Source organism: Gammaproteobacteria bacterium, assembly GCA_021648145.1.
Taxonomy (GTDB): domain Bacteria; phylum Pseudomonadota; class Gammaproteobacteria; order JAADGQ01; family JAADGQ01; genus S141-38.
Map to the genome: position 1 here is coordinate 57,672 of JAKITI010000006.1, position 57,671 is coordinate 115,342.

Annotated in this window: 63 protein-coding genes and 2 pseudogenes (2 of these 65 cut by a window edge); 40 read left to right on the plus strand and 25 right to left on the minus strand. The window is 44.2% G+C overall.

Annotated elements, in window-relative coordinates; translation table 11 throughout:
- The 6 genes in view from recQ to cobU are tightly spaced (at most 58 nt apart) and all read left to right on the plus strand, a layout consistent with a single transcriptional unit that may run on beyond the window.
- Positions 1-563, plus strand: partial view of a DNA helicase RecQ gene (gene recQ / locus L3J70_05240; protein ID MCF6235767.1) — the 3' portion only. The gene continues 1,240 nt to the left of window position 1, outside the view; the window shows 563 of its 1,803 coding nt (coding positions 1,241-1,803); the start codon falls outside the window, past its left edge; the stop codon is at positions 561-563.
- Between the two features lie 58 nt (positions 564-621).
- On the plus strand, positions 622-972 hold the full coding sequence (locus tag L3J70_05245) for a (2Fe-2S) ferredoxin domain-containing protein (protein MCF6235768.1): 351 nt from the start codon (positions 622-624) through the stop codon (positions 970-972).
- Positions 972-1,871 carry an adenosylcobinamide-phosphate synthase CbiB gene (cbiB, locus tag L3J70_05250; GenBank protein ID MCF6235769.1) on the plus strand — a complete coding sequence of 300 codons (900 nt, stop codon included), beginning with the start codon at positions 972-974 and terminating at the stop codon, positions 1,869-1,871. The genes L3J70_05245 and cbiB overlap by 1 nt, the downstream gene beginning before the upstream one ends.
- 27 nt (positions 1,872-1,898) lie before the next feature.
- The gene (gene cobD / locus L3J70_05255) at positions 1,899-2,903 is read left to right on the plus strand and encodes a threonine-phosphate decarboxylase CobD (GenBank protein MCF6235770.1); all 1,005 of its coding nucleotides are present in this window, start codon (positions 1,899-1,901) and stop codon (positions 2,901-2,903) included.
- Positions 2,900-4,366 carry a cobyric acid synthase gene (locus tag L3J70_05260; protein ID MCF6235771.1) on the plus strand — a complete coding sequence of 489 codons (1,467 nt, stop codon included), beginning with the start codon at positions 2,900-2,902 and terminating at the stop codon, positions 4,364-4,366. Before cobD ends, L3J70_05260 begins: the two co-directional genes overlap by 4 nt.
- Positions 4,363-4,884 (plus strand): bifunctional adenosylcobinamide kinase/adenosylcobinamide-phosphate guanylyltransferase, encoded by a 522-nt coding sequence (gene cobU, locus L3J70_05265; GenBank protein ID MCF6235772.1) that lies wholly within the window; start codon positions 4,363-4,365, stop codon positions 4,882-4,884. The genes L3J70_05260 and cobU overlap by 4 nt, the downstream gene beginning before the upstream one ends.
- An 83-nt stretch (positions 4,885-4,967) precedes the next feature.
- Here the strand turns inward: cobU and L3J70_05270 are convergent, their stop codons facing one another.
- The 3 genes and pseudogenes from L3J70_05270 to L3J70_05280 all read right to left on the minus strand — a co-directional run bounded on the left by L3J70_05270 (position 4,968) and on the right by L3J70_05280 (position 6,290).
- A complete protein-coding gene (locus L3J70_05270) occupies positions 4,968-5,519 on the minus strand; it encodes an OmpA family protein (protein MCF6235773.1) in 552 nt (183 codons plus the stop codon).
- Positions 5,493-5,783, minus strand: a pseudogene (locus L3J70_05275) (thrombospondin type 3 repeat-containing protein). Before L3J70_05275 ends, L3J70_05270 begins: the two are co-directional and overlap by 27 nt.
- A 159-nt stretch (positions 5,784-5,942) precedes the next feature.
- Positions 5,943-6,290 (minus strand): annotated as a pseudogene (locus tag L3J70_05280) (hypothetical protein).
- 270 nt (positions 6,291-6,560) lie between these two features.
- Between L3J70_05280 and L3J70_05285 the strand changes: the two are divergent.
- The 7 genes from L3J70_05285 to L3J70_05315 are packed head-to-tail and all read left to right on the plus strand — an operon-like array spanning position 6,561 to position 11,462.
- The gene (locus L3J70_05285; protein MCF6235774.1) at positions 6,561-7,157 is read left to right on the plus strand and encodes a pseudouridine synthase; all 597 of its coding nucleotides are present in this window, start codon (positions 6,561-6,563) and stop codon (positions 7,155-7,157) included.
- Positions 7,154-8,266 (plus strand): tRNA 2-thiouridine(34) synthase MnmA, encoded by a 1,113-nt coding sequence (mnmA, locus tag L3J70_05290; protein ID MCF6235775.1) that lies wholly within the window; start codon positions 7,154-7,156, stop codon positions 8,264-8,266. The genes L3J70_05285 and mnmA overlap by 4 nt, the downstream gene beginning before the upstream one ends.
- Positions 8,267-8,278: 12 nt before the next feature.
- Complete coding sequence (hflD, locus tag L3J70_05295) at positions 8,279-8,911, plus strand: high frequency lysogenization protein HflD (protein MCF6235776.1); 633 nt, start codon at positions 8,279-8,281, stop codon at positions 8,909-8,911.
- Positions 8,912-8,954: 43 nt separating this feature from the next.
- Entirely contained in the window at positions 8,955-9,602 is a 648-nt protein-coding gene (gene coq7, locus L3J70_05300) for a 2-polyprenyl-3-methyl-6-methoxy-1,4-benzoquinone monooxygenase (GenBank protein ID MCF6235777.1), read from the plus strand.
- A gap of 6 nt (positions 9,603-9,608) precedes the next feature.
- A complete protein-coding gene (locus L3J70_05305) occupies positions 9,609-10,028 on the plus strand; it encodes an RNA-binding protein (protein ID MCF6235778.1) in 420 nt (139 codons plus the stop codon).
- 10 nt (positions 10,029-10,038) lie between these two features.
- The gene (locus L3J70_05310; GenBank protein ID MCF6235779.1) at positions 10,039-10,581 is read left to right on the plus strand and encodes an NUDIX hydrolase; all 543 of its coding nucleotides are present in this window, start codon (positions 10,039-10,041) and stop codon (positions 10,579-10,581) included.
- Positions 10,582-10,586: 5 nt separating this feature from the next.
- The gene (locus tag L3J70_05315; GenBank protein ID MCF6235780.1) at positions 10,587-11,462 is read left to right on the plus strand and encodes a pyridoxal-phosphate dependent enzyme; all 876 of its coding nucleotides are present in this window, start codon (positions 10,587-10,589) and stop codon (positions 11,460-11,462) included.
- Between the two features lie 3 nt (positions 11,463-11,465).
- Here L3J70_05315 and L3J70_05320 read toward each other — a convergent pair whose 3' ends face one another.
- The 3 genes from L3J70_05320 to L3J70_05330 are packed head-to-tail and all read right to left on the minus strand — an operon-like array spanning position 11,466 to position 13,234.
- Positions 11,466-12,152, minus strand: a complete 687-nt coding sequence (locus L3J70_05320; protein ID MCF6235781.1) for a YafY family transcriptional regulator — start codon at positions 12,150-12,152, stop codon at positions 11,466-11,468.
- Positions 12,153-12,839: a DUF2461 domain-containing protein gene (locus L3J70_05325; GenBank protein MCF6235782.1), complete on the minus strand. Its 687-nt coding sequence runs from the start codon at positions 12,837-12,839 to the stop codon at positions 12,153-12,155.
- A gap of 5 nt (positions 12,840-12,844) precedes the next feature.
- Positions 12,845-13,234, minus strand: a complete 390-nt coding sequence (locus L3J70_05330; GenBank protein MCF6235783.1) for a VOC family protein — start codon at positions 13,232-13,234, stop codon at positions 12,845-12,847.
- Between the two features lie 211 nt (positions 13,235-13,445).
- Here L3J70_05330 and L3J70_05335 point away from each other — a divergent pair, with 211 nt between their 5' ends.
- Genes L3J70_05335 through L3J70_05350 form a run of 4 tightly spaced genes read left to right on the plus strand, consistent with a single transcriptional unit; the run spans position 13,446 to position 19,301 of the window.
- The gene (locus L3J70_05335) at positions 13,446-14,264 is read left to right on the plus strand and encodes a response regulator (protein ID MCF6235784.1); all 819 of its coding nucleotides are present in this window, start codon (positions 13,446-13,448) and stop codon (positions 14,262-14,264) included.
- A gap of 17 nt (positions 14,265-14,281) precedes the next feature.
- On the plus strand, positions 14,282-14,647 hold the full coding sequence (locus tag L3J70_05340) for a response regulator (protein MCF6235785.1): 366 nt from the start codon (positions 14,282-14,284) through the stop codon (positions 14,645-14,647).
- A 15-nt stretch (positions 14,648-14,662) separates the two neighbouring features.
- Positions 14,663-16,453, plus strand: coding sequence for a methyl-accepting chemotaxis protein (locus L3J70_05345; GenBank protein ID MCF6235786.1), 1,791 nt, complete (start codon positions 14,663-14,665; stop codon positions 16,451-16,453).
- 7 nt (positions 16,454-16,460) lie between these two features.
- A complete protein-coding gene (locus tag L3J70_05350; protein ID MCF6235787.1) occupies positions 16,461-19,301 on the plus strand; it encodes a response regulator in 2,841 nt (946 codons plus the stop codon).
- Between the two features lie 115 nt (positions 19,302-19,416).
- On the opposite strand, the gene rpsI is transcribed toward L3J70_05350, so the two are convergent.
- The 11 genes from rpsI to rsmI form a co-directional block, all read right to left on the minus strand.
- Positions 19,417-19,809, minus strand: a complete 393-nt coding sequence (rpsI, locus tag L3J70_05355; GenBank protein MCF6235788.1) for a 30S ribosomal protein S9 — start codon at positions 19,807-19,809, stop codon at positions 19,417-19,419.
- Positions 19,810-19,829: 20 nt separating this feature from the next.
- Positions 19,830-20,258: a 50S ribosomal protein L13 gene (gene rplM, locus L3J70_05360; protein ID MCF6235789.1), complete on the minus strand. Its 429-nt coding sequence runs from the start codon at positions 20,256-20,258 to the stop codon at positions 19,830-19,832.
- 130 nt (positions 20,259-20,388) lie between these two features.
- Entirely contained in the window at positions 20,389-21,111 is a 723-nt protein-coding gene (cmoA, locus tag L3J70_05365; GenBank protein ID MCF6235790.1) for a carboxy-S-adenosyl-L-methionine synthase CmoA, read from the minus strand.
- Entirely contained in the window at positions 21,112-21,726 is a 615-nt protein-coding gene (cysC, locus tag L3J70_05370) for an adenylyl-sulfate kinase (GenBank protein ID MCF6235791.1), read from the minus strand.
- A 35-nt stretch (positions 21,727-21,761) separates the two neighbouring features.
- Positions 21,762-22,691, minus strand: coding sequence for a carbohydrate kinase family protein (locus L3J70_05375; protein MCF6235792.1), 930 nt, complete (start codon positions 22,689-22,691; stop codon positions 21,762-21,764).
- A gap of 16 nt (positions 22,692-22,707) precedes the next feature.
- Positions 22,708-23,079 (minus strand): diacylglycerol kinase, encoded by a 372-nt coding sequence (locus L3J70_05380; protein MCF6235793.1) that lies wholly within the window; start codon positions 23,077-23,079, stop codon positions 22,708-22,710.
- Positions 23,072-24,529, minus strand: a complete 1,458-nt coding sequence (gene gcvPB / locus L3J70_05385) for an aminomethyl-transferring glycine dehydrogenase subunit GcvPB (protein MCF6235794.1) — start codon at positions 24,527-24,529, stop codon at positions 23,072-23,074. Before gcvPB ends, L3J70_05380 begins: the two co-directional genes overlap by 8 nt.
- A 28-nt stretch (positions 24,530-24,557) precedes the next feature.
- Positions 24,558-25,928: an aminomethyl-transferring glycine dehydrogenase subunit GcvPA gene (gcvPA, locus tag L3J70_05390; GenBank protein ID MCF6235795.1), complete on the minus strand. Its 1,371-nt coding sequence runs from the start codon at positions 25,926-25,928 to the stop codon at positions 24,558-24,560.
- Positions 25,929-25,944: 16 nt separating this feature from the next.
- Complete coding sequence (gcvH, locus tag L3J70_05395; GenBank protein ID MCF6235796.1) at positions 25,945-26,340, minus strand: glycine cleavage system protein GcvH; 396 nt, start codon at positions 26,338-26,340, stop codon at positions 25,945-25,947.
- A gap of 35 nt (positions 26,341-26,375) precedes the next feature.
- Complete coding sequence (gcvT, locus tag L3J70_05400) at positions 26,376-27,461, minus strand: glycine cleavage system aminomethyltransferase GcvT (GenBank protein MCF6235797.1); 1,086 nt, start codon at positions 27,459-27,461, stop codon at positions 26,376-26,378.
- Between the two features lie 121 nt (positions 27,462-27,582).
- Complete coding sequence (gene rsmI, locus L3J70_05405; protein ID MCF6235798.1) at positions 27,583-28,443, minus strand: 16S rRNA (cytidine(1402)-2'-O)-methyltransferase; 861 nt, start codon at positions 28,441-28,443, stop codon at positions 27,583-27,585.
- 73 nt (positions 28,444-28,516) lie between these two features.
- On the opposite strand from rsmI, the gene L3J70_05410 reads away from it, so the two are divergent.
- Genes L3J70_05410 through L3J70_05420 form a run of 3 tightly spaced genes read left to right on the plus strand, consistent with a single transcriptional unit; the run spans position 28,517 to position 31,314 of the window.
- Complete coding sequence (locus L3J70_05410) at positions 28,517-30,388, plus strand: penicillin-binding protein activator (GenBank protein MCF6235799.1); 1,872 nt, start codon at positions 28,517-28,519, stop codon at positions 30,386-30,388.
- A complete protein-coding gene (locus tag L3J70_05415) occupies positions 30,372-30,746 on the plus strand; it encodes a YraN family protein (GenBank protein ID MCF6235800.1) in 375 nt (124 codons plus the stop codon). The genes L3J70_05410 and L3J70_05415 overlap by 17 nt, the downstream gene beginning before the upstream one ends.
- Positions 30,736-31,314, plus strand: coding sequence for a BON domain-containing protein (locus L3J70_05420; GenBank protein ID MCF6235801.1), 579 nt, complete (start codon positions 30,736-30,738; stop codon positions 31,312-31,314). The genes L3J70_05415 and L3J70_05420 overlap by 11 nt, the downstream gene beginning before the upstream one ends.
- A gap of 41 nt (positions 31,315-31,355) precedes the next feature.
- On the opposite strand, the gene L3J70_05425 is transcribed toward L3J70_05420, so the two are convergent.
- A complete protein-coding gene (locus L3J70_05425) occupies positions 31,356-32,000 on the minus strand; it encodes a hypothetical protein (protein ID MCF6235802.1) in 645 nt (214 codons plus the stop codon).
- Between the two features lie 349 nt (positions 32,001-32,349).
- Here L3J70_05425 and L3J70_05430 point away from each other — a divergent pair, with 349 nt between their 5' ends.
- Positions 32,350-33,129, plus strand: coding sequence for a hypothetical protein (locus L3J70_05430; protein MCF6235803.1), 780 nt, complete (start codon positions 32,350-32,352; stop codon positions 33,127-33,129).
- A gap of 49 nt (positions 33,130-33,178) precedes the next feature.
- On the opposite strand, the gene polA is transcribed toward L3J70_05430, so the two are convergent.
- Positions 33,179-35,911 (minus strand): DNA polymerase I, encoded by a 2,733-nt coding sequence (gene polA / locus L3J70_05435; protein ID MCF6235804.1) that lies wholly within the window; start codon positions 35,909-35,911, stop codon positions 33,179-33,181.
- A gap of 111 nt (positions 35,912-36,022) precedes the next feature.
- On the opposite strand from polA, the gene L3J70_05440 reads away from it, so the two are divergent.
- From L3J70_05440 to L3J70_05505, 14 genes are all read left to right on the plus strand, one after another.
- Positions 36,023-36,751, plus strand: coding sequence for a TIGR00730 family Rossman fold protein (locus tag L3J70_05440; GenBank protein ID MCF6235805.1), 729 nt, complete (start codon positions 36,023-36,025; stop codon positions 36,749-36,751).
- 39 nt (positions 36,752-36,790) lie between these two features.
- Complete coding sequence (locus tag L3J70_05445) at positions 36,791-37,072, plus strand: DUF2782 domain-containing protein (GenBank protein MCF6235806.1); 282 nt, start codon at positions 36,791-36,793, stop codon at positions 37,070-37,072.
- 146 nt (positions 37,073-37,218) lie between these two features.
- Positions 37,219-38,115, plus strand: coding sequence for a type II secretion system protein GspC (gspC, locus tag L3J70_05450; protein MCF6235807.1), 897 nt, complete (start codon positions 37,219-37,221; stop codon positions 38,113-38,115).
- 20 nt (positions 38,116-38,135) lie between these two features.
- Complete coding sequence (gene gspD / locus L3J70_05455; protein MCF6235808.1) at positions 38,136-40,136, plus strand: type II secretion system secretin GspD; 2,001 nt, start codon at positions 38,136-38,138, stop codon at positions 40,134-40,136.
- 2 nt (positions 40,137-40,138) lie between these two features.
- Positions 40,139-41,707, plus strand: coding sequence for a type II secretion system ATPase GspE (gspE, locus tag L3J70_05460; GenBank protein MCF6235809.1), 1,569 nt, complete (start codon positions 40,139-40,141; stop codon positions 41,705-41,707).
- A gap of 18 nt (positions 41,708-41,725) precedes the next feature.
- Positions 41,726-42,943 (plus strand): type II secretion system inner membrane protein GspF, encoded by a 1,218-nt coding sequence (gene gspF / locus L3J70_05465; GenBank protein MCF6235810.1) that lies wholly within the window; start codon positions 41,726-41,728, stop codon positions 42,941-42,943.
- 18 nt (positions 42,944-42,961) lie between these two features.
- A complete protein-coding gene (gene gspG, locus L3J70_05470) occupies positions 42,962-43,405 on the plus strand; it encodes a type II secretion system major pseudopilin GspG (protein MCF6235811.1) in 444 nt (147 codons plus the stop codon).
- A gap of 34 nt (positions 43,406-43,439) precedes the next feature.
- A complete protein-coding gene (gene gspH / locus L3J70_05475; protein ID MCF6235812.1) occupies positions 43,440-43,934 on the plus strand; it encodes a type II secretion system minor pseudopilin GspH in 495 nt (164 codons plus the stop codon).
- Positions 43,931-44,308 (plus strand): type II secretion system minor pseudopilin GspI, encoded by a 378-nt coding sequence (gene gspI, locus L3J70_05480; protein MCF6235813.1) that lies wholly within the window; start codon positions 43,931-43,933, stop codon positions 44,306-44,308. The genes gspH and gspI overlap by 4 nt, the downstream gene beginning before the upstream one ends.
- A complete protein-coding gene (gene gspJ / locus L3J70_05485) occupies positions 44,308-44,940 on the plus strand; it encodes a type II secretion system minor pseudopilin GspJ (protein ID MCF6235814.1) in 633 nt (210 codons plus the stop codon). Before gspI ends, gspJ begins: the two co-directional genes overlap by 1 nt.
- On the plus strand, positions 44,897-45,877 hold the full coding sequence (gene gspK / locus L3J70_05490; protein MCF6235815.1) for a type II secretion system minor pseudopilin GspK: 981 nt from the start codon (positions 44,897-44,899) through the stop codon (positions 45,875-45,877). Before gspJ ends, gspK begins: the two co-directional genes overlap by 44 nt.
- Positions 45,878-45,880: 3 nt before the next feature.
- The gene (gspL, locus tag L3J70_05495; protein MCF6235816.1) at positions 45,881-47,116 is read left to right on the plus strand and encodes a type II secretion system protein GspL; all 1,236 of its coding nucleotides are present in this window, start codon (positions 45,881-45,883) and stop codon (positions 47,114-47,116) included.
- Between the two features lie 2 nt (positions 47,117-47,118).
- On the plus strand, positions 47,119-47,604 hold the full coding sequence (locus L3J70_05500) for a type II secretion system protein M (GenBank protein ID MCF6235817.1): 486 nt from the start codon (positions 47,119-47,121) through the stop codon (positions 47,602-47,604).
- A complete protein-coding gene (locus tag L3J70_05505; protein ID MCF6235818.1) occupies positions 47,605-48,363 on the plus strand; it encodes a type II secretion system protein N in 759 nt (252 codons plus the stop codon).
- 57 nt (positions 48,364-48,420) lie between these two features.
- On the opposite strand, the gene L3J70_05510 is transcribed toward L3J70_05505, so the two are convergent.
- Positions 48,421-49,419 carry a molybdopterin molybdotransferase MoeA gene (locus tag L3J70_05510; protein MCF6235819.1) on the minus strand — a complete coding sequence of 333 codons (999 nt, stop codon included), beginning with the start codon at positions 49,417-49,419 and terminating at the stop codon, positions 48,421-48,423.
- A 111-nt stretch (positions 49,420-49,530) separates the two neighbouring features.
- Between L3J70_05510 and lpxL the strand changes: the two genes are divergently transcribed.
- From lpxL to lipA, 5 genes are read left to right on the plus strand one after another with little or no spacing between them, the layout of a single operon-like run.
- Entirely contained in the window at positions 49,531-50,460 is a 930-nt protein-coding gene (gene lpxL / locus L3J70_05515; GenBank protein ID MCF6235820.1) for an LpxL/LpxP family Kdo(2)-lipid IV(A) lauroyl/palmitoleoyl acyltransferase, read from the plus strand.
- 7 nt (positions 50,461-50,467) lie between these two features.
- Positions 50,468-51,073 (plus strand): alpha/beta fold hydrolase, encoded by a 606-nt coding sequence (locus L3J70_05520; GenBank protein ID MCF6235821.1) that lies wholly within the window; start codon positions 50,468-50,470, stop codon positions 51,071-51,073.
- A gap of 35 nt (positions 51,074-51,108) precedes the next feature.
- Positions 51,109-51,378, plus strand: coding sequence for a DUF493 domain-containing protein (locus L3J70_05525; protein MCF6235822.1), 270 nt, complete (start codon positions 51,109-51,111; stop codon positions 51,376-51,378).
- An 11-nt stretch (positions 51,379-51,389) separates the two neighbouring features.
- Positions 51,390-51,998, plus strand: coding sequence for a lipoyl(octanoyl) transferase LipB (lipB, locus tag L3J70_05530; GenBank protein ID MCF6235823.1), 609 nt, complete (start codon positions 51,390-51,392; stop codon positions 51,996-51,998).
- Complete coding sequence (gene lipA, locus L3J70_05535; GenBank protein ID MCF6235824.1) at positions 51,995-52,951, plus strand: lipoyl synthase; 957 nt, start codon at positions 51,995-51,997, stop codon at positions 52,949-52,951. The genes lipB and lipA overlap by 4 nt, the downstream gene beginning before the upstream one ends.
- A gap of 78 nt (positions 52,952-53,029) precedes the next feature.
- On the opposite strand, the gene L3J70_05540 is transcribed toward lipA, so the two are convergent.
- The 5 genes from L3J70_05540 to L3J70_05560 all read right to left on the minus strand — a co-directional run.
- Complete coding sequence (locus L3J70_05540; GenBank protein ID MCF6235825.1) at positions 53,030-53,671, minus strand: UbiX family flavin prenyltransferase; 642 nt, start codon at positions 53,669-53,671, stop codon at positions 53,030-53,032.
- Positions 53,672-53,673: 2 nt separating this feature from the next.
- On the minus strand, positions 53,674-55,032 hold the full coding sequence (gene mpl / locus L3J70_05545; protein MCF6235826.1) for a UDP-N-acetylmuramate:L-alanyl-gamma-D-glutamyl-meso-diaminopimelate ligase: 1,359 nt from the start codon (positions 55,030-55,032) through the stop codon (positions 53,674-53,676).
- A gap of 2 nt (positions 55,033-55,034) precedes the next feature.
- Positions 55,035-55,547 (minus strand): hypothetical protein, encoded by a 513-nt coding sequence (locus L3J70_05550; protein ID MCF6235827.1) that lies wholly within the window; start codon positions 55,545-55,547, stop codon positions 55,035-55,037.
- Between the two features lie 136 nt (positions 55,548-55,683).
- On the minus strand, positions 55,684-56,772 hold the full coding sequence (locus tag L3J70_05555; GenBank protein ID MCF6235828.1) for a Fic family protein: 1,089 nt from the start codon (positions 56,770-56,772) through the stop codon (positions 55,684-55,686).
- Positions 56,773-56,887: 115 nt separating this feature from the next.
- Positions 56,888-57,671: the 3' portion of a virulence RhuM family protein gene (locus L3J70_05560; GenBank protein ID MCF6235829.1), read on the minus strand. Its footprint extends 224 nt past the window's final position; only the last 784 of its 1,008 coding nucleotides appear in the window; the start codon falls outside the window, past its right edge; it ends in the stop codon at positions 56,888-56,890.

A 57,671-nucleotide genomic window follows, 5' to 3' on the forward strand; every position in this document is an offset into this window, starting at 1 on the left:
TTTCGTGTATTTATCGCACAGGCCAACGCTTTGGTGCAGGTTATATTATTGAAATTTTACTGGGCAAAGAAAACACCCGAATTCAGCAATTAGGCCACCATAAATTGCCCACCTATGGCATCGGTGATGAGCTCAATGCCAATCAGTGGCGCTCCATTCTCAGGCAATTAGTCGCCAAAGGGCTATTGGATGTTGATATTGAATATGGCACGTTTCGCCTCACCGAAGAGTGCCGTCCTATTCTTAAAGGTCAGCAAAAACTGCTTTTACGCCAGGACAAAACTCCAGAAAAAAATCGTCCCAGCCGTCGTAAACAAGTAACTTTCAGCACGGAGAAACAAGAAGCGTTATGGCATGCGCTGCGCAAACGCCGCCGAGAGATTGCAGAAGATCAAAACGTTCCACCCTATATCATTTTTCCAGATACTACGTTGATTGAAATGGTTGACCACCTACCTCAAACACTAGAGCAGCTCAGCCATGTTTCAGGAGTAGGCACCGTAAAACTGGAGCGCTATGGCAATGCATTTCTTGAGGTTTTGAGTGATAATGAACTGTGTTAACTACCACTATTTTGCTCTCCATAATAATTAACTAACCCTGAATTCAGACCCAATAACAATGACTCAAAAATCAATTATAAAACCAAAAATGATGCACTACCGCCACCACTTATCCGTGTGCGTTGGGCCACGTTGCACACAAAATGAAGATGGACAAAAGCTGTATGATTCATTAAAAGAAAAGTTTGAATTGGCAGGATTAGATGAAGGCGATCTACGCGTGAAACGCTCACGCGCCACCTGCTTTGGTGCTTGCAAAGGCACAGGGCCATTGATTTGTGTGCAACCAGACGGTGTGTGGTATTACAATGTGAATGATCACAACATGGACCGAATCATCACCGGTCACTTAATCAACGATAAGCCTATCTCTGATCTTGTTTTTCATCAAGGCTCAACGAATACATAATGTACACCACACTGACCTTATTATTCGCTATTTTCCTTGACTCCACTTTAGGTGAGCCAAGGCACAAACACCCACTCGTTGGTTTTGGTCGTTTCGTCAATTTTGCAGAAAAAACCCTCTACCAATCCAGCCGAATGCGCGGTGTCATTGCCACCTTGCTATTACTCGTACCACTGATATTTATCACCTACATCATTGCTGACATTCCCCTCATTGGCTTTCTATTTGAAGTCACCGTGCTCTACCTTGCAATAGGTGCGCACAGTTTGGCAGAGCATGCGATGAGAGTGTATGACGCATTAAAAGAGGGTGATTTAAAATCAGCCAGAATAAGTGTGAGCAACCTGGTCAGCCGTGATACTGAATCTATGAATGAAAATGATACCGCTCGGGCGACAATAGAGTCCGTATTAGAGAATGGCAATGATGCAGTATTTGGCGCACTGTTCTGGTTTATTGTTGCAGGCGCACCTGGCGTGGTGCTTTATCGTTTAACCAATACACTGGATGCGATGTGGGGCTATAAAACAGAACGGTATTTTCACTTTGGCTGGGCCGCTGCACGACTTGATGATCTGCTCAACTATATTCCTGCCCGACTCACCGCACTCACTTATGCACTTTTAGGTCACTTCGAAACAGCCATACGCTGTTGGCGCACTCAAGGCCACCGCTGGAAAAGCCCAAACGCTGGGCCTGTGATGGCCGCAGGTGCGGGCGCTCTGAATATTAAATTGGGCGGTGCTGCGGTTTATCATGGCACATTGAAAGAACAGACTATTTTAGGGGAAGGCCAACCCGCCGAAGCGGATGATATCCCTCGCGCCGTAAAATTAGTCAAAAATGGGACTTGGCTCTGGATTGGTGTCGCTATTTTCAGTGCCCTGTTTTTACTGTAATCTCTCTGCATTTTTGGAGAAACATCGGTGCTTGAACACGGTGGAAAGTTACGCCACGCAGCTCGCCAATACAATATTCCGCTAGAAAACTGGCTCGACCTTTCAACAGGAATCAATCCCGATGGATGGCTCGTACCGATGATTCCAGCCGAAGCGTGGAGGCGACTCCCCGAAGATGAAGATGAGCTGATACAAGCTGCAAAAAGCTATTATGGTGTATCAAATATTCTACCGGTTGCAGGCTCGCAAGCTGCGATTCAAACCCTGCCGTTATTACGAAAAAAAAGCCAGGTCGCTATATTATCTCCTGCGTACGCTGAACACGCTCACGCTTGGGAAAATGCACAACATGAGCTGGTTCCATTGGCATTTGAAGATGTTGAAACTGCCATGAATACAAATGATTTTGATGTACTGTTGCTTGTAAACCCCAACAACCCCACCGGTCAACGATTCAGCCCTGAAACATTGCTGAATTTCCACAAAAAGCTATCCGCTCGTGGTGGCTGGCTGATTATTGACGAAGCCTTTATTGATAGCACGCCAGAGCTCAGCCTTGCACCACTCGCCCATCAAAAAGGAGTTGTCATATTACGCTCACTGGGCAAGTTTTTTGGGTTGGCAGGTGCACGGGTAGGGTTTGTTCTCGCGCAGCACAAATTACTCGAAGCCCTCAAAAACAGACTCGGCCCCTGGACGATTTCCGGCCCCGCACGCTTTATTGCATCGCAAGCCCTTCAAGATCAAACATGGCAAAAAATGATGCGCCTGCATTTAATTCAAAATGGTCAGCGTCTGCAAAAACTATTATCCAGACATGGTTTAACCCCCACAGGAGGCACAACACTTTTTCAGTGGCGGCGCAGCATTCATGCATCAATGATTCATGAGCGCTTGGCTCAGCAAGCTATTTTAACTCGTCTGTTCAACGACCCCCACAGCATTCGCTTCGGATTACCACGTGATGAGCACAGCTGGCAGCGCCTTGATATCGCCTTATCTCAGATAGTCCCTGAGCTCCCATCATCATGACTGCTCACACCCTAATGATTCAAGGCACGACTTCAGATGCAGGAAAAAGTGCATTCGTGACGGGTCTTTGCCGCCTGCTGAAACGGCGTGGTATTCGGGTCACTCCATTTAAACCACAAAACATGGCGCTAAATAGTGCAGTTACAATTGATGGTGGTGAAATTGGTCGCGCCCAAGCCGTGCAAGCACAAGCTGCGGGCATTGAACCTCACACTGACATGAACCCCGTCTTGCTCAAGCCCAATACCGACAACGGCGCACAAGTCATCATTCACGGTAAAGCCATCGGTACGATGAATGCCCGCAGCTATCATGAATATAAAAGCACAGCTAAAAAAGCAGTATTAGAATCACATGCCCGATTGGCAGAAAACTATGATTTTATCATTGTAGAAGGTGCGGGCAGCCCTGCTGAAATTAATCTGCGTGAAAATGATATTGCCAATATGGGGTTTGCAGAAGCTGCCGATTGCCCTGTAATTATTATTGCAGATATTGACCGAGGCGGTGTATTTTCTCACATCGTTGGAACACTGGAGCTGTTAAGCAAAAGTGAACAAAATCGAGTGATTGGTTTTATAATCAACCGTTTTCGAGGGGATATTTCATTATTACAACCCGGGCTGGATTGGCTGACAAAAAAAATAGAGAAGCCCATTCTCGGTGTCTTACCTTATCTTCATGACCTTCATCTGGAGGCTGAGGACAGCCTGGGACGAAACAATACAACGACCAATAAAAAAACCCCGTTCAAAATTATTATTCCTGCCCTGCCACGATTAAGCAACCATACTGATTTTGACCCCTTGAAATTACACCCACAAATCGAGCTGCGATACATCAAATCCTATGAGACCATTCCCGATGCTGACCTGATTATTTTGCCAGGTTCAAAATCAGTTCGCTCCGACCTGGATTGGTTGCGAAAACATCACTGGGATCAGACCATTCTCAAGCACTTGCGTTACGGTGGAAGGGTCATCGGAATTTGTGGCGGTTTTCAGATGCTGGGCCAAGAGATCCATGACCCTTTGGGGCTGGAAGGTGATGCTGGTTCTTCCACGGGATTAGGCTTGTTAAACATCAGCACAACGTTAGATAAAGAGAAACAGCTACGCAATATCAGTGGCACATTAAATATAAATCAAACACCCGTTATAGGTTATGAAATTCATACAGGAATCACAACAGGTTCCGCACTGAACACCCCCGCCATTCATCTTACCTCACGTAATAATAAAACCATCCATGAGGGTGCCATTTCAAATGACCAACAAATTCTGGGTACTTATCTGCATGGACTATTTGAGTCCACCAAAGCGTGTCACGCACTTTTACAATGGGCAGGGCTGACCCAACCTGAATTTTTTGATTACCATCAGCGGCGTGATCAGGATATCGACCGTATCGCTGATGAAATAGAAAAGCAGGTCGATTTAAAAGCGATGGGGATTCAACCATGAAAGAGCTGATTTTAGGAGGCGTTCGTTCAGGTAAAAGCCGTCTCGCAGAGCAAGCCGCTATTGATTCGGGGTTAGCCGTGACCTACATTGCGACGGCGACCTTACATGGCAGTGATGACCGTGAGATGAGTCACCGTATCACACAGCACAAAAACTGCAGACCCACTTCATGGGCATTGGTTGAAGAGCCGTATGCCTTAGCAAAAACAGTTGAACAGCATGCATCAGCCACCTCTTGTTTATTAGTCGACTGCCTCACCTTATGGCTGACAAATTTACTGATTTCAGAAGATCTGCACCAATTCAAAAAAGAGCGTGATGCCTTCATTGAAATATTCCCAAAACTTCCCGGCCATATTATTCTAGTCAGCAACGAAACGAATATGGGCATTATTCCTATGGATAAGCTCAGCCGGAAATTCTGCGATGAAGCGGGACGGCTGCATCAAATGCTCGCCCAGCAATGTGATCGTGTTGTATTGGCCGTTGCAGGGCTGCCTCACATGATTAAAAACTAAAAAAAAGCAAAAAAATACCCGTGTCATCTACATGACACGGGCATCCACTACACAGATGTAACTTTTAGTGTAGTTTCAAGTTGCTACTTAATAACATGCATCTCAACACGGCGATTTTCAGCACGTCCTGATTTTGTATTATTATCCGCAACAGGGTTTGCAGGGCCGTAACCTTTAGCAGTCATATGACTCTTTGGAATCCCTTGCTTAACCAAATAATCACGAACAGCCTCTGCACGACGTTGTGAAAGACGTACATTGAAGCCAATTGCACCACGATTATCGGTGTAACCCGCAAGCTCGATATGTAACTCAGGGTGACGTAATAATGTGCTGGAAACATCATTCAGAACACGTTCTGAATCACCAACTAGATCAGCAGACCCATTCGCAAATGTAACGCCTTTAAGTACAATTTTCTCTTCCAGCTTACAGCCTTTAGAGTCAACCTTCTCACCGGCAGCACTATCAGGACATTGATCCAGACGATTCACAATACCATCGGCATCGGTATCAGGCTCACAACCTGTCGCATTAACGCTTACACCTGCCAATGTTCCTTCACAGCGATCCTGACTATCAGCCACACCATCACCATCGGCATCACTTTCACAGCCTACGTTATCAACCTTCACACCGTTTGGAGTCATAGGGCACTGGTCTTTAGCATCATCGACACCATCACCATCCGAATCATTGGAAGCAGCACATCCCATTGCATCAATGGCAACACCTGCTGGCGTATTCGGGCAATGATCCGAACTATCGGGAACACCGTCATTGTCACTGTCTGCTGCAGCTTCAGGTTTCACTTCACAGCCATTCGTATCAACCTGTACACCTGAGGAGGTTCCTGGACATTGATCCATTGCATTACCAATACCATCGCCATCATCATCCATTGATGCAGTCGAAGCGCTGCCAACAGGCACCACCAGACCCAGACTGACAATCGTATCCCCATAACGTTTTTCAATATTATTCACTGGATCACGGTTATCTTCATCATGACGGTAACGTGCTTCAAAGCGTAACGCTGTGCCCGCTTTGGTTATTTGCCCCATCACCCCAGCGCCCACACTTCCCATCGGGCTGGTTTCACGATTATCGTCCAGACCACTGCGTAACATCCCTGCGCCGATCAAAGCATAAGGTGCAACAGTCCAGTCGCGATTAAAAAAGTAAAGTGCGTCAAGGCTTGCACCATACTGTCCATGATCACCAGAACCATCTTCACGACTGAGCTTATCACCCTCAACAACAAGCTCAATGTTAAATGATTTGCTCACTTCTTGACCAATACCGAGCTGAACACCCGCACCATCGTCTGTTTCACGCGCACTATCCGCAATCACATAATTCATAGCCGGACTCAAATACCATTGCCCTGGCTCAGCGTAAGCCATAGAACTTGCAGCCATAAACCCCAAAGCTGCAACTGTAATTTTTTTCTTCATTTTGCACTCCCAAAATATTTTGTGCGTATTATTGTCCCAAATTTAAGCTTCCCCTTCAATTTCAATCAGAGGCCACTGTCAATAAATGATAATTGTAAAAATAAAAAAATTAAAGTTTTTTATTTTTGCGCCTACCGACCGCTTATTGAATTGCATTAGAACCCGATTAATGTAGCCTTTTGTTTTTGATATTCAGCTACATAAAACATATACTAACACATGAATAAGCAACCTCTGTCAGAAAAAATCGTCATCCTCTTCAACAAGCCTTTTAATGTGCTCACACAGTTCACAGATGCCTCAAAACGCCAAACATTGGCTGATTTTGTTTCATACAAAAATGTCTATCCGGCAGGACGGCTGGATCGAGACAGTGAAGGGCTGATCGTGCTCACCAATGACGGCAAACTACAGCACCAAATCAGTGACCCACGCCATAAAATAGAAAAAACCTACTGGGTGCAAGTCGAAGGAGCTCCTGACCAGAAGGCACTCACACAACTGCAAAAAGGGCTGCATTTAAAAGATGGCCTGACTGCGCCAGCAAAAGCCCGGATTATAGATGAACCCTCGATTTGGCCACGCACTCCACCGATACGCAAACGTGCAAATATTCCAACCACCTGGCTGGAGCTGATCATCAGAGAAGGGCGTAATCGACAAGTAAGACGCATGACCGCAGCGGCAGGACACCCCACTCTGCGCCTGATTCGATACGCGATTGGCTCCTGGACAATCGAAGGATTACAACCTGGCGAATGGAAAAAAACAAAAAAAGTGCAAGCAAACGCGCCGCGCAGTAAAATATGCCGATGAACTCAGTCAACCCCTCAAAAACTCGTGTTATCACTGGCCTCTCAGGAGGCGTTGATTCCTCAGTAACCGCTCTGCTTTTAAAACAGCAAGGTTATGATGTGAGCTGCGTGTTCATGAAAAATTGGGAAGAAGATGATCCAAAACAGCAATGCACAGTAGCCGATGATGCCAAAGATGCCATGGCTGTTTGTGATCTGCTCAAAATTGATCTTGACGCAATTAACTTCGCAAAAACCTATTGGGACAATGTTTTCGACCACTTTTTAACCGAGTACCGCCTGGGAAGAACCCCTAACCCAGACATCCTTTGCAATAAAGAGGTCAAATTCAAAGCATTTCTCAACCATGCGCTAGAACAAGGCGCGGACTATATTGCCACTGGCCACTACGCGCGCATTGGTAAAAAAAATGGTGAATACCAACTGCTCAAAGCACATGATCAAAACAAAGATCAAACCTACTTTTTATACGCTCTGGGTCAGAAACAACTCGCACATACACTTTTCCCTTTAGGTGATCTGACCAAACCCGAGGTGAGACAACTTGCGACCCACGCGGGTTTACCCAATCATGCAAAAAAAGACAGTACCGGAATCTGCTTTATTGGCGAACGCCATTTCAAACAATTTTTAAGCCGTTACCTTCCAGCCAAACCTGGTGAGATGCAGACACCGGATGGTGAGTGCCTCGGCTCCCATGATGGTTTGATGTATTATACTATTGGTCAGCGACAAGGTTTAGGCATTGGAGGTCGACAAGGTGGTCAAGCCGAACCTTGGTTTGTCCTCGAAAAAGATCTGAAACATAACGTGTTAATTGTTGGCCAAGGTCACGACCACCCATTACTGTTTCACAACACACTGACGGCCTCTAATCTTCACTGGGTGTCAGGACAACCGCCTAAACTTCCTTTTCGCTGCCAAGCTAAAATACGTTACCGTCAACAAGAGCAACCTTGTAAAGTTATGAAGTTAAATGGCAAACAGTACACGATTCATTTCGACCACCCACAACGCGCCATCACCCCTGGCCAATCTGTTGTTTTTTATGATGAAACAGCTTGCCTGGGCGGGGGAATTATTGAATCAGCGTTTAACTCACTAAAATAATAATATCTATTCATGGCAAACACTTTAAAAGACAAAACCATCGCACTGGCCGGTATTTTTCAAGCCGCTAAACAGGTGCAAAGCATTGCTCGAACGGGTTCACTTGAACCTGAAATGTTAGCAATATCAATCAACTCTATTTTTGAAACGGATCCACCCACCACAGAAGCCACTTTTAGTGGCACTGCAAACTTAACCACAGGGCTCACACAGCTTCGTGATCTGCTCGGTGCCAAGAAAGGATCGGAGGGTATGGAGATCACTCAATACGTCATTAATCTGCTCTATTTGGAAAGGCAATTGGCAAAGCAGCCAAAAATGCTTGAGCAAGTCGGAACGGGCATTGAAAAAGCAAAAAACCAAGCCGAGCACTTTAATGACATACAGCATCCATCCGTTATTGCCAGTCTTGCAGGGCTTTACAGCGATACCATCAGCACATTAAAACCTCGCATCATGGTGAATGGTGAACCGGCTCAACTCAGTAATTCCAATAACGCCGACAAGATTCGCGCCATTTTATTAGCTGGAATTCGCTCAGCAGTGCTCTGGAGCCAATGCGATGGCAGCCGTATCGGACTTCTGTTTCAACGAAAAAAATATACCACCGAAGCGGATCGTATTTTGAAAGAAGAATTTCAATAAAAAACTTGAACAGATAGCACCTTAAGGAGTATCTTCATAATACATGAACAGACGAAATTATACTCCTATTGATCACCTTGTAATGAATGCTGACCACGCCATTCGTACTCTATTTGGTAAGCCCGATATTACTGAACGCCCCAACCCGGCAAAAGATTGCACTAATGAAGTCGATCTTTCAGAAAAAGAACGCAAGCTTTCTGCCGCATTAATGCGAATTAACCATGCAGGTGAAGTCTCCGCACAAGGGTTATATCGAGGCCAGGCACTCACAGCTAAACTACCAGAAGTTCGTGAAAAAATGGAGCGTGCAGCTCAAGAAGAAAGTGACCATCTGGACTGGTGTGAAAAACGACTTGTAGAACTGGACAGTTACACCAGTCGGCTTAACCCTGTCTGGTATTTTGGCTCACTCGCCATGGGTGCAACAGCAGGCTGGATTGGTGATAAATGGAGCTTGGGTTTTGTGGTGGAAACAGAATACCAGGTCATTCGGCATCTGGATGAACATCTTGGAAAACTTCCAAAATCTGATAAAAAAAGCCACATGGTGCTTGAACAGATGAAAGAAGATGAAGCGCATCATGCCACCATCGCTCTGCATGCAGGTGCCGCCCCCCTGCCTTGGCCGGTTAAAAAAATGATGTCCATCACCTCAAAGATCATGACTCGTTCAACATACTGGCTATAACCCCATATGGCCAAGCGCAACAACCCTGTTCAAGAAACGACCGAAAACACCCTGCGTCTGGATAAATGGCTTTGGGTCGCACGTTTTTTTAAAACTCGTGCTTTAGCCACGGAAGCGATCAATGGTGGCAAAGTTCACCTTAATGGGACGCGCAGCAAACCATCAAAAACCGTACAAGTGGGCGACAAGCTCACGATTAAACGAACACCCTACGAACATGCCATTACTGTATGTAAAATAAATAAATTTCGCCGACCTGCCAAAGAGGCTATATTACTTTACGAAGAGAGTGAAGAGAGTCAAAAAGCGCGGGATACTCTTGCGATTCAGCTTAAATTACAAGCGTCATTAATGCCACAGCCCACACATCGCCCTACAAAAAAAGAGCGGCGTAAAATCATCCGATTCACCAATAAAAATGCATAAACTTTAACCCATGCACAGAAAATTTCTGCAAGACAAATTCGATCAATATTTACCCATGGATGAAAATGAAGCACTCACACTTCTCGATATGGTGGAGTTTGTGAATCAATATCCTAACTGCTTTGATCGTGAACTGAGCATAGGGCACATCACGGGCTCCGCCTGGGTGGTCGACTTAGATCGCAGCCACGTTTTATTGACTCATCACCGTAAGCTGGATCGTTGGTTACAACTGGGTGGCCACTCGGATGGTGACCCTAATACACTTGAAGTTGCTCTGCGTGAAGGCCGAGAAGAGTCGGGAATCGAAGAAATTAGTCCTGTCACAGAAGAGGTTTTTGATATTGATATACACCTAATTCCTGCTCGAAAAAATGAACCCGAGCACTACCACTATGATGTACGTTTTTTGATTGAAGCGGATCGCAACACACCATTTGTAGTCAGTGAAGAATCTCATGACCTCGCTTGGGTTCCCCTTGATGAAGTTGAAAAATTAATTGATGAAGCCTCCATTCTTCGCATGTTGAAAAAAACATATGAAATAAAGTGAGCATTATTAAACCCGCTTTCAGACCTTTACAGGAAGTTGAAGATAAAAATCTGGACAAGTCGGGAGTCAGGCTTTTAATCAAACGGGAAGATCTAGTCCACCCAATCATCTCCGGCAACAAATGGCACAAACTGAAATACAATCTGGAAGCCGCCAAGGCACAGCAACACAACACACTGCTCAGCTTTGGTGGAGCTTATTCCAATCACATCCACGCACTGGCTGGAGTGGGCAAAGCTTATGGCTTCAACACCATCGGCATCATTCGTGGCGAAGCATACAGCCCTTTAAATCCGACACTGCAATTTGCAGTGGATCACGGAATGCAACTCCATTATCTCAGTCGCAGTGATTATCGTCACAAACACGAACCTGGAATTATTGATCAATTAAAAGAGTATTTTGGTGAATTTTATTTGATTCCCGAAGGGGGGAGCAATGCACTGGCCGTCAAAGGCTGCCAAGAAATTATTACTGACATAGACATACCCTTTGACGTAATAACCTCGCCCTGCGGTACGGGTGGTACTTTGGCCGGATTAATTTCAGGCCTTGAAGGCAAGAAAAAAGCACTCGGTTTTGCCGTACTAAAGGGCGCTCATTTTCTACAAGATGATATTGCTCAACTTTTACATGATGCCAATAAACCCCGCTTTGAAAACTGGGAGATCAATCTTGATTACCATTTTGGCAGTTATGCCAAAAAAAATCCTGACCTCATAAATTTTATTGATGAATTTGAGGCAAAACATACCATCCCACTAGAACCAATCTACACAGGAAAAATGATGTATGGTTTATTTGACTTAATCAGGCAAGGGAAATTTTCACGAGGCACAACCATTGTGGCGATACACACTGGCGGGTTACAGAGCAAATAAAAATTAACTCTCCTTACAGCGTACGATATCAAGATAATCACGCAAGCTCCTTCCAGAAAGAACCTTAAACTTCTCGCCAGACACATTAATATTTTTCATTCGATCCAGACGAAAGTGACGGAACTCGTCACGCAGCTCACACCAAGCGACCAACGTCCAGACACGTCCCCAATAAAACAACCCTAAAGGGTGAACTACCCGTGATGAGTGTTGACCATCTTCTCGCGTGTAATCATAAGCCGCCTTGCATTGTTGTTTTATAGCACTGCGTAACAGCGCTAAATGCTCTTGGGTTATTGTACTGACATTAAAATCAGGCACCAACAGTTCTTCACGACCCAGCTCCGGCCTAAGCCGCTCTGGAATTGCATTTTCTATTTTACGAATCGCCTGATGCGCCGCACTTGCCAAGCTTTTATCTGTCCACGCCTGCACCATACGAGCACCTAACATCAATGCGGCCAGCTCCTCTTCATCAAACATCAGCGATGGAAGGTGAAAACCTTTCATCAGACGGTAACCTACACCAGCCTCACCTTCGATTGGCACACCAGACAATGAAAGGTCTTGAATATCTCGATAGATGGTACGCTCGGAAACTTCCAGCGCTTCAGCAAGGCCGCGAGCGGTTATGATCTTAGTATGGTCTAGCAATCCGACAATCTGGAACAAACGATCGGCTCGACGCATTTAAAAACGCAACTCCAATGCTTTGCAGAGATAGCTCATTAACGGAGTCGCTTGACTAAAACGCTCAGTTACGAGAGAGAGCAGTTTTTTTGATGTCACCTCTTTTTCGCTGATACTGGCAATTGCAATAAAATCTTTTCGCTTCAAATCTTTAATTAAAGGATGGTCTTTAACGTAACCACGAGGTGCATTTTTCAGTGCATCGCCCTCTAGGGCAAAGTGCCTATGGAAGTTTTTATCCTCTCGAATGGCGATCCAAGCATCACTTTTTTCAACAATCGCATCACGAATTTTGCCTAATGCCTTAGAGCCAGGTCGCCATATGCCAACTCCCACAAAACACTCACCATTTTCAATATGCAAGTAAAAACCCGGTGCATGTATATCCTTACCCACTTCGTGACGAAACTGAATGCCGATATTGGTTTTGTAAGGGCGTTTATCTTTACCAAAACGAATATCACGATTGGCGCGCATCAAGGAACCCTCCACTTTTTTGGGCAGCGCCGTAAAATGAGGCGATATGATGGCCAGTTCATTGGCAAAGTCAGCAATGAAATTTAAGGCGGGTATGCGGATCGTCTCTTCGTAAACCGGCTTGTTTTCCAGAAACCAGTCACGACTGTTATTCGCTGCCAGTTTTGATAGAAAGTCAAAGGTTTTTTGGGTGAAGTAACGATCCGACATTTTAATTAATCTTTTTTGAAGTATGTGATTAACATGAGCGTCGCTCCTTGAGGATCCTGAATCACCACAAAGCGCCCCACTTCTGGGATATCCTGCGGTGGAACCAGAATCTTGCCACCCAGATTTTCAACACGGGACGGCATCGCATCTATATTATCAACTGTAACATAAGCGCCCCAGCTGGGTGGCATGCCTTCTGCCTCTTTAGGCGTTGCCATAATGCCCGCAACTTCTGTTTCCCCAGCTTTGGCCATGGTATAGCTACCGCAGCTGGATTCCATATCTGTTAGATTCCATCCCAACAAATCACTATAAAAAGCCTTTGCACCCGCCACATCATTGGTCATCAACTCATTCCAGCTAAACGCACCGTGCAATTTCATTGTTTCTGTCATACTCATTTTTATCTCCAGACTTGTTAAGGTTTAAATAAGGAAATTTAAGTATATAGGAGGGCTACTGACAGCATGGTGTCAGTAGCTTAAATACAACCATGTGATGCTATTCACAATATTAAAAAATATGCCACTTTGACAGTTCAAACAGTCATAGCGTAACAAGACCATGCCGATACCCATCACATAAATTATCGGGAGACAAAAAGTGATGGCTCAGATTAAAGTAACACTATCAGGATTTTTTGAAGGCGAGATTAATAAATTCAAACAAATTTTTTGTTTTTCACAATCACGTGAACGCAGCTACACCTTAAGTAATACAACACCTGATATTATATTGGTCAATATGCTGAATAAAGAAGCATTCGATAAAAGCTTGGCCTACACCACTCAGCACCCCGCAGTTTTTTTAGTCACAGTCGGCCGGTCAACACCTCAAAGCCAGTCAATTTTTCATATTGCCCCACCCTACATTACCAGCCGAGTGTTGCGCACTCTGGATCAAATCAAAATAGAAATACCCAGCAACAACCCTATCACTACAGATAAGGAAGCCAGCATAGAGCACCATGAAAACAAGGCTGAACCCGAATCCAACAACCAGTACAACGTACTGGTCGTCGATGACAGTCCATCTATGCAAAAAATGCTGGAAATAGAACTTTCACAGGTCGAACTTAATATAAAAATTGATTTCGCCGATACCGGTGAAGAAGCACTGAAAAAAACAGAACACAAACATTATGACTTTATTTTTCTGGACATCATGATGCCTGGCATTGATGGCTACGAAGTTTGTAAAACGATCAGAAAAAATCCAGATGAAAAGAAAACGCCTATTATTATGTTATCAGGAAAAACCTCTCCATTAGATGAAGTCAAAGGTGTCATTGCCGGATGCACAACTTACCTGACCAAGCCTATTGAGCACACAGAGTTTCAAGGTGTAATTCAGCGAATCATCAAATGGCTGGATCACAAAAAACCCGTATATCAAACCGAAAAAAGAGAAGCTGAACACTGCTAAAAGCAAGGATGCTCACTATGACGATTGAAACAGTTCTTGTTGTTGATGATTCATCAACCCAACTACGCTCTATTCAAAACATCATTACAGAAGCTGGTTATCAGGTTCTCACTGCACAATCGGGCATTGAGGCCATTGAATTTGCTAAACAATACCATCCCGACCTGATTTTTCTCGACATCATGATGCCTGGTATGGATGGATTTGAAGTCTGCAGAAAACTCTCTATGGAGAAGCTCACTCAGGAAATTCCGGTCGTTTTCATATCCAGCAAGGATCAAAAGTCGGACCGTGTCTGGGCCAGTATGCAAGGTGGAAAGGCATACATCGTTAAGCCCTACGATAAAGATCAAATCATTGCACAAATCAAAGCCTTCCAATAAATATGGAAAAACAACATGTCAATCTTTAAAAATTTAAAACTCGTCCATAAATCACTCATTTTGCTTTTTGTTGTTCTCTTTGGCTTTTTTCTGGTTGGAATTTCCTATAAAAATATGATTGAGGCAAATGAAAAAGCAATTGTCCAGATACAGGATATCAACTATTTTGGTGGAATTATCGATCAAATAGAGATTCTTGTTTCCAATGCACGTCGCATTGAAAAAGAGTTTCAATTAACAGGCAATGAAAACCTGATAGAAAAATTTGATATCACATTAAAAGCCGCATACGCCAAAGAAAAACAGCTCGAATCACTGCTCATAGAAAATCACGAAAAAGACCTCGTCAAAAAAGTAGAGAGGGCTCTAAGAAACTATCAACAGCTATTTTATATTGCCGCGATAGCCGAAACTGAACGATCTGAAAAATTTCAGCATACCCACCAAGCGATTGAAAATTTTTCACCATTAATCCTCTCGTTATCACAGCTAAAAGAGAAGCGTCAACAAACATTGTTATCAACATCGAACTCACAAAAAGATCAAATTACTAAAAACTTTATTATCACTATTGCCATCACAGCTCTGATCGTATCACTCCTGTTGCTGCTTTATGCGCATAGTATTAATTCACCGGTGCAAATACTCAAGGATACCGTCACTAAAATATCGGAAGGTCAATATGAGGCACGCACCCATATCAACTCCAACGATGAGATTGGTCAGTTCGCCAAGGAGTTCGATAAACTACTTGATGAACGCGTAACTAATCTGGCTCACTCAGAAAAAGAGAATGAACAGCTCAACGACTCAGTTATTGCTTTGCTCGGCACTGTATCCCGCTTAAGTAACAGGGACTTAACGGCCAAGGCGACTGTCACCGAAGATCTCACTGGACCACTCGCCGATGCACTCAACATGCTCACTTCAGAAACGTCAAAAGTACTACTCAAAGTCAATACTATTTCAGAGCATGTAAACAGGGCTTCTGTCACAGTTAAATCACAATCCGACGTTGTTATGGGACTTTCTCAAAATGAGATCCAGCAAATACAGGAAACGATGACTGAGCTCAATGATGCGGTGAATATCATGAACAATGTCAGCGAGCTGGCGCAAGCCGCAAATAACTCAACGGACAGCACCATCGAAACCACTGAAAAAGCCCTCACTTCGGTCACCGAAACCGTCACCAGCATTGTCTCTATTCGAGACACCGTCAGAGAGGCTGAAAAACGCATCAAACGCTTGGGTGAACGCTCGCAAGAGATTGGTGGCATTGTAGACCTCATTGGCAGTATTTCTGAACGAACCCACATCCTTGCACTCAATGCCAGTATGCATGCAGCATCTGCAGGGGAAGCGGGACGAGGCTTTATGGTGGTTGCTGATGAAGTGCAGCGTCTGGCCGAAAGTGCCCGTGACGCAACATCACAAATCGCCACACTGGTCTCCAATATCCAACAAGAAACCTCCGATACCTCCAGCACAATGAACGAAGTTATCACTCGTGTTGTTAAAGGCTCACGATTAGCCGCAACAGCAGGGAAACGCATGAAAGAGACGCAGATATTAACAGCGGAACTTGTTGAGTCAATTCATGAAATTGCTGCGCGCTCAGAAGAACAGATACAAGTGAACATCAGACTGCGCCAGCGTGCAGAGCAAGTACTCGATAGCACGCATAAAACAGCGCAACAACTCAAAGACCAAAATATCGTGACTGATCACCTCGTTAAATATGCCAATCAACTACTCTCCACGGTACGTATATTCAAGCTACCTCGCAATCAAAAAATGAGTTAAAAACCAAATGATTGATACGCTCGCACCAGAGGAAGCACCTTCATTAGAAATTGACCCAAGTTTCATTCAACTGCTGATTGATGAAATAAATTGCTTAATTCAAGAGCAAAATTCTTATTTTTCACCAAAAGAAGAGCACCATACACAGCGCTACGCAGAAGCGATAGAGCACCTCGCTATGGCCGCTGAAACTGTTGGATTATCAGGATTTCAAGAGGTCTGCCTACTGATCGCGGAAAACGCTCAAACACTCGATCAGGAAAAAAAGATATCCGATAAAAATTACTCAACTTTTTTATCTCAATGGCCAATATTGGCACTCAAGTATCTAGAATCAATCGACACCACGACAAGCCATGCACTGGCTTCACATTTGCTTGATGAACAGTGGCCGATGCCACTTATTGAACAAGATATTCAACCGATATCAGAGCTGCTCTCATCTCCCACCATCATCGCTGAAAAATCAAAAAAGTCACCACGAAAAACTGAAGCAACGCCTCAAGATATCTCACTTGCTTTGCCACAAGATGTTAATAACGACTTACTTGAAACACTGCTTCAAGAACTGCCATTACAAACGGCCGACTTTTCCAGTGCCATCCAGAAACTAATCAAAGGTGAAGGCTCACTTGACGATGTTGATACAGCACAGCGAGTCGCACACAGCCTGAAAGGTGCAGCAAATACGGTTGGCATCACCGGCATTGCTAATCTCACACATCATCTTGAAGATATTTTGCAGGCACTGGCCGAAAGCAGATCGTTACCTTCCGCCGCTATTGCTGACATGTTATTACGTGCGGGTGACTGCCTGGAGGCTATGAGCGAAGCACTTACTGAGGCAAGTAACTCACCTATTGAATCTCAAGCAATTTTACAAGAAATACTCGACTGGGCTAATAGAATTGATGAAAAGGGCATCGCTGCCCTACTTGAGAGTGAAGCTCCAATCCCACAAACAGCAATTCCCATTGTTCACACAACGACACCTGAGCCTCATATAAAACCAGAAAATACAACTCGACTATCACGAGTTCCAACTGAGCTTCTTGATGATTTATTACGCCTATCGGGTGAAAATATTACTTTAATTCGCCAGACTCAGGAACACACTAGGCACATTATGGCTCACGCCAAAGCACTCAAGAAAAAAGAGCAAACTGTACAAAAATTAATCACCGAACTTGAACAACTGGTGACCATAAAAAACCTTTCCAGCCACTCGGAACAACTTTCCCTCTATTCAGATGATAATCAATTTGATGTGCTGGAACTAGAGCATTACAACGAACTTAATAGCTGCACAAATCGCCTGGAAGAGGCCACAATGGACAGCGCTGAAATTAATAATCAGTTAACAAAAAAAATTAACGCCCTCTTACAACTTTCAAATAAACAAGAGCGTTTACAAAAAGAGAACCAAGAGGTTGTTTTTCGAAGCAGAATGATACCCGCAGGCAGCATTACCCCGCGCCTGGAACGTGCTGTACGCCAAGCATGCCGCCTCATACAACACGATGTTGAATTGAAAATTTCTGGTGAAAAAACACTGATTGACAGTGAAATTCTTAATAAACTTGTCGATCCATTAATGCATTTATTACGTAATGCTGTAGATCATGGAATAGGCTCCCCTGAGACACGTAAAAAAGTAGGGAAAAACCCAACAGGTGAAATTAAACTGGATTTTTCTCGAAAAGGGAACCACATTTCCATTTGCTGTGAAGATGATGGTGCTGGCCTGGATTTAGAGGCGATTCACAAAAAAGCACTACAAAAAGAGTTGATTTCAGAACATCACGAACTCAGTCAGTCAGATCTGGAGCAACTCATTTTGATGCCTGGGTTTTCCACTCGGGAAACCACAACTCAGGTCTCTGGAAGAGGCGTTGGCATGGATGCTGTCTACTCCAATATAAAAGAGATGAAAGGAAACCTTCTATTGAACTCAACTCAAGGCGAAGGGTTAGCCGTCACGTTAACACTGCCAGTGAGCCAGTTATTCATTCATACTTTATGCGCTCATGGCAACGGCATCAGTGTTGCATTATCGAATCGCAACATTGAACGAATCTTACCCGCAGGCACAGGTCTCATCACCCACAATGAGAGTAAACTTACCTATCACCTGGAAAATGAAAATTACCCCGCACAACTTATTGAGACGCTACTAGGCGTACCCTTTCACCACAAAGAGCACGATTTATCCAGCCATCCGATCTTATTGGTCAAAAAAAACAACGAGACCACTCACGCCATTTTAGCAAGTTCTTTTGAGAACAGCCGTGAAATGGTCGTAAAAAATCTGGGGCGGCACCTTCCTGAAATTCCTGGAATTATTGGTGTCACAATCGGCAATGGTGGCGAGGTTATGACGGTCATAGATTTGCCTGATTTTCTTGACTTTAGCCAACATAAAACAATCAAGCCACTCCATGTAAATAATATTCAAACCGCAGCAACCCACTTACCTAGAGCGCTCATCGTTGATGACTCCCTAAGTGCTCGCCGTGCTTTATCAGGATTTATGACTGATATCGGTTTTGACGTTCAAACAGCGATTAATGGGTTTGATGCGCTAGGAACAATCGAGGCACAGAAACCAGACATATTAATAGTTGATCTTGAAATGCCACGAATGAATGGCATTGAACTTACAGAGCATTTACGAGCAAAAGAAGCAACAAAAAATCTGCCCATCATAATGATTACCTCACGTGCTACCAGCAAACATAAAGAGTATGCCAAGCGCCTTGGTGTGGATGTCTACCTGACAAAACCATATCAGGAGAACGAACTCTCAGAGAGTATTAACGCGTTACTTTACAAAACTGAGCCCGCGTAGGAGAAACGTGCGTAAAATAATGCCTCGGTAGAAATACAAATGGCGAAATAACTATAAAGCTATTTCACCATTGATCACATCGCTAAATAACTGCTGCCTGATATAGCAGAAAAATTTAACGTTTCGAGAATTGAGGACGCTTACGTGCTTTGTGCAGACCGACCTTTTTACGCTCAACTTTACGTGCATCGCGTGTCAGAAAACCGTGCCCGCGTAGTGTAGGGCGCAAAGATTCATCACGGGCAACCAAAGCCCGGGAGATTCCATGGCGAATCGCTCCAGCCTGACCACTCGCACCACCACCACGAACCGTGATACTGATGTCTACGCTTTCAAGCATCTCAACAGACTCAAGAGGCTGGCGTACAACCATGCGTGAAGTTTCACGACCAAAGTATTCATCCAGTGTGCGGCCGTTAATAACGATCTGACCTGACCCTGCTTTTAAAAAGACGCGAGCTGCAGAGCTTTTACGTCGCCCTGTGCCATAATTTATTTCGGTTGCCATACGTTTAAATTCCGTAACTATTAAATTTCTAGAGCTATAGGCTGTTGAGCAGAATGCTTGTGTTCACCGCCTGCATAGACCTTAAGTTTTCTGAACATATCACGCCCTAAAGGGCCTTTAGGTAACATGCCTTTTACTGCAAATTCAATCACACGCTCAGGCGCTTTCTCTATTAACTTTTCGAAGCTGATAGACTTCAGATTACCGATATAACCTGTGTGATGATAGTAGATCTTATCTTTTGCTTTGTTACCCGTCACATGTATTTTTTCAGCATTCACGACTACGATGTAATCGCCTGTGTCTACATGTGGTGTGTATTCTGGCTTATGCTTGCCGCGCAAACGCTTAGCGATTTCACTGGCGAGTCTGCCCAAAGTTTTCCCATCGGCATCAACAACATACCAATCACGCTTAACCGTCTCCGGTTTCGCACTATAGGTTTTCATTCCAAATTCACTCCAAAAAACCGCGCAATACGCGCAACGAAAGGGGCTAAATAATACAGCCTAGACAAACAACTTGCAACTTGAAATATTAATTATTTCTAAGAAATAAGATACTTTTTGAATATACTGGCTATTTAACTGCTAAAAAACCACAAAAATTATACCATTTAAAGAAAATATCGACATGAGAAAACCCTTGCTTGTTCAGCAATTCGATATTTTCATCCACTCGATAAGGTATTAACACATTTTCTAAAGCTTCACGCTTTTGCGCAATCTCCATTTCAGAGTAGCCATTGCGTTTTTTTAGATCATAATAAAACTTGATGAACTGGCGGTTAAACAGAGAATCATTCCCCAGCACTTTCTCCACCAGTATTAAACAACCATTTTTATTCAAACCTGAATAGATATTGCGAATTAAAAGCTCACGATAGAGTGGACGCACAAACTGAAGCGTTAAATTCAGAATCACAACGGATGCGTTCTGAATGTCCAGTCGCTCATTCAAATCATCTAAAATAAATTGATACTTTTCTGAAACACCCGCCGCTTTAAAATTCTCTTCAGCTTTTGCCAGCATGGCTTCAGAGTTATCAATACCAATAAATGTGACATCCTTGTCTATTGATTCACACAGCGTATGCAGTGTTGTACCCGTAGAGCACCCCAAGTCATAGACTTGAGTTCCACCAACAGCAAACTCATTGGCCAACTCTCCCGCCATACGCTGTAATTCACGATATAACGGCACACTTCGATCCAGCATATCATCAAAGACTTCAGCTGTTTTTTCACCAAAATCAAAATCAACAGCTGTGCTTTTTTTTAGAAAAAGATTATCTTTTTTCATCTAACCGAAAGAGACAACACCTTTTTTAACAAGGTAATCTACAACTTTTTCAGCAGATGTTTTCAGGTCAAGTTCACCGGTATCTACAACCACTTCAGCATTCACAGGCGCTTCATAAGGCGAAGAAATGCCTGTAAATTCTTTAATTTCTCCTGAGCGAGCCTTTTTATACAGGCCTTTGACATCACGCTCTTCACACTTTTCTAGCGAGCATTTAACATAAACTTCAATAAAATCATCTTGATTCACTAAAGAGCGCACACGATCTCGATCTTCTTTAAATGGTGAAATAAAAGCCGTCAGTACAATCGCACCTGTTTCAATCACAATTTTTGCAACCTCACCGACTCGGCGAATATTTTCTTGGCGGTCTTCATCAGAAAACCCAAGGTCGCCGCATAAACCGTGGCGCACATTATCACCATCCAATACAAATGTTCTGATATTTTTTTCATGCAACACTTCTTCGACTGCATGAGCCAACGTCGATTTTCCTGCACCAGAAAGACCTGTGAACCACAGCACAGCACTTTTATGGCTATTCATTTTCTCACGGTGGCTACGTTCAACAGTGGCCTGATGCCAAACAACATTAGTACTCTTATCCTTACTCATAATTTTTAATACTCCAGTGGCTCATGGCCAACTATTTATAAACTATAACCAAAACTTTCTTTAAACTTCACATCAAATTCTGCTTTATTGTAAGTATGATTTTGGGTGCCTTTATGGGCAATTTTAATAGAACCCATTAATGATGCAATTCGCCCTGTTGTTTCCCAGTTCATATCGTTCATTAAACCAAACAATAAACCTGCTCGATATGCATCACCGCAGCCTGTTGGGTCAGCAATTTCAGCAGGCTTTACTGACGGAATATCAATCACCTTTCCACCAGAATATATTTTTGACCCCTGACCACCCAATGTCACAATCAACGCATCAAGTTGCGCTGCAATTTCTTCCAGATTTTTACCGGTACGTTCCTGTAACAACTCGGCTTCATAATCATTCACAGTCAAATAAGTCGCTTGCTCAATAAACTGCATCAGCTCATCACCATTAAACATAGGCAAGCCCTGGCCTGGATCAAAGATAAATGGAATTTTAGCCTCACAAAACTGTGCTGCATGTTCAATCATGCCTTCACGTCCATCAGGGGAAACAATACCTATTGTGATGCCTTTAGCATCCGACACTTTGTTTTCATGTGCAAAACTCATAGCGCCAGGATGGAAGGCCGTAATCTGATTATCATCCTGGTCGGTCGTAATAAATGCCTGCCCAGTATAAGAGTCAACTTCTTTCAAGTGCTTACGGCTAATACCCAATTTATCCATCCATACAGCATAAGGCGTAAAATCTTGCCCTACAGTCGCCATAGGCAATGGATCCCCGCCCAGCAGATGTAAATTATACGCAATATTTCCAGCACAACCACCAAACTCACGACGCATATCGGGCACTAAAAAACAGACATTTAGAATATGTACTTTATCAGGCAAAATATGGTTTTTAAACTGATCGTTAAACACCATAATGGTATCGTAGGCATAAGAACCACAAATCAAAGCAGACATAAATTTTCCTTAATATTCAAAAACAAATTATTAATAGCCAAACAACCAGCACATGAACAAGTGCCACAAAAACAGCGGCTGAACCAATATCCTTTGCACGACCTGACAACTCATTCCATTCAGAGCCTATACGATCAACCACGGCTTCAATCGCAGAATTGACCAGCTCAGCAATCAATACTAGAACCAGCGAACCAATCAATAATGCGCGCTCAATGCCACTCTCGCCTAACCAGAGCGCCAGGGGAAATAGCAAAACACACAAAATCAGCTCTGTACGAAATGCAGGCTCATGCCGAGCTGCGGCTTTTAAGCCCGCAATAGAGTACCCTGCCGCTTTACAGACACGCTGAAACTCCGAAGCTTTTTTTTGCGATGGTTCACTCATCATTAACAGGCTTCCAAACCAAATCTAACTCACGCGCTGCTCGCACTTCATCCAGACGTTTAACCGGTAACGTATAAGGTGCGCCACGAACTTTAGCCAAATCAGATGAGGCCTCAGATAAAATATTCTTCATCGCTTTGACAAAGCCATCCAGCTCAGACTTCGCTTCAGTTTCAGTCGGTTCAATCAACATGCATTCAGCCACTAACAGTGGAAAATAAACAGTCGGTGCGTGATAGCCATAGTCCAGCAAGCGTTTGGCAAAATCGGTCGCAGTCACCCCAATCTCTTTAGCCTGTTTTTTCAGTGTTAAACTAAATTCGTGTGTAGCTCTTCGCTCTGGATAAGCCAGATCAAATCCCGCTTCGGCCAACTTCACCGCCATATAGTTTGCATTTAATGTTGCATACTCTGCAACTCGCACCATACCTTCACGACCCAACAAGCGTGAATAGATATAAGCTCTGAGCAACACACCCGCATTCCCCATGAATGCAGATAAACGCCCAATAGAGTCAGGGCAATCTTTTTCACTTAACCAGTGATATTGATCATTTTTTCGAGCCACTACAGGAACAGGTAGAAAAGGCAACAATCGTTCACTCACCCCGACCGGCCCAGAACCCGGCCCGCCCCCACCATGCGGTGTAGAAAATGTTTTGTGTAGATTAATATGCACCACATCAAAACCCATATCACCTGGCCGAACCTTACCCAAAATAGCATTCAAATTAGCGCCATCGTAATAGAGCAAGCCACCCGCATCGTGTACTGCTTGCGAAATCTCAGCGATCTTGCGATCAAAAACGCCCAGGGTTGAGGGATTTGTCAACATAATTGCGGCTGTTTGTGGGCCCACTGCTACGCGTAGAGCCTCCAAATCCACATCACCATCGGCTCGTGTTGGAATTTCACGCACTTTATAACCACACATCACACCCGTCGCAGGGTTAGTGCCATGAGCAGCATCAGGCACCAGCAGTTCATTGCGCATCGTATCACCACGAGATTCATGATAAGCACGAATCATGGCCATTCCGGCCAGCTCCCCTTGTGCCCCCGCCATAGGTGTTAACGAAACACCTTTCATACCGGTCACATCCTTAAGTATCTCCTGCAAATCATAAAGACAAGCAAGAAACCCTTGAGTCGCTGAACTCGGTGCCAAAGGGTGCTGTGACAAAAACTCAGGCAACATCGCCAGCGTATTACACGCCCGAGGATTATGCTTCATGGTGCATGATCCTAGTGGGTAAAATTGTGTGTCAATAGAGAAGTTTTTTTGCGACAGACGCGTGTAATGGCGCACCGTCTGCATCTCAGAGACTTCAGGCAACAGTGGCTTTTTTTCACGCAGAAACTGCTTGGGAAGCGCACGGAGCGCTACACTGTTTTTAATTCTTTGGGCACCATTGCCACGGCCTGAGCGTGACTGTTCAAAAATCAGCATCGTAATATTAAGCTCTTATTGGCAATAATCAATTTTGGAGTTTTTTAATCGTGAGTTCAAGCTGTGCAGCAAAATGTTCAATCTCTTCATCTGTTCGGGTTTCCGTCGCACACACCAACAAAGCATCCCCTAATTCAGGGTACTCTTCAGAAGGTTCATAGCCGCCTAAAATGCCCTGTTCACACAATTCGATATGAGCCGCTTCAGCCGAACAAGGCAACTGAATCATAACTTCATGAAAGCATGTTCCGTTAAATATGGGTTCAACCCCATCAATCTGAGAAAGCCTCTCCACCAATTTTTGGGTGTTCGCAAAACAAGCCTGTGCAACGCTGCGCAATCCGACTGACCCTAACAACGACATATAAATTGTTGCTGCCGTTGTCATCAAGCCTTGATTGGTGCAGATATTAGAGGTTGCTTTAGAACGACGAATATGCTGTTCGCGTGCCTGCAATGTTAGCGTAAAACCCTCCTGACCCTCCAGATCAACCGTACGCCCAACAATTCGCCCTGGCATTTGTCGAACCAGCTTTTGCTTACAGCACATGAAACCAAAATAGGGGCCGCCACCCGCGAGTGGAATACCTAACGGCTGCCCTTCGCCACATGCAATATCAGCACCAGCACTACCCCACTCACCTGGCGGCTTTAAAATAGCCAGCGTCATGGGGTTCACCACAGCAATCACCATCGCGCCTTGAGCATGCGCCCAGTCAGTCAATGCATCCACATCTTCCAGTGAACCAAAAAAGTTAGGTTGCTGAATCACCAATGCGGCAATATCTTCACCCTGATATTTTCCTAAACTTTTTGCTAATACCGCACCTGTTTCAGCACAGTATGGAAGCTCTTCCAACACTATATTTTGATTGCTTACGATATTACGACTCACCTTACGATAAGCAGGGTGCACTGTAGTCGGCAACAATATACGCTTGGATTTTGATTTGCGATTGCAACGCACCGCCATCAAAATCGCCTCAGCCAAACCCGAAGCACCGTCATAGAGTGAGGCGTTAGAGACATCCAGCCCCGTCAAACTCGCCATCATGGTTTGATATTCGTATAGCAACTGCAACGTTCCCTGACTCGCCTCAGCCTGATAAGGCGTGTAAGCCGTGTAGAATTCACCGCGCGTCGTCAGCTCCCAAACCGCAGCCGGAATATGGTGCTCATAGGCACCTGCGCCCGCAAAACAGAGCAATGGCCTATTCTTTTTCGCTCGCGCTTGCATAAGCTGCGTCACACCCAGTTCATTCAAACCTTCGGGGATCGTTACTATCTCTCCAGTGCGCAGTGCGGCAGGGATTTCGTCAAACAGAGATTCAATGCTGGGCGCACCAATCGCTTCCAGCATCTCTTTAACATCATTTTCAGTGTGTGGAATAAATGGCATGGGCTATTGATACTCTCTAGTCCGCTTCTGAAGCAATCAATTCAGCATAATCATCTGCACTGAGCAAACCATCCAATTCATCAGGAGCACTCACTTTCAGACGTAAAATCCAGCCTTCACCGTAAGGATCTTTATTAATCAGCTCGGGCTGATCAGCAAGCACTTCATTTACTGCAATAACATCGGCTGTGGCAGGACTGTACATATCAGAAGCTGCTTTCACAGATTCCACCACCACACATTCGTCACCCATTCCGAGACTGTCACCTTCAGCAGGCAGTTCGACATAAACCATATCGCCTAATAACTCTTGTGCATGATCAGTAATCCCAACCAAAACCACATTATCATCCAGAACTTGAACCCACTCATGTGACTTGGTATATTTTAAATCTGCTGGAATATCGCTCACAAAACCTCTCCTAATCTATATCTATTGTTCTTAATTTACAGACACGACTTGCCATTACGTACAAACGGCAGTTTCACCACCGTTGCTGATAAATGCCGCCCTCGTACTTCAATATCACACTGTGTTTTAACATGGGCATCCACTCGGGCAAATGCAATTGCTTTACCTAAAGTTGGAGAAAAACTACCACTGGTCACCTCTCCCACCAAAGCTCCGTCCACAACCACCTTTTGATGATTGCGCAACATGCCTTTACCATCCAGAATCAAACCTACAAACTTCTGACACTCTGAGCTTTCCCGCTGCACCTGCAAAGCATCACGACCTATGAAGTGACGATCAGAGGGCTCCCAACCCACAGTCCAACCTAAACCTGACTCTAAAGGACTCACACTTTCATCCATATCGGTGCCATACAGATTCATGCCTGCCTCTAAACGCAACGTATCACGCGCACCCAAACCTACCGGCTTGACACCTTGTTCCAAAAGCCCCTGCCAGAACAGTTCGGCCTGATCGGCTGGCAACATAATTTCATAGCCATCTTCTCCGGTATAACCTGTTCGGGCTATAAAAAACCCATCACATTCAACTGCATAAAAGGGAGCCAACTCATCGGCTTTTTTCTGTTTTAAGCCATCCAACAGAGCATGAGTTTTTATACGCGCCTGCGGCCCTTGCACGGCAATCATCGCCAAATCATCACGCACTTCTATTGCCACATCAAAATCAGCCACCTGCTTTTCAATCCAGGCCAGGTCTTTATCACGCGTCGCAGCATTCACCACCAGACGAAACCAGGTCTCATCCATAAAATAAACGATCAAATCATCAACAATACCGCCGTCACTGTTTAACATACAGCTATACAATGCCTTGCCCGATTGTTGCAAACGATCAACATTATTGGCTAGCAAGTGACGTAAAAAATCTCGAACTGCTTTGCCACGCAGATCCACCACCACCATATGTGAAACATCAAACATGCCAGCATCATTGCGAACTTGATGATGCTCTTCAATTTGAGAGCCATAATGCAGCGGCATATCATAACCACCAAAATCGACTATTTTAGCGCCAGACTCGAGATGTTTATGATAGAGAGACGTTTTTTTACCCATAACTAAATGAATTATTTCCAAACAAAGAGAGAGTTGTGCAATTGCAGCGGATGATGAGAAGAGACGACGACTGAATTCTCAAACAGCGAACTATACCGATTGATACAATAAAAACCAAATATTAACGCTTCAATTCACCCTTATCGACAATTTGAAGCGCTTCTTTATAAAGCGTATTTTTTTTCAGACCTGTAATTTTTGCAGCCAGTGCTGCTGCCTGCCTGGTCGGTAGCTCTTCTAATAATAGTGTCAATATACGCTGTGTTTCAGAGTCAATACCTTCATCCGAATCACGAGAAGGTGCTCCTTGAACCACAAGAACAATTTCCCCTTTTTGCTGATTGGGATCGGTACGCACCCACTCAAGCAGCTCGCCCAGTGGAGCCTGTTTTACAGTTTCAAAGCGTTTTGTTAACTCTCTCGCCAAAGTGGCAATACGTTCATGCCCCAGAACCAAAACCAATGACTCCAATGAAGCAATAATACGATGAGGCGCTTCATAAAAAATCAATGTGCGTGCTTCATCTTTTAACGACTCCAAACGATGGACGCGCGTACCCGCTTTAGCAGGTAAAAAACCTTCGTATGCAAAGCGATCGGATGCCAACCCGGAAACCGACAGCGCAGCAATTGCAGCACAAGCCCCCACAACCGGAACGACCTTGATTTTATTTTGATGTGCGGCATGAACCAGATGATACCCAGGGTCATTCACCAACGGAGTTCCCGCATCACTGATTAAAGCAATCGATTCACCACTTTGCAAACGCTCAACCAGACGACCACACACCTGCCGCTCATTATGATCATGAAGTGCCATTGTGCGTGTTGATATCGAAAAATGTTGCAATAAACGCCCACTGTGGCGTGTATCTTCTGCTGCAATCAAATCCACATCAGATAGCACCTGTACCGCCCTTGGAGTCATATCATCCAGATTTCCAATCGGCGTTGAAACCACATAAAGAGCACTCTCGACCATTAATCACCACCCATTCTTAATTTAACTTGTCTATAATACAGATCTATCAACGCACAAAATATGATTAAGCACCATGCCAAAACATCAGTTTGCACCGTCATTAAAAATATGGATTCAATTACTGTTACTCATTTTATTTATCAGCGGATGCAGCACCTCCCCCAAAAGCACCCCACAACAGGCAAAGCAAATTGTAATATCGGGTGACTATGCAGAAATTGCAAGGCAATACAACAAGCTCGCTGCGGATGCCCCCCCCGCACAAAAGCAAGCTTATAAACTCATGATGGCCAATGCACTTTTAAAAGGTCAACACACAAATAAAGCAAAGCGTGTATTACAGTCCATTAATGATGGATTACTTCCAGAAGCCCAAAAACTTCAACGTCGTCTGCTACTTGCAAAAATTGCACACCAAGAAAAGAAACCAAAGTCCGTACTCAGCTACCTTGACACTTCAATCAGAAATAACACCCCGCTTGAACAAATCACAGAGTACTATGATTTACGTGCCAAAGCACACTACAAACTCGGCAACAAACTTGCCGCTGTTCATGAACAAATCCGCCTTGATCCCCTGCTAAAAAACACTGAAGAAATTGAGAAAAACCAGCAATTCATCCTACGAACACTCCAGTCACTTTCGGCAAACACCTTACATGATAAACGCATACCCTCCGCCCCCCACAATACCTTCAGTGGCTGGTTGGAACTTGCTCAAATCACTGGACAACGCCAGCAACGAGAACAACAGCTCAATGAGTGGCAACGACGTTACTCAAACCACCCCGCCACAAACACTATATTGAACCTCATCAAAGAGCCAGTAACACCCACCATAGAGCAACCGACTCAAATTGCATTAATTTTACCATTAAGTGGTGCTTATTCAGGACATGCGACATCACTACGTGACGGATTTCTTTCCGCCCACGATGCACAACAACAGCACAATGAGATACCAACACACATTCGCATTTATGACACCCACAATAATCCTGACGCATACAATACAGCCGTCACCGACGGCGCTGAATTTATCGTCGGCCCACTCAGCAAAAAAGCAGTCAACACATTGATCAATCAAGCCTCTGAAATACTGCCGGTTCCTACACTTACCCTCAATTACAGCGAAATTACTGACGAATTGCCCAACAATTTATACCAATTCGGCCTCTCCCCAGAAGATGAAGCCAGACAAATTGCAGACAGAGCCTGGGTGGATGGGCATACTCGCGCAATTGCATTTTCCCCTCAAAGTGATTGGGGGAGACGCACGTTCAATGCATTTGATCAGCGCTGGCAAGAGCTCGGTGGCTTCATCGCTGAACAAGCCACCTATGCCAGCAAAGATAATGATTTTTCAGGGCCACTGCGAAGCATTTTAAACCTGAACGAAAGTGCGCAACGAAAAAAGAAGATCAATAACCTGTTACAACGAACAATAAAGTTTGAACCGCGCCGTCGACAAGATGTTGATTTTATTTTTCTGGCTGCATCGCCACGGCAAGCACGCTTGATTCGACCCCAACTAAAATTCCATTACGCTGCAGATTTACCCATCTATGCCACCTCTCGTGTTTATGAAGGCACACCCAACCCCGCAGCTGACAGAGACATGAACGACATCATATTCTGTGACACACCCTGGACACTTAATACAGTCACACTCCCACCAGAAGAGTACAACTCCACCACTGCACTCCAGCCACAACAGACCTCAAAAAAAGGGCGATTGTATGCGCTTGGTATCGACGCTTTTCGTATTATCGCCACACTCAATCGCCTGCAAACGACACCTCATGAGCAATATCAGGGTGAAACAGGCATGCTCAGTATGGATGAAAACAATCAAATCCACCGAAAACTGATTTGTGCACGCTTCATCAAAGGTGTACCGGAAATCATTGAAGCAACAACAGTCCCACATGAAAACCAGCAATAGCGCACAGCAGCGCTTGAAAACGATCACACGAGGTGCATGGGCAGAAGAGCAAGCAAGCCAATACCTTCAAGAAAAAGGGTTGCAATTAATTACGAAAAATTATCGCTGCAAATGTGGTGAAATTGACTTGATTATGCAACAAAAAAACATCATTATTTTTGTTGAAGTACGCTACCGGAAAAACAATTTTTTTGGCAGCGCAGCAGAAAGCATTGATCGACGCAAACAAGCAAAACTCATCGCTACTGCCAAGCATTACTTGCAATCGAACAAAACAGTCGCACAACACCCTTCACGTATTGACGTGATCGCCATGACCGGAACAACCCAGATAGAGTGGATAAAAAATGCAATTTAAATCTAATAATAGCTTCAATAATTACAGAAAAATAGCTCTGCTGCTCACACTATTATTATTCATTCAAGGCTGCGTAAACCTTGCTTCAGACCCCCGCACCAGCGGTACCATCATAGAAGACCAAGCGATTGAACTAAAGATTTTCAATCTGATTGAAGCAGATAAAGCACTGAAAAACAAAATACGTATCAATGTCACCAGTTACGATAATAACGTACTACTCACTGGAGAGGCGTTGACAAAAAAAACACGAGCACGAGTCGTCGAGCACGTAAGAAGAGTCATTAAAGTGCAGGAAATCTATAATGAAATAACCGTTATGCCACTGAGTTCTCTCAAAATACGCAATAATGATGCCTGGATCACCACAAAAGTTAAAACCAAGCTATTTAATGACAAAGGTTTGGGTACATTCCACACAAAAGCAGTCACAGACAAGGGGATTGTCTATTTAATGGGGCTTGTCACCCACAAAGAAGCTGATGTTGTCACCGATACTGTTCGCCGAATTCCAGGGGTCAGGCGTGTTGTTAGAGTATTTGAGTATCAAGACCGAAAAAAGCAATAGGTCGGGTAAAACAGTGATATTTGCATACCCGACCTAAAAATTTAAAATGAGAGATTCACTCGGATACCGGCGGGCGTTTGCAAAGCACCATCCGTTTCTTTCGACGTATCATTGTTGAAAACCAACAAATCAATCGTAATATTTTCTCGCGGCATCCAGCGTGCACCCAGTTGAATGGCGGCTTCGGTATTGTCCGCACTACTCAAAACCAACTCACCACCCAGCTTTATTTCACCCAGCTCATCCGCATCCGGTAAAGAAACATAAGCACCGACACCGACCCCAAACTCCAAATCATTATCAATACCCGCTGTGCCCAACTCAAAATTAGCCGTCACAGAAAAATTTCTATCTAACATCAAAGAGTAAGAGCCCCCCGCAAGAAAAGTAGAGTCTTTACCTTCCGCAGTATCAATACCCACAAGTCCATAAACAGCAAGATCAGGCATAATGACTCGTTTGTATCCAACACCTGCTCGACTGATAACAACCTCACCACTCCAAATACCAGCACGAACCTGTTGATTACTTTTTACAGAATCATACAGATCAATAGAAATACTTCCCTGCTCCGCAGTCGCCCCCTGCTCCAGGCTGAACATACGAGTCGGTTCTTCTGCAACGGCACTCAAATTAAAGCCCATCACAGACAACCCAAAGATAATAGAAGAACTCAATTTTTTCATTTTACCATCCAATACTCTTAAAATTTTTGTGAATAAAAATATATAAAACATTGACTGCATAATAGTCAGCAACAAAGCAAACTACCCCCACCAAGATAAAGCAACCAAAATTTTGCTCATTCTACCTTACAAACTTGGTACTATTAAGTGACTTGGGTTTATTATTTGCAAAGTTGCTCAGATTGATAATTTAACCATCATTATGAACAAAATTTGCTCTGATTCCAGCTCAGGCTCATAATTGGGCAAGGCTTAGTCTTGACTATGCGGCCTACCTTAGTCATTATTGCATCATCCTCTCGCCCGCGAAATATTAACCACCCATACCTAAATTTAAAAGACTCAAAAAATGAAAAATCTCAACCGAACAACACAAGCCCTTATACTGTTATTTGCCATTTTTGCATCGACTTCAGTCAGTGCCAACTGGCAATCAAGCGCTAAGCAATACTTCGAAAATGATGAGTATGAAAAAGTAATCGAACTAGTTAAAGACCATAAAAAAGATAAAAACGACAAATTCGCCCTGATGCTTGCCACCTTCAGCCATCTTCAGGAATACTCTTATACCAATACTAAAAGAGATAAAAAACAATACCAAGGCAACATGGAGCTTCTTGAAGACAGTATCGCCACCAAAGACCTTAATAGCTTACTCTACTTCACCCAACTGGCTGATAAACCCGATGTTGCAAAAGCGGCTCAAAAGCTTTTAAAGCAAGTCTTCAAACAAATTGAAGATATTAATGATGCACCATTGGTGATCGAATTTCTTGACTCGGAAGACACAAAAACACGAGGTATTGCACTTAATGCGATGAAACGAATGATCGCCCCCCTGCGTAAGCATGTGACCAAGGGTGGCACATTACGCGGCAAAGATATTACGATTATGCAGGATAAAAAACTCATTTCTTCTCTTCTCAATCACGCGGGGGATTCAAAGGCAGCCGCTATCTTACTGTTAATTGAAGAGCCTGTTCTAGCTTATACGCCTCAATACGATGATATTTCAGTATCCAAGCTGGAGTCTAAAATAAGCAAAGCAATCATCAAGCGTGAGAAAAAATACCTAGACAGCAACTGGTATAGCGCAACCGGAAAAATCAAGCAAGAAGCTGCCCAGTAAGAGTAAGGAACTGATCAAAGCATTAGGGACGGGGCATATTTACTTTTCCCTAATGCGCCTCATCCCAATTATCACCCACTCCAACATCCACAATCAGCGGCACACTTAACTCAAGCGCTTGGCTCATACAAAGCCTGACTTGATCAACCGTCACCTTCAATGCACTTGTCGCCACCTCCAGCACTAATTCATCGTGAACCTGCATAATTAAGTAAGCATCCGCCTCACTCTCTACCAGCCACTGATTTACTTTAATCATGGCGAGTTTAATGATATCAGCAGCGGTTCCTTGCATTGGTGCATTAATCGCAGCTCGTTCAGCGTATTGGCGACGCTGGCCATTGCGTGAATTAATATCTGGAAGATAAAGGCGACGACCTGAAACAGTCTCAACATAACCCTGATCATGAGCCTCTTGGCGCTTGGCATCCATAAAGGTTTTCACACCAGGGTAACGTGCAAAGTAGCGATCAATATAGGCTTGGGCAACTCCGCGTTCTACATTAAGCTGACGCGCCAATCCAAATGCTGACATGCCGTAAATCAAACCAAAATTAATCGCTTTAGCACTACGACGTTGATCCGTTGTAACTTCATCAATTTCAATAGAAAACATCTCCGCTGCCGTTGCTTGGTGAATATCAATACCTTCGGTAAAAGCAGCTAACAAACCTTCATCTTGAGAAAGATGCGCCATAATGCGCAATTCAATTTGTGAGTAGTCCGCCGCAACGATTTTATATCCCTGTGGCGCAATAAATGCTTGTCGAATACGTCGGCCTTCTGCACTGCGAATGGGGATATTCTGTAAATTTGGATCACTTGAAGACAGTCGCCCTGTTGCCGTGACAGCTTGATGATAAGAAGTATGCACCCGCCCAGTTCGAGAATTTTTCTGCTTGGGCAGTTTTTCCGTATAGGTCGACTTTAATTTGCTGAGTGAACGGTGCTCCAAAATCAATTTAGGCAGAGGATAATCCAGCGCCAGCTCTCGCAAAACTGACTCCGCTGTTGATGGCTGTTTTTTCGGTGTTTTCTTCAAAACAGGTAGACCCAGTTTTTCATAAAGAATCACTTGAATTTGTTTCGGTGATGATAGATTAAACGCCTCACCTGCTTGGCTATATGCTTCTTTTTCAATTTCAGCCATACGCAGGATCAGCTCATGACTCTGCTTATGCAACATATCGCTATCAATCAAAACACCATGGCGCTCTATTTTTGATAGCACTGGCAGTAGTGGCATTTCTATATTTTCAAACAACTCTTTCCGTTGAGTACTTTCACTCACCTGAGGCCATAACACTTGATGCAACCGTAAAGTAATATCTGCATCTTCAGCAGCGTACGGCGTGGCTTGCTCAATCGCTATCTGATTAAACGTAAGCTGTTTAACGCCTTTGCCTGCAATATCTTCAAAATGGGTCGTTTGATAGTCCAGATACCTTTCCGCCAAATCATCCATGTTATGACGTGTCGCAGTGCTATTCAGAACATACGACTCAAGCATCGTATCAAAAGCTATACCATTCAGAGTGATTCCATAATTTGCCAATACACTCATATCATACTTAAGGTTTTGACCCACTTTTTTCTGGCTTCCATCTTCAAGTAGTGGGCGCATTTTTTCGAGTACAAAATCTCGTTTTAACTGATCAGGTGCATCAATATAATCATGCGCCACCGGTACATAAGCCGCCTTGCCAAGCTCCACAGAAAATGAAATCCCAACAATTTTTGCTTCCATATAATCAAGTGATGTCGTTTCAAGATCAAAAGAAAACAGTTCAGCCTGCTCTAAACGCTGCAACCACTCATTGAAAACGGATTCAGTGAAAACCGTATCGTACTGGGTACTATTTTTTTCTTCTTTTTTTGATTTTTTAGACTGAGTGTCACCGTCATTGTCACCCCCTTCAGGCTCTACCTGCAATTTACTGAGCCAGCTCTTAAAACCAAAACCTTGAAACAACTCAAGTAGTCGCTCATGATCTTCAGCATGGCGGTGCAACGTTTCATACGTTTCATCCAATTCCACATCACACTTAATGGTAGCAAGCTCATATGATAGAGAGAGTTGCTCCAATGAAGCTCGCAGATTTTCACCCACTTTACCTTTAATTTCCTCCGCGTTAGTAATGATATTATCCATGCTCCCATAAGCATTTAACCATTTAACCGCCGTTTTTGGCCCCACTTTAGGCACACCGGGAATATTGTCTGAGCTGTCCCCCATCAAAGCCAGATAATCAATAATTTTCTCAGGCTTCACTCCAAATTTATCGAGCACCCCTTGAGGATCGAGTAGCGTATCCGTCATCGTATTAATCAGGGTGACGTGCTCATCCACCAGTTGCGCCATATCTTTATCACCGGTGGAAATTACTACGGATATTTTATTGCTACTTGCTTGCCTAGCTAGTGTTCCAATCACATCATCCGCCTCAACACCATCAATAATCAGCAAAGGTAAACCCATCGCTCGCACCACATCATGTAGTGGTTCAATTTGCACTCTAAGTTCATCAGGCATAGGAGGACGATGCGCTTTATATTCGTCATAGAGTTCATGGCGAAAATTTTTACCTTTAGCATCAAAAATGACGGCCATTTGCTGTGGTTTGTATCGCTCAAGCAAACGACGCAGCATATTAATGACCCCGTAAATTGCCCCCGTGGGCTCACCTTTTGCGTTTATGAGTGAAGGAAGCGCATGAAACGCACGAAATAGATAAGAAGAACCATCCACAAGAAGGAATGGTTTTTGTGATTGATCAGACATATTTTGTTTTTAAAATTTATAGCAACTTGGAATAATTGGTTTATTATGCATTATATACTTCACAACAAACATGTTTCATTCTGCACCCACTGAACCCTTAAAGGCCAGACCATGAACAAACAGAAACAAAACCGTATTCACCAAAGCATGAAACCCACCGATGATGCGCTGCTCAATAGGGAGTCATGGAAAATTTTCCAGATCATGGCGGAGTTTGTAGAGGGCTTTGAGCGATTGGTCAAAATCAAACCTTCCGTCAGCATGTTTGGGTCAGCTCGCACACCACAAGAGCACCCCTACTATGCTCTGACAGAAGAGATTAGCTACGCTTTATCTGAAGCGGGCTTTAGCGTTGTCAGTGGCGGCGGCCCAGGAATTATGGAAGCTATTAATAAGGGGGCTTTTCGAGGAAAGTCTCCCAGCATTGGCCTGAATATTATGTTGCCCCATGAGCAATCAGGCAATGAGTATCAGGATATTTCACTCACCTTTCGCCATTTTTTTTCACGCAAAGTTATGTTTGTAAAATATGCATCGGCTTATGTTGTCATGCCGGGCGGGTTCGGCACACTGGATGAACTTGCTGAAATCCTGACACTGGTTCAAACTGGCAAGAGCCGCCGCATTCCAATTATTTTGGTGCACAAGCCTTTTTGGGACGGCCTCATTGAGTGGATTAAAAAGAATTTATTGGCAGAAAAAATGATTAGCCCAGAAGATCTGGAGCTATTTCAAATTGCTGACACGCCAGAAGAGGTGCTCAACATCATATTCAGCCATTATGAAAAAACTGGCTTTGAACCCTCAGCTGAAGAGCAGGAAAAACTGCTTAACCTCTAACCCTGGATTGAATTATCCGGCCTAAAACAGGAAGAGATCATGCGTTTATTGTTAATTACTGTCGCTCTACTTATCAGCTTGGCCTCATTCGCTGAATCACCCAGTGAAGTGATGGAACCTGAAGTGACAATCATTCAGAAAGATGATCAGAAAATAGAAGAGTATCGAATCGGAGGGCAGCTTTATATGATTAAAATCACGCCTAAAAATGCACCGCCCTATTATTTAATGGATACCGATGGCGATGGCAATCTGGAAACTCGACGTGACGATATCAATTCGACCATCGTAGGCCCTTCATGGAAGCTGTTTAGTTGGTAAAAAATGTGATATCACACCCAATACTATTCAATAAATTTCAGTTATAATCGTTTCTGAATTTTTTTGTTTTTAACATTAATTCAAAAAAGTCGTTAATATTTAAAATACTCACAAATTGGCTTTATACAGGAAATCAATACCCGTTAATGGATATTCAACATTACCTGCGGCCAGTCATGCAGGAAGCAACAATGGCTCGCATTGCGACAATTTGTGCCTACCTGCTCGTTTTGTTGCTCGCTTATAACTTAGCAGAGCTGACTTGGCGCATGTTGGCACCTGCCCCTGATCGAGAGAGTGCGCCTTCTATAGTGAAAGAAGCCACCGCCAACCAAATCAAGCCGGATAGTTTTGCTCGAACAATCGCAGGTCTCAATTTATTTGGCTATGTAGATGCATCGACACCGCCAACACCTGTGGTTCGTGAAACTCGCTTAAATCTGGTGCTGCGCGGTGTAATGGCAACTCATGGCAAAAATGCAAGAGCAATTATTTACAGCCCTTCCGGCAGTGATCGTGGTGAAAACCCCTATTCAATTAATGCCAAACTCCCTGGTGGTGCCACTCTGAAAGAGATTCATAGCGATTACATTGTGTTACTACATAATGGTCGCCATGAGACATTACGTTTACCTAAAAAAGTTGTTGCTACAGGCTCGACGGGGCATAATATTGCCAACTCATCAAGCAACAGACCATCATCTGGCCCATCTACAGCATCCACCAACACGCAAAAAATACGTGAGTACCGCGATGCACTCATTGATGATCCCGTCAGTTTGATTGGCATCATTCGTTCAGCACCTTACAGGGAAGATGGCAAACTGATAGGCTACCGCGTACAAACTGGACGAGATAAAGATGCGCTGAATAATTTGGGATTACTGCCTGGCGATATCGTCACTTCAGTCAATGGCGTTGCCATGGGTAACAGCACTAAATTAATGAAGTTACTCAAGCAGATTTCAAAAGCAGAAGAGGTGAGCGCAGAAGTGATACGTGATGGTTCGCCAACTACGGTCTCCATTCGATTAGACAATTAAAACTTTGCAACAGGATTAACATGTTTCCACATAAACATCGAACAAGTTTTTTCAAAGTAGTCAGCGCTGCTATTTTGTTAACCGCGTCATTCACCGCTCAAGCGGAGCCTGTCACGCTCAATCTTAAAGCGGCTGACCTGAGTGCTGTTATCAGTACTATTTCTGAAATTACTGGAAAGAATTTTATTGTTGACCCCAGAGTCAAAGGGAAAGTTACCATTGTTTCATCTCACCCAATGAAAGAAAAAGAGGTGTACGAAGTCTTTTTGACTGTACTGGAAGTGCATGGATATGCCGCAGTGCCCAGTGGAAATAAAGGTACAATCAAGATTATTCCAGTGGCCAATGCCAAACAGTCTGCTGTTCCTATGGCCAGTAGTAACCGCCCTGGAAAAGGTGATGAAATTGTAACGCGGGTACTCCAGCTGGAAAATATATCAGCCTCACAAATGGTTCCTATTTTACGACCTTTATTACCACAGCAAAGCCACTTAGCCGCTTACTCACCAGCGAATGTACTCATTATTTCCGACCGTGCTGCGAACATCAAACGCATCGTTAAAATTATCAATCGTATTGATCTACCTGACAACAATGAAGTCGAAATTATTCCACTTCAACATGCATCTGCCAATGAAATTGTGCGCATACTGACGACCCTTCAACAACAGGATAATAAAAAAGGTAGCAAATCTAGCAGTACTCTGCCGACATTAATTGCCGATGAACGAACCAACAGTATTTTAATTGGTGGAGGCAAAGCAGGTCGCATCAAACTACGCGGCATCATTGGCCACCTTGATACTCCACTTGAAACTGAAGGCAATACGCGTGTTATCTACCTGCATTATGCCAAAGCCAAAGATCTGGTTCCTGTGCTGACCGGTGTCGGCACTAGCCTGGAACAGGAAAAACAAGGTAAAAAAGGCAAGGCAAGCAGCAACTCTCAATCACCTATGAGTATACAAGCAGACGAGTTTTCCAATAGCTTAGTAATTACTGCTCCACCCGATCTTTTTAATTCACTGCAAAGAGTCATTAAACAGCTGGATATACGGCGCGCCCAAGTCTATATTGAAACTATTATTGCAGAGGTTTCATCCAACCGAGCCGCAGAGCTTGGAGTGCAATGGGCCGCTGGTGGCGATTTAAGCAAACCCGCTGCGGTCACTAATTTTACAGCCGGTGATAGTATTATCAACCTTGGCGGAGCAATCGAGGCCGGCACTCTCCCTTCAATTGGCTCTGGATTAACGCTGGGAGTGGGTAAATTTGTGGATGGTGCACTCAGCTTTGGTGCGCTTATTCGCGCTTTAAAAGGGGATGGATCCACCAATATTCTATCAACACCCACACTGATTACTATGGATAACGAAGAGGCAGAAATTGTTGTCGGCCAAAATGTTCCATTCAAAACAGGCTCTTATACCAGCACCGGTGGCTCAAGTGCAACACCCGGCAACCCATTTCAAACCATCAAACGTGAAAATATCGGCATCACACTGAAAGTGACACCACAGATCAACGAGGGTGATGCAGTACAACTCAAAGTCGAACAAAAAGTTGAAAGCATCAGCCCAGCAGTCGACGGTGCGGTCGACCTTATTACAAATACGCGATCTATTAATACAAACGTCATTGTTGATGATGGCGACATCATCGTTTTTGGTGGTTTAATTACTGATGACCTCAATGAAACAACACAGAAAGTACCGCTACTCGGTGATATTCCTCTACTGGGTCGCCTCTTCAGCTACAACAAAACAACGAAACGTAAAACCAATATGATGATGTTTTTACGACCCGTTATTTTACGAGATTCAGCTTCAACTAACAGCATTAGCCAAGGAAAATACAGCTACATGCGCGCTGAACAACTTAAAGTACAAGAAAAAGGCCTATCCATGCTACCCAATAGCGAAAATCCGGTGATGCCAGACGCACAAGACTTTTTTGAATTGCCACCGCCATTTATGACTGATGATGCCATTCAAGACATCAAATTAAAGATCAATAAATAATCATGGAGCCATCTACAAAAGAACTCGCAACTTCAGGTCATGACATTAACCTTGTTGATGCAACATTGATCACCCCCAGCGATAATGACAATGAAATAACCGCCCCGAAGCGCCTCCCCTTTGCTTATGCAAAACGCCAAGGTGTTTTGCTGAATCATATAGAAGGTGGCATTGCGATGATCTCCCATAAAGCCGCGATCACCACGACCACCATCGCCGAACTTCGTCGTTACTTTGGTATGCCCATCAAACTTCAATCGCTTGAAGATGAAGTTTTTAATGCAGAGTTACAACAGATCTATGAACACGGCTCAGGTGATGCCATGGAAGCCATGGGCAATCTGGGTGAAGATATGGATCTATCTCGCCTCGCTCAAGAGCTTCCCGAGCCGGAAGATCTGCTCGAAAGTGAAGATGATGCGCCCATCATTCGCCTGCTTAATGTACTGTTAACTGAAGCCATCAAAGAAAATGCTTCGGATATCCATATCGAGACCTACGAAAACCGCTTGGCCATCCGTTTTCGTGTGGATGGCGTATTGCGTGAAGTGCTTGAACCCAAACGCGCATTAGCGCCTCTTTTGGTCTCACGCATTAAAGTCATGGCCAAACTAGATATTGCAGAAAAACGCCTGCCACAAGATGGTCGTATTTCACTGAAAATTGCAGGTCGGCCTGTGGACGTTCGTGTCTCCACACTCCCTTCCGGGCATGGTGAACGTGTTGTCATGCGTTTGCTGGATAAACAAGCTGGACGGCTGGATCTGGAAAAACTTGGCATGGAACCCAAAGTTTTAGCCACTATAGACAACATTGTAAAACGCCCTCACGGCATTATGCTCGTCACTGGCCCCACCGGATCAGGTAAAACCACAACACTGTATGCTGCTCTGAGCCGTGTCAACGATAAACGACGCAATATCATGACGATAGAGGATCCCATTGAATATTATATTGATGGCATCAGTCAAACCCATGTCAGCCCAAAAGTAGACATGACCTTTGCCCGTGGGTTACGTGCCATTTTGCGTCAGGATCCCGATGTGGTCATGATCGGTGAAATTCGAGATCTTGAAACTGCAGAAATCGCAGTGCAAGCCAGCTTGACCGGCCACTTGGTACTATCAACGCTGCATACCAATACCGCCGTTGGTGCTGTCACTCGAATGCGTGACATGGGCATTGAAGAGTTTTTATTATCATCCAGCTTGATTGGAGTCTTGGCACAGCGGCTGGTACGCTTATTGTGCTCAAATTGTAAACGCCAGACAGAATTTGCAGAGGCTGACTATCAACTGTTTTCTCGAAATCAAGATGAAGCACTGACCCACTATCACGCGACAGGTTGCAGTGAGTGCAATTACACTGGTTATAACGGTCGTACTGGAATTTATGAACTCATTGAGGTCGACCACACTCTAAGCAACATGATTCACAACAGTGCGAGTGAGCAAGAGCTTGAGGCCGCCGCTCGCCAAAAAACACCCAGCATACGTGATGATGGTTTTCGCCGAGTCTTGAACGGTGAAACAACCATTGAAGAAGTTCTGCGCGTCACACGCCAAGGGTAACGAGGTTCAAACTGACAAATGGCTGCATTTGAATTTACCGCACTGGATGAAACGGGTCGTGAGCGCAAAGGCGTACTTGACGGCGATGTTTCAAGACAAATTCGCCAACAAATTCGCGATAAGGGCTGGACTCCGCTCACCGTCACCGAAGTCCGGCAAAAAGAGAATAAACAGAGCAGCCAAAAATTTTCATTCAAACGTGGCATTAAATCCACTGATCTCGCACTGATTACCCGTCAGTTTGCAACGCTGGTACGTGCAGGATTATCGGTTGAAGAAGCACTCAGCGCCGTTTCCAAACAAAGCCATCAACCTCGCCTACGCAACATGCTGATGGCCGTACGCTCTCGTGTAATGGAAGGCCACACACTAGCCACCGCCTTGGCGGATTTTCCCCATGCATTTTCTGATCTCTATCGCTCAACGGTCTCTGCAGGTGAGCAATCAGGCCACCTCGATATGGTGCTAGAGCGTTTAGCTGACTACACTGAAAGTCGCCAGACCATGCAGCAAAAAATGACTCTGGCTTTAATCTACCCCATCATGATCTCCATTGTTGCTGTGGTCGTCATCACCGCACTGCTTGCTTATGTTGTGCCACAAGTCGTGCAGGTTTTTGAAAATACGGGACAAGAACTGCCTATTCTCACCGTCATCATGATCAGCCTCAGTGATTTAATTCGTGAGTACGGGTTAATTTTTCTGATCTTGCTGGTGTTAGCTATTTTCATCATCACCCGTTTGTTACGAAAACCAGGGCCTAAGCAGCAGTATCATCGATTCTTATTAAAGCTTCCATTGGTCAGTTCATTGGTACGTGGTTTTAACTCATCACGATTTGCCCGTACATTCAGCATATTGACAGCAAGCAGTGTTCCTGTTCTGGAAGGGCTTCGTATTTCATCCAGTGTTATCTCCAATATTCCGATGCGCAACGCAGTGGAAGATGCTGCAACAATGGTTAAAGAGGGTGCCCCCATTCACACTGCGCTTGAACGCAGCGGTTACTTTCCTCCGATGACGGTTCAACTGATCGCCAGTGGTGAAAATAGTGGTCGGCTGGAAGAGATGTTGGAACGAGCTGCCGATAGCCAGGAAAAAGAGATGGAATCAACTGTCGCAACACTGGTCGGACTCTTTGAACCCTTTATGATTTTATTTATGGGAGTCATGGTATTGTTGATCGTCTTGGCAATATTGCTCCCTATTTTTGATTTAAACCAGTTGGTAAAATAAATTTTCAGGCAATATATTATGCAAAAAAAGTTTACAAACATCGCTAAAAAACAGAGTGGTTTTACACTGATCGAAATTATGGTCGTCGTCGTTATTCTAGGCATATTGGCCGCGATCGTCGTCCCTAAAATTATGGATCGCCCTGATGCAGCACGTATCACCAAAGCTAAACAAGATATACGCACCCTTGAAAGTGCTCTTAACCTCTACAAGCTGGATAATTATAACTACCCTTCAACGGATGAAGGTCTGGAAGCATTAACTCAAAAGCCAGCAAATTCAGCGGTATGGAAAGATGGCGGTTATATTGATCGACTGCCGAAAGACCCTTGGGGAAAACCCTATCAATATTTGAGCCCTGGAACACAAGGCAACATCGATATTTATACACAAGGTGCGGATAATGCACCGGGCGGTGAAGGAGCCAATGCCGATATAGGCAACTGGAACCTTAACCAATAAAAAGTCACCTTTGATTTTTTAACTCAGCAACTATATGAACAGATCACGTGGTTTCACTTTGCTGGAAATTATGGTTGTGGTGCTCATCATTGGCATCATACTCAGCTTTGCAACGCTCTCTTTTCGTGACAATAAAGTTCCAGTATTAAAAGAAGAGGCGCAGCGGCTGGCTGCGCTTCTGGACTTAGCCCGCGAAGAGGCCATTCTGACTTCACGTGAATATTCCGTTGTATTAAAAGAAACGGGCTATGACTTTCAACAATTCCTGGATCAAGAGTGGTTGCCCCTTGTAGATGATAAAATTCTAAGACCGAGAGAACTCCCTAAAGGCATCATTATGGAGGCTGATCTTGAAGGCGAATCCATTCTATTTGGTGGCGAAGAAGAGATACGACTTTATATTTTTTCCAGCGGAGAACTCACACCCTTTGACCTTTTTCTACACTACGATGGTGAAACACAAGGATTCCACGTCGTCGGCCAGATCACAGGAAAGATCGAGTTCAAAGACCCACAAAAAAAACCGTGAACATTCAATCTGAAAATAGAGGTTTTACGCTCATCGAAGTCACCGTCGCACTGCTCGTGCTGGCCATTGCTTTGAGCGCCATCATCAAAACAGTCAGTGACAATATCAGCAATGCAAGTTACTTGCGTGATAAAACCATCGCTCACTGGGTGGCAATGAACAAAGTCACTGAACTGCATGTATCTGATGTATTGCCAGCAACAGGTTCAACCACTGGCGAAATGGAAATGGCAGGCCGAGAATGGTTTTGGAAAGCCGAAATCACGGCCACAGAGGATGACTATGTACACAAGCTCAACGTAGAAGTAAAAACAGAGCGCAACGACGAGTTCCCATTAGCCACGCTGGGGGGATTTGTAGGTCGCCTGGAATAATGAACATTCAACACCATCAAAACCGAGGTTTTACGCTGCTTGAGCTACTCGTCGCACTCATGGTTTTTGCGGTCATGTCCCTCATGGTTTTTACTGGGCTTACTAGCGTTTTAAATGCTTACAGCCATGTATCAGAAAAAACAGAGCAACTAAATGAGTTACAATCAGCATTTAGCCTGATCACGCGAGATATCGAACAAGCCATTGGCCGCCCGATTCGTGATAGCTACGGTGACCCACAAGAGCCCATGATGAATAACGGCGAAGCCATCGGCACTGTATTGGAGTTTACTCGCACGGGTCGCCCTAATCCAGCCGCTTTACAACGCAGTCACTTACAGCGAATCGCTTACACATTAGATGACAATCAACTCATCCGTTTAAGTTGGGCAGTGCTGGATCGTGCTCCTGACTCAGAGCCATTAAAGAGCTTACTGCTTACCAAGGTAAAATCAGCTTCAGTACGTTTTCTCAATAAAGATATGGAGTGGCAAGAAGATTGGCCAACCAAAACCAAACAGGAAATTGATGATGGAGTCATCAAAATACCCCGCGCTGTCGAACTGACTATTGAGTCAGAAGTCTGGGGTGAAATCAAACGACTTTTCAGAGTGCCAGGCGATGTTAAATAGAGAGAAACAAAAAGGCGTTGCATTAATTACAGCGGTACTGGTCGTCGCTTTGGTCACAGTATTGGCGGTCAACATGATCTCACGTCAGCAGATTGATATCCGGCGCACAGGTAATATATTAAATACTGAAACAGCCTACATGTACGCATTAGGCATCGAATCATGGGGCATTGGTATTTTATTAAGAGACCGTGCCAACAATCAAGTCGATGCACTGGGTGAAGATTGGGCCATGACCATCCCCCCCATTGATGTCGATGGAGGGCAGGTTGTTGGCCGTATTGAAGATATGCAGGGCCGCTTTAATCTAAACAATTTGCTTGATAGCAGTGGTGACCTTAGCGTACCTGATTACGATATATTCAGGCGCCTTCTAAGCGCTCTGGATCTTGACCCTGATATTGCCGACAAGGTATTCGACTGGATTGATCAAGACAGTGACGTGGATAATAGTGGCGCTGAAGATTATGATTACCTGGGAGCACAACCTGCTTATCGCACAGCCAACACAGCAATAGTCAGCCCCAGCGAGTTGCGATTAATCAGTGGAATTGATGATGAAACGTACAAAACACTTGCCCCCTTTATCTCCGCACTGCCCAGAGGCATCCCTCCCGAGCCCACAAAAATCAATATTAATACCGCACGCGCTCCTGTGATTCAGGCGCTTAATCAAAATATTACGCCAACAGATGCACAGGAATTTGTTGAATCACGTAGCGAAGATGGGTACAGCGATATTAATAGTTTTAAAAATGATATTGGTGCAGGTAATATTGACCCACAAACAGAAAAAAGGCTGAGCGTGAAGTCAGAATATTTTATACTGACAGGCGAATCACTCTTTGGACGTGGGCGTCAACTGCTCACGACTTTAGTACATCGACCTGACACAGGAAAAGCTGCCGTAATAATGCGTGGCCAAGGGGCTTATTAGACAATGCAAAACCAACTCTTCATTCGCTTTGATGAAAAAGAGCCCCAGACAGTTCAATGGCTCGAATACTCAGATATGGGCGAACAAACCGGTCAGATTAATAGTGGCACACTTGATGATGCTGCCGTAGTCGCACAAAATCATCAACGAATTATTATCCTGATACCCAGCACACAACTATTGCTGACCAGCGCCCACATCCCGACAAAAAACAGACAGCGCATTGCAAAAGCACTGCCTTACAGCATTGAAGAACAGATGGTCGATGATGTTGAAAATATGCACTTTGCTATCGGTGAACACAGTGATGATGGCCAGGTACATACTGCGGTTATTCCTCATGCAACAATGCAAAAGTGGCAAAAAGAGTTGCTGGAAGCAGGTATTTACCCGCAAACAATGACCCCTGATCTGCTCTTGATCCCTTACACGATCGGCGACTGGACTTTTTTTACTGAAGGTCAAACAACCTTGGTTCGCACGGGTCTGCAAAGTGGTTTCCTCATTGATAATGACAATTTGAAGACCGTTATTAATCTTGCACTTGATGAAACTGAAGATGACAAAAAGCCAGAGACTATTCATGTCATTCAATGTCAAGATGAAGTCGATATCACAGCCGCATTCAAAGACCTTCCGGTCAAACTCAATCATGTGACCCGCACTGAGCCACCATTACAAATGATGGCACTCACCTATAGCGAGCAACGTGGCTCTTTTAACTTGCTTCAAGGCCCATACAGCCGTCGGGAGCAGATGGGTAAATTCTGGAAACCCTGGTTGCCTGCGCTTACCATACTACTTATATTACTTGCTTCAGGTGCCATCACCACAATGATTGACTACTCACGTTTGAGCCAGGAAAAATCAGCATTTCAGCAAGAGATTGAGCAGATCTACAAAAAAACCTTTCCTGATGCCAAAAATATTGTCAATCCACCGGTACAGATGGAGCGCCATTTGGTCGACCTTCGTAGAAAGCTGGGGCAAGGCTCAGGCGGATTTTTAAAATTACTTGATCAAGTCGCCCCCATATTAAAGGAGACTGAAACGCTTGATCTCCGCCGTCTTGGTTATAAAGAGGGTCAACTAACACTGCAAATCGAAATCAAAGACCTTGCTAAACTGGATCAACTCAAAGCCAAGCTTGCACAAAAGCAAGGTATTGTTGTTGATCTTCAATCCGCCAGCGCTGGTGCCAAAAAAGTTGAAGCACGCCTGCTTATCAAGGAAGCCTGAATATGAAAGAGTACTTTGCAAACCTCAAACCCCGTGAGCGAATTTTTCTCATCACTGGAGCTGTTTTTCTACTTCTAGCATTCCTCTACTGGATCATCTGGGAGCCCTTTAGTCGAAGTGTTGACTCAATGAACCTGACCGTCGTACAGCAGCAAGCCACTCTTTTAAAAATGAAAGAAATGGAAGAAGAAGTGAAACAACTGCGTAAAAAATCGTCCTCTTCCAAACAAAGCACACAAGGCCAGTCACTGCTCACCCTGATTGATAGCAGTGCAAAGAATAGAAAGCTGGGTTCTGCCCTGAAGCGAGTCGAACCCGTAGGTGAAAGCAAAGTTCGAGTACGAATGGACAAAGCAAATTTTAATGACATGGTGCGCTGGCTCGGTTATCTCGAGAAGAACTACGGTATTTTAGCCACCAGCATCACTCTCGATACCCAATCAGAGAGTGGGCTCGTCAACGCACGACTGGTAATGGAAGGGTCATAAATGATAAAACCATATTTCAAATACATTCTGACTGGCGGTATTGCCTTCGTTTTTTTTCTGGTATTAACCCTACCCGCAAGTTTCATTCATGCTCAGATTAAAGACAACCTTCCAATCAAGCTTTATCAGGTTGAAGGCACACTCTGGAGTGGCCACGCACAAACATTAATCACACCCAATGGTTTTCGTGCTCAGGCCATCAGCTGGAAATTCCGCCCCTTATCACTGCTACTCGGCAAAATATCACTCAGAACAAAATTTATTACTGAAGGGGGCTACGGAAATGTGATCATTAATAGAGGGTTACTTGGAAGCATCAGCCTCAACGATATTGACATAAAAATGCCCATCACTGACCTGAAACCCTTCTTAAAATCCGTTCCAGTCGATTTAAAAGGTGTTTTAGATGGTCAGCTTGAGGAGGTCGAGTTTTCAGATAATATGATGATCGCTTCAGCCAGCGGCATACTGTCATGGAACCATGCCATTATTGATGCATTGAGTGAGCTTAAAGTCGGTGACTTTACCCTGACACTCGAACCTAGCGATGATGGCACAAAAGGAGTTGTTAAATCCAAGGAGGGTGGTCCACTTGAAATGAATGGCATACTGCAACTCAATGTAGATGGAAATTACGACTTTAAAGGTGAACTCAAAGCTAAAGCCCGTGCGCCACGTGAGTTAAAACAAGCACTGCAATTTATTGGAAAAGCAGGCCCAACAGGTAAAATAGCACTTAAAGCCAGTGGAACACTTTGAATAATAAAATACAGCTCTGAGCAACATTTATAGTCGCTCAGAGCATATTAACCGTTCCTAAATATTTTCTAATTCAAAATTTTTCCCTAATAATCGCTTGATCGCCGCCACACCAAATAGTTCAAAACCACGTAAAGCTTCAGGTGGATAACCCGCAACACAAACAATCGGTTTGCCATTCGCAATGCCCATAATCAGTGGGCGACCTGAGCGCATCTGCACACCATCCACCAACAAGTCACCTAATTCACGAACCAAGTCAGAGATAAAATCTCGCCCATTCACCGCTGTTCCACCCGAAATCAATAACATATCTGAAGTTTCCAGCGCGCTTCGTGCTTTATTAACGAAGCCATCAAAATCATCACTCATGATGCCCGCAAAATTAGGAGAGCCCCCCGCCTTCATCACGGCCGCACTTAACATCACAGAGTTACAGTCACGTATCATACCAGGGCGCATTGCCTCCGTATGAGGAACCACCTCATCACCTGATGAAAAAATAGTCACTTTAGGAGGTAAAGCAGTCTCCAGACTATCCAATCCCAAACTGGCAGCAGCACCTAAATAAGCGGGTGACAACACGGTGCCTGCTTCAACTACCACACTGCCCTGTTTAATATCACACCCTTCCTCTTCGATAAAAAATCGAGGTGGAAAAGGGCGAGTAATCGTGATGTTCTTGCCATCACGTTTTGCTTCCCACATGCGAACAATAGAGTAGTCACCCTCTGGAATAATACTGCCCGTCGCCACGGATACAGCCTGACCATTCAAAAAATCTGGACAAAACTCATCTCCTGGATTCACCTCACCCACAACGACAAAAGAAACAGGCGTTTCTTCAGAGGCTTCACGCGCATCTGCTGTATTCACCAAAAAACCTTCCACAATCGCACGATGATAAGATGGCGAGTTTTCTGGTGCTATCAAATCAGTATAAAGTGCCATGCCAAATGCTTGACTCAGTGTTTTTTTCTCGCTGGCCATGGCGCGAAATGGAACGGTATCTATAAATTTTTTTTGTGCGTCCAGCAGTGGATTTTCTTCGGTCATTTCAGAGTAACTCCTGTGATTAAAATTTTTAAGAATCATAACACCTGTACTGATTAAGTCATACGCAGTAAAATTGATGAACAACTTTAGCTTCTCACCCTAATTTTATTTATGCCAAGCCCTAAATCAAAACCGCTTTACCATTTTTTCAAACCTCGTTTTTGGGGTTTGTGGTTTGCATTAGGGGGGCTCTGGCTCATCATGCACCTGCCCACTCAAACGCAATTTCGTATCGGCTTTAGTTTAGGACGCACTCTGAAAAAATTTTCTAAACGCCGCAGAGAGATCGCTTTAGTTAACATTCAAAAATGCTTTCCAGACTTATCACAAAAAGAGCAAAATGAACTGCTGAACAGACACTTTGAAGCACTGGGTATGTATTTTGTGGAGACGGCTCTCTGCTGGTGGGCTCCTGCAAAAAAACTGGAAGGGCGCTATACCATCAAAGGCATGGAGCATCTTGAAAAAGCCTTTGATGACGGTAAAGGCGTGATTCTTCTTAGCGCCCACTTTACATCTTTTGAGATCGGCTGCCGGTTATTAAGTGCTGCATCCAAAAGCACATTTCACGGGCTCTATCGCCAACATAAAAACCCACTGCTCGAAGAGATGATTCTACGAGGACGAGAAGCACATTTTGAAAAAATTATCCCACGTGAAGATATTCGTGGCATGTTGCGTAGTCTGAAAAAGAACAATGTCATCTGGTATGCGCCCGATCAGGACTATGGAAGGCATCATAGTGTTTTTGTGCCTTTTTTCGGCATTCCTACCGCCACCATCACGGCCACCAGCCGCCTGGCAAAAATGAGTGGTGCGGCGGTTATCCCATTTTTTCCTCATCGTTTACCCAATCAAAAAGGATATAGCCTTGAGTTGTTACCACCACTGGAAAATTTCCCCGGAGAGAGTGACGAGCAAGATGCCACGCGCATCAATCAACTTATAGAACAAGCCATCAATAAAACACCCGAGCAATACCTTTGGGTTCACCGGCGCTTTAAAACCCGCCCGGAAGGTGAAACAAGCTTTTATAAATAAGTATTTTATGACACAACAAAGAGTTTTTATTACTGGCCCGTCGGGTCAACTAGAGGCAATTTACAATCCTGTAGAGCAACCCAAAGCTGCGATTGCAATTTGCCATCCCCACCCACAACATGGTGGCACTATGCACAATAAAGTCGTGTTCTGGATGGCTAGAGCATTCGCCTCACAAGGCTGCTGCGTATTGCGATTTAATTTTCGTGGCGTTGAAGGCAGCGAAGGTGAGTGGGATGACGGTCAAGGCGAAGCGGATGATGCACTTGCAGCGCTGCAATGGTTACATGCCAACCATCCACACACGCCGTTATGGCTCGGTGGTTTTTCATTTGGCTGCTATGCAGGTTTGAAAGCTGCGGCAAACATGCCTCAAGTCTCGCGCCTGCTTGCTGTTGCACCTGCGGTCAATCTCTATGATTTTAGTTTTATTGATAACGACCCTAGACCACTCACCGTGATTCATGGCGATAAAGACGAAATCGTACCTTACAATGCAGTCAGTGAATGGGCACAAAAACGAGCGGATCTGAATTTTGTTACAATTCAGGGTGCAGGGCATTTTTTCCCAAAACACAAACAAGAATTACTTGATGCCTTGAAAAAGGCCTGAATAAGTCTTTTAAAACGAGCCTGAAAATATAATCCATGAGTAGCGAAGAAGAATCTTTAATTGAATTTCCCTGCGACTTTCCTATCAAAGCAATGGGGTTGGCATCGAGCGATTTTGATGCCCTTATTGTGAGCATTGTGCGTAAACATGTTGACGACATTACTGACGGCGCTGTAAAAAATCGGCCCAGTAAAAATGGCAAATACACCGCCATCACAATAACATTTGAAGCCACAAGCAAAGCGCAACTTGATGCAATCTATCAAGAGTTGAGTGATCACCCGCTTGTTCTGATGGCACTCTGAACAAAAACTCAATGAAAGTACGTCAACTCGGGCAGCAAGAGTACAGTCAGGTCTGGCAAAACATGCGCACTTTTACCGACCAACGAACCCATAACACGGAAGATGAAATATGGCTGACAGAGCACCCCGCTGTTTTTACTCAAGGGCAAGCCGGTAAAGCTGAGCACATTTTGGCAACCAGTGATATTCCCATCGTACAAAGTGACCGAGGCGGCCAAGTCACCTATCATGGCCCCGGCCAGATCGTGGTCTATCTTTTGCTGGACATAAAACGCCGAGGCCTTAAAGTACGCCCACTGGTCACGCTGCTAGAGCAAGCAATCATAGCGCTGTTAAAAGAGTACGGCATCAGTGCAGCATCCCGCCCAGATGCACCCGGCGTTTATGTCGAGCACAAAAAAATTGCAGCACTGGGGCTAAGAGTGAGGCGCAATGGCTGCTACCACGGGCTGAGCCTGAATGTTGATATGGATCTAAGCCCCTTTCAACTCATAAACCCCTGTGGTTATCACGGCCTTCAAGTGACTCAGCTATCCGCACTCGTTGGCCATACTGTTGACCTTAAAAAAGTTGAGCAACAGCTAACAAAATTATTACTCAAAAATCTGGACAGAGCATGAAACAAGATTCAAATGATCATAAAGTGACGCATCAACGCGGTGAAGCCAAAGTTGCACGAATTCCAATCAAGATCGTACCAACCACCAAGCCCTTGCGTAAACCCAAATGGATTCGTGCTCGCGCTGTTAACAGCCCCGAATTCAATCGAATCAAAACAATACTCAAAGAGCAAAAACTGCACACCGTATGTGAAGAAGCCTCTTGCCCAAATATTGGTGAATGTTTCAGCAAAGGCACTGCAACTTTTATGATTATGGGTGACATCTGCACACGTCGCTGCCCTTTTTGTGACGTTGCTCATGGCAAACCTAAAGCACTGGATGAAAACGAACCCACAACACTGGCAAGCACTATTCAGATAATGCAATTAAAATACGTCGTCATCACTTCTGTCGATCGTGATGATCTACGTGATGGGGGCGCAGCGCACTTCTCGCACTGCATTCAAGAGATACGCCAACAAACACCAAAAACAACCATTGAAATTTTAGTGCCTGATTTCAGAGGCCGCATGGATATCGCATTGGATCAGTTAACACAAAACCCACCAGATGTGTTTAATCATAATATGGAGACTGTGCCCAGACTTTACAAACAAGCTCGCCCTGGCGCTGATTATAAGTGGTCATTAACGCTGCTGAAACGCTATAAAGAGAGGCAAAACAAGGTACTCACCAAATCAGGATTAATGGTCGGTATCGGTGAAACTGAAGAAGAGATATTGCACGTCATGCAAGAGCTGCGTGATCACGACTGCGACATGCTCACCATTGGTCAATACCTGCAACCTAGCAAATACCACCTGCCCGTGACACGCTTCGTCACGCCAGAAGAGTTTGAAAACTTTGCTAAGCTCGGTAATGAAATGGGTTTCACCAATGTTGCCAGTGGCCCGATGGTGCGATCATCATACCATGCCGACTTGCAAGCATCAGGAGAGAAAATTTCATAAAATTCTTCAGAATTGTTGAGCGACGCCATCCAGCCGACCGCTTAAGCAGATCTTGAAGAGGCGCTGGTGAGACCTCTCCTAATCAGAAATTTCACCATTATCTTGCCCCCAACGCTCAACTAAATCATGCTCAACATCCAGATGATCAAGTATTCTAGCCACAATAAAGTCTACCAATTCAGCGACATGCTGTGGGCGATAATAAAATCCCGGGCTGGCTGGCATAATGGTGACTCCCATTCGCGAGAGTTTCAACATGTTTTCAAGATGAATTGTTGAAAGTGGTGTTTCCCTCGATACCAGAATCAACTGGCGCTGCTCTTTGAGCATGACATCAGCAGCACGCTCTATCAGATTATTGCTCGCACCGTGGGCAATGGCAGAAATTGTGCCGCCAGAGCAGGGGCACACCACCATTGCACGCGGCACATTGGAACCGCTGGCGACCGGAGATGTCCACTCTTGTTGATTAAACACCTGTAGCTGCCCTTCTTCAACGGAAAACCACTCACTTAAAATTTCTTCGATCTCATCAGGATCTTCAGGAACGAACAAGCCCGTTTCTATCTCGATCACGATTCGGCCTGCTTCAGATATCAGCAAGTAAACATTTTCGTCCGCTTCAAGCAGCGCCTCCAGCAACCGCAAACCATATAGTGCACCCGATGCGCCCGTGATAGCGACTGTAACCGCGCTGTTCCCTGTTTTATTATGTAGCAAAATTATTTGATCTCTTTTAACTTATTTATTAGCAAGTCGTGAATGCCCCCAAAACCACCGTTGCTCATAATCAGCACATGGTCTTGTGGCCGTACCATTTGTATCACGGCTCTCACAATTTCCGACACACTGTTTAGTAACACAGCAGGAGCGCTGACATTTTTTATCACACTCATCGAATCCCATTCCAAGCCATCAGGCTGATAGATAAACAGTTGGTCTGCCTCACTTAATGAGGCCGCGAGCGTATCACGATGAACACCCATCTGCATGGTATTTGAGCGCGGTTCTAAAATGGCAATAATTCGCCGCGAACCCACTTTATGTCGTAACCCCTGCAGTGTGCTGGCAATCGCCGTAGGATGGTGTGCAAAATCATCGTACACTGTGATGCCATTCACGCAGCCTCGCACCTCCATGCGACGTTTCACATTTTTAAAGTGACATAACGCCTCTACAGCATGCTCAGCAATCACGCCCGCATGGCGTGCCGCCACAATCGCAGCCAATCCATTAGAAATATTATGCTCACCGATCAATGACCAGTCGACTCGCCCCACCTCTTTATCCCCAAGCATGACCGTGAACTGACTGCCATCAGCCCTCTTATCGGTGACGTGCCAAGTCAATTGACTGTTCAGATATTCACATTGAGTCCATAATCCTTGCGCCAATACGTCGATCAATGCTTCATCAGTACAGGGAGCGACAATCAATCCATTACCTGGAACGGTGCGTACCAAATGATGAAATTGTTTTTGAATGGCTGCCAGATCATCAAAAATATCCGCATGATCAAATTCGAGATTATTCAATACCAAGGTACGTGGCCGATAGTGAATAAACTTCGAGCGTTTATCAAAAAAGGCGCTATCATATTCATCCGCTTCAACCACAAAAAATGGCTCATTTCCTTGTCTGGCTGACAGTCCAAAATTTTCAGGGATTCCCCCAATGAGAAAACCGGGTTTTAAACCGGCATATTCCAGTATCCATGCCAACATGCTTGAAGTGGTGGTTTTTCCATGCGTTCCAGCGACTGCCAATACCCAGCGATATTTCAGTAGATAATTTGCTAAAAATGCTGGGCCAGAGGTGTAATCCAAACCACGCTCCAGCATATATTCCACAGCCGGATTACCACGGGACAGGGCATTACCCACCACCACCAGATCGGGTTCAGGCTTGAACTGTCTGGAACCAAAACCTTCGGTAATTCGAATGCCTGCATCCGATAGCTGCGTGCTCATAGGTGGGTAGACATTGGTATCACAGCCACTGACGGTATAACCCAGTTGACGTGCCAGCAGTGCGATACCGCCCATAAACGTACCGCAAATTCCTAAAATATGAATGTGCATAATTAAACCGTATAGAAGAGTGACCGCATAATATTGATCGAAATAAAAACATAGAGCACAGAAAGCCCTACGCCCAACCCCATGGAGCCCGACAACGCATGGCGAAAAATATGCCCTACCACAGTAATATTCCAGATGAGTAAAACAAGCAGCAGTAAAGAAGGCATCACAACATAAGGGTTTTCAATCCCTAATGCAAACTGCCAGGACAAAAGAGGAAACGCCACAGCCCCCAATAGTGCGCCACTGCCAAGCAGTGCGGTAAAAACCTGAATCATTCGCTGCGGTAAACTACGACCCCACAGCAACAGCCCTGTAAATGCCAACAACAACCCTGCATCAAGTAAGGATGCGAGTATCGACGCACCAAAAGAGAGATCCAGAATGGTCAATGCAAAGTCAACAACAAGATAGACAGCAAGTGTTGCGTATAACAAAGTTGAAGAGTTTGGCAGGTCTTGCGGCCCTATGCGTAACAAGCAAAGCTGCCAGTAAGTTTTAATGAGTTCAAACATTTCTATAATTCCTTCATTACCCTATTTTTACCACGTCCGCATTCTTACGGCATCTTGCAGCAGGAAATCCCAATGTTGGGATAGGAATGAAAAGTTGCTCTGACGATTCATACATCATCCTGACACATTCTCTATTTCATTCATTTTCTTCCTGCTCAACAATTAAGCGAACCAGAGGCTCGTTAACAAAGTAGTTTGTACGGCCTATCTTATGTTTTCGAATAAAGCCCTTTTCACTGAGTTGATTAAGATATTTCGTCGCTGTTATTCGCGAGACACCCACCTGATCCATAACAAATTGAACCTTGGTATAAGGGTGAAAAAATAGATTGTTGAGCAATTCCTGACTATAAATAGCCGGTAATTCAATGCGCATTTTTTGCTTTGTTTCCAAAACCAGAATCTTGATTTGGTTGATAAATGTAATGGTTTCCCTTGCCGTTTGCTCAATGCCTTTTATCATGTAGAGCACCCAGCTTTGCCATTCATTGTGATCTCTCACTGATTGCAGAAAACGGTAATATTCTGATTTAGTACGAACGATATACCGGCTTAAATAAAGAACTGGGAGATCAAGAAAATCATTATTGATCAAATACAAAATATTTATAATTCGACCTGTTCTGCCATTGCCATCATAAAATGGGTGAATGCTTTCAAACTGATGATGAATCACCGCCATTTTAATCAACGGATCAATGTCAGAAAGTTGATCATCGTTAATATAGCTCACGAGATTGCTTAACAAATTTTGTATCTCATCTGGATGCTGCGGTGGTGTATAAATCACCTGTTTAGTTCTCGCGTTAGCGATGACTGTTCCGGGGATTTTTCTGATACCCGGCTTATTCGGCTCGATATCCTTCTGAATTTGCAAAATATCACTCACCCTCAGCAATCCTGTCTTTTGTATTTGTTGGTAGCTTTTCCATAAAGCTTGACGATAGTTTTCAACTTCTTTGACCGATTGATTGATTTTTTCGCCTTTCATGATATCGGCTCTGAACAACTCATCATGGGTTGTCATAATATTTTCAATCGCAGAACTATCTTTTGCTTCTTGCATGGTGAGAGTAGAAATAAGAATCCCCTCGTTGGGGATGCTTTTTGCGACACCTTTTAGCTCGGCCAGATAGCGGTGTGCTCTGGTCAGCGCTTTTAACACCGCCACAGATTCGAGTAACGATTCCTCAAAAATGGGTAAATTTTCCAGAGAATGCTTCATGTTATGTCTAAATAAAGCCTGTTAATTGAAATAGCGATTATTATATGTATAGTTTCATTTGATTTCTATATATATAATTTGAATATGTATAGTTTAGCAGTGCTTGATGAACACACTACCCCTTTTTATCAATCAACTTTGTTAGCTGTTCAAAATCGCGCTCATCGGCTAATTTTGCATTATTAAGCAAGCGTTGCTGATTAAACTCTTCATACGCTTGCTCTGCCAATTGCTTTGCTAACTCGTGAGATATTTTTCCAGCATGGTCAAGAATATTACGATCATTCAGCGTGAGAAATCCGTCCAGTTTTTTAGCCCATTGCGCCATTGTCATGCTTATTCGTCGCATAGCCTGACCTTCGGCAAAAATAAGATATTGTTCTATCAAATTATTCAGTGCCAGCAACTCGCCTTCATCCAAATAGTTTTTAGCGTTAACCACATCTTGCTTGCGCACTTTACTCCCACGCCAGCTCGTCAACCCCATATTTTCCTTTTCGCTACTCACTCGACTATGGATAATTTCAGCAGCGGTTTTACCGGTAATCGCCCAATGCACTCTGTTTTGCACCATTTTGAAGAACTGAATACTGCTCTCTAGTGTTGGGTCATAATCCACACTGGTGGCATAAATATCGGTTATTTTTTGATAAAAACGCTTTTCGCTGGTACGAATATCCTGAATGCGGCGCGTCAGCTCTTCAAAATAATCAAACGGCTGATCGGGGTTTTTCAGACGCTCATCATCCAGCACAAAGCCTTTTACGATATATTCGTGTAGATGTTTAGTCGCCCATTGTCGAAAGCGCGTTGCGGTATGGCTTTGTACTCTATAGCCTACAGAGATAATAGCGTCTAAATTATAATGTTTAAGCTTTCGATTGACCTGTCGAGTTCCT

Bases quoted from the DNA above. Each gene is read 5' to 3' on its own strand.
- L3J70_05245 (MCF6235768.1), top strand. From the start codon at position 622: ATGACTCAAAAATCAATTATAAAACCAAAAATGATGCACTACCGCCAC.
- cbiB (MCF6235769.1), top strand. From the start codon at position 972: ATGTACACCACACTGACCTTATTATTCGCTATTTTCCTTGACTCCACT.
- L3J70_05260 (MCF6235771.1), top strand. From the start codon at position 2,900: ATGACTGCTCACACCCTAATGATTCAAGGCACGACTTCAGATGCAGGA.
- cobU (MCF6235772.1), top strand. From the start codon at position 4,363: ATGAAAGAGCTGATTTTAGGAGGCGTTCGTTCAGGTAAAAGCCGTCTC.
- L3J70_05285 (MCF6235774.1), top strand. From the start codon at position 6,561: ATGAATAAGCAACCTCTGTCAGAAAAAATCGTCATCCTCTTCAACAAG.
- mnmA (MCF6235775.1), top strand. From the start codon at position 7,154: ATGAACTCAGTCAACCCCTCAAAAACTCGTGTTATCACTGGCCTCTCA.
- hflD (MCF6235776.1), top strand. From the start codon at position 8,279: ATGGCAAACACTTTAAAAGACAAAACCATCGCACTGGCCGGTATTTTT.
- coq7 (MCF6235777.1), top strand. From the start codon at position 8,955: ATGAACAGACGAAATTATACTCCTATTGATCACCTTGTAATGAATGCT.
- L3J70_05305 (MCF6235778.1), top strand. From the start codon at position 9,609: ATGGCCAAGCGCAACAACCCTGTTCAAGAAACGACCGAAAACACCCTG.
- L3J70_05310 (MCF6235779.1), top strand. From the start codon at position 10,039: ATGCACAGAAAATTTCTGCAAGACAAATTCGATCAATATTTACCCATG.
- L3J70_05320 (MCF6235781.1), bottom strand. From the start codon at position 12,152: ATGCGTCGAGCCGATCGTTTGTTCCAGATTGTCGGATTGCTAGACCAT.
- L3J70_05325 (MCF6235782.1), bottom strand. From the start codon at position 12,839: ATGTCGGATCGTTACTTCACCCAAAAAACCTTTGACTTTCTATCAAAA.
- L3J70_05330 (MCF6235783.1), bottom strand. From the start codon at position 13,234: ATGACAGAAACAATGAAATTGCACGGTGCGTTTAGCTGGAATGAGTTG.
- L3J70_05335 (MCF6235784.1), top strand. From the start codon at position 13,446: ATGGCTCAGATTAAAGTAACACTATCAGGATTTTTTGAAGGCGAGATT.
- L3J70_05340 (MCF6235785.1), top strand. From the start codon at position 14,282: ATGACGATTGAAACAGTTCTTGTTGTTGATGATTCATCAACCCAACTA.
- L3J70_05345 (MCF6235786.1), top strand. From the start codon at position 14,663: ATGTCAATCTTTAAAAATTTAAAACTCGTCCATAAATCACTCATTTTG.
- L3J70_05350 (MCF6235787.1), top strand. From the start codon at position 16,461: ATGATTGATACGCTCGCACCAGAGGAAGCACCTTCATTAGAAATTGAC.
- rpsI (MCF6235788.1), bottom strand. From the start codon at position 19,809: ATGGCAACCGAAATAAATTATGGCACAGGGCGACGTAAAAGCTCTGCA.
- rplM (MCF6235789.1), bottom strand. From the start codon at position 20,258: ATGAAAACCTATAGTGCGAAACCGGAGACGGTTAAGCGTGATTGGTAT.
- cmoA (MCF6235790.1), bottom strand. From the start codon at position 21,111: ATGAAAAAAGATAATCTTTTTCTAAAAAAAAGCACAGCTGTTGATTTT.
- cysC (MCF6235791.1), bottom strand. From the start codon at position 21,726: ATGAGTAAGGATAAGAGTACTAATGTTGTTTGGCATCAGGCCACTGTT.
- L3J70_05375 (MCF6235792.1), bottom strand. From the start codon at position 22,691: ATGTCTGCTTTGATTTGTGGTTCTTATGCCTACGATACCATTATGGTG.
- L3J70_05380 (MCF6235793.1), bottom strand. From the start codon at position 23,079: ATGAGTGAACCATCGCAAAAAAAAGCTTCGGAGTTTCAGCGTGTCTGT.
- gcvPB (MCF6235794.1), bottom strand. From the start codon at position 24,529: ATGCTGATTTTTGAACAGTCACGCTCAGGCCGTGGCAATGGTGCCCAA.
- gcvPA (MCF6235795.1), bottom strand. From the start codon at position 25,928: ATGCCATTTATTCCACACACTGAAAATGATGTTAAAGAGATGCTGGAA.
- gcvT (MCF6235797.1), bottom strand. From the start codon at position 27,461: ATGGGTAAAAAAACGTCTCTCTATCATAAACATCTCGAGTCTGGCGCT.
- rsmI (MCF6235798.1), bottom strand. From the start codon at position 28,443: ATGGTCGAGAGTGCTCTTTATGTGGTTTCAACGCCGATTGGAAATCTG.
- L3J70_05410 (MCF6235799.1), top strand. From the start codon at position 28,517: ATGCCAAAACATCAGTTTGCACCGTCATTAAAAATATGGATTCAATTA.
- L3J70_05415 (MCF6235800.1), top strand. From the start codon at position 30,372: ATGAAAACCAGCAATAGCGCACAGCAGCGCTTGAAAACGATCACACGA.
- L3J70_05420 (MCF6235801.1), top strand. From the start codon at position 30,736: ATGCAATTTAAATCTAATAATAGCTTCAATAATTACAGAAAAATAGCT.
- L3J70_05425 (MCF6235802.1), bottom strand. From the start codon at position 32,000: ATGAAAAAATTGAGTTCTTCTATTATCTTTGGGTTGTCTGTGATGGGC.
- L3J70_05430 (MCF6235803.1), top strand. From the start codon at position 32,350: ATGAAAAATCTCAACCGAACAACACAAGCCCTTATACTGTTATTTGCC.
- polA (MCF6235804.1), bottom strand. From the start codon at position 35,911: ATGTCTGATCAATCACAAAAACCATTCCTTCTTGTGGATGGTTCTTCT.
- L3J70_05440 (MCF6235805.1), top strand. From the start codon at position 36,023: ATGAACAAACAGAAACAAAACCGTATTCACCAAAGCATGAAACCCACC.
- L3J70_05445 (MCF6235806.1), top strand. From the start codon at position 36,791: ATGCGTTTATTGTTAATTACTGTCGCTCTACTTATCAGCTTGGCCTCA.
- gspC (MCF6235807.1), top strand. From the start codon at position 37,219: ATGGATATTCAACATTACCTGCGGCCAGTCATGCAGGAAGCAACAATG.
- gspD (MCF6235808.1), top strand. From the start codon at position 38,136: ATGTTTCCACATAAACATCGAACAAGTTTTTTCAAAGTAGTCAGCGCT.
- gspE (MCF6235809.1), top strand. From the start codon at position 40,139: ATGGAGCCATCTACAAAAGAACTCGCAACTTCAGGTCATGACATTAAC.
- gspF (MCF6235810.1), top strand. From the start codon at position 41,726: ATGGCTGCATTTGAATTTACCGCACTGGATGAAACGGGTCGTGAGCGC.
- gspG (MCF6235811.1), top strand. From the start codon at position 42,962: ATGCAAAAAAAGTTTACAAACATCGCTAAAAAACAGAGTGGTTTTACA.
- gspH (MCF6235812.1), top strand. From the start codon at position 43,440: ATGAACAGATCACGTGGTTTCACTTTGCTGGAAATTATGGTTGTGGTG.
- gspJ (MCF6235814.1), top strand. From the start codon at position 44,308: ATGAACATTCAACACCATCAAAACCGAGGTTTTACGCTGCTTGAGCTA.
- gspL (MCF6235816.1), top strand. From the start codon at position 45,881: ATGCAAAACCAACTCTTCATTCGCTTTGATGAAAAAGAGCCCCAGACA.
- L3J70_05500 (MCF6235817.1), top strand. From the start codon at position 47,119: ATGAAAGAGTACTTTGCAAACCTCAAACCCCGTGAGCGAATTTTTCTC.
- L3J70_05505 (MCF6235818.1), top strand. From the start codon at position 47,605: ATGATAAAACCATATTTCAAATACATTCTGACTGGCGGTATTGCCTTC.
- L3J70_05510 (MCF6235819.1), bottom strand. From the start codon at position 49,419: ATGACCGAAGAAAATCCACTGCTGGACGCACAAAAAAAATTTATAGAT.
- lpxL (MCF6235820.1), top strand. From the start codon at position 49,531: ATGCCAAGCCCTAAATCAAAACCGCTTTACCATTTTTTCAAACCTCGT.
- L3J70_05520 (MCF6235821.1), top strand. From the start codon at position 50,468: ATGACACAACAAAGAGTTTTTATTACTGGCCCGTCGGGTCAACTAGAG.
- L3J70_05525 (MCF6235822.1), top strand. From the start codon at position 51,109: ATGAGTAGCGAAGAAGAATCTTTAATTGAATTTCCCTGCGACTTTCCT.
- lipB (MCF6235823.1), top strand. From the start codon at position 51,390: ATGAAAGTACGTCAACTCGGGCAGCAAGAGTACAGTCAGGTCTGGCAA.
- lipA (MCF6235824.1), top strand. From the start codon at position 51,995: ATGAAACAAGATTCAAATGATCATAAAGTGACGCATCAACGCGGTGAA.
- mpl (MCF6235826.1), bottom strand. From the start codon at position 55,032: ATGCACATTCATATTTTAGGAATTTGCGGTACGTTTATGGGCGGTATC.
- L3J70_05550 (MCF6235827.1), bottom strand. From the start codon at position 55,547: ATGTTTGAACTCATTAAAACTTACTGGCAGCTTTGCTTGTTACGCATA.
- L3J70_05555 (MCF6235828.1), bottom strand. From the start codon at position 56,772: ATGAAGCATTCTCTGGAAAATTTACCCATTTTTGAGGAATCGTTACTC.